At 52.3% G+C, this 57,352-nt stretch carries 55 protein-coding genes, 2 tRNA genes, 2 other RNA genes, 2 pseudogenes and 1 other annotated feature (1 of these 62 running past the window's edge); of the genes and pseudogenes, 38 read left to right on the top strand and 23 right to left on the bottom strand.

The genetic code is table 11. The features are described from left to right. Positions 1–1,037, bottom strand: partial view of a flagellin N-terminal helical domain-containing protein gene (locus ENTHG_RS07115; protein ID WP_044177304.1) — the 5' portion only. The gene continues 409 nt to the left of window position 1, outside the view; 1,037 of the gene's 1,446 nt are visible here — the first part of the coding sequence; it begins with the start codon at positions 1,035–1,037; its stop codon lies off the left edge, out of view. Positions 1,038–1,138: 101 nt separating this feature from the next. Between ENTHG_RS07115 and fumD the strand changes: the two genes are divergently transcribed. The 15 genes and pseudogenes from fumD to selO all read left to right on the top strand — a co-directional run bounded on the left by fumD (position 1,139) and on the right by selO (position 14,257). Continuing rightward, a complete protein-coding gene (fumD, locus tag ENTHG_RS07110; protein WP_044177301.1) occupies positions 1,139–1,354 on the top strand; it encodes a fumarate hydratase FumD in 216 nt (71 codons plus the stop codon). Positions 1,355–1,585: 231 nt separating this feature from the next. Then, positions 1,586–3,514: a threonine--tRNA ligase gene (gene thrS / locus ENTHG_RS07105; protein WP_044177298.1), complete on the top strand. Its 1,929-nt coding sequence runs from the start codon at positions 1,586–1,588 to the stop codon at positions 3,512–3,514. A gap of 3 nt (positions 3,515–3,517) precedes the next feature. Further along, positions 3,518–4,060 carry a translation initiation factor IF-3 gene (gene infC, locus ENTHG_RS07100; protein WP_012905609.1) on the top strand — a complete coding sequence of 181 codons (543 nt, stop codon included), beginning with the start codon at positions 3,518–3,520 and terminating at the stop codon, positions 4,058–4,060. Positions 4,061–4,156: 96 nt separating this feature from the next. Continuing rightward, positions 4,157–4,353, top strand: a pseudogene (gene rpmI / locus ENTHG_RS07095) (50S ribosomal protein L35). Between the two features lie 98 nt (positions 4,354–4,451). Next, positions 4,452–4,808 (top strand): 50S ribosomal protein L20, encoded by a 357-nt coding sequence (rplT, locus tag ENTHG_RS07090; protein ID WP_007374646.1) that lies wholly within the window; start codon positions 4,452–4,454, stop codon positions 4,806–4,808. 119 nt (positions 4,809–4,927) lie between these two features. Beyond that, positions 4,928–5,051: a sequence feature (Phe leader region), on the top strand. Next, the gene (pheM, locus tag ENTHG_RS25015; RefSeq protein ID WP_001386830.1) at positions 4,933–4,977 is read left to right on the top strand and encodes a pheST operon leader peptide PheM; all 45 of its coding nucleotides are present in this window, start codon (positions 4,933–4,935) and stop codon (positions 4,975–4,977) included. Its footprint overlaps the feature before it by 45 nt. A gap of 51 nt (positions 5,052–5,102) precedes the next feature. After that, positions 5,103–6,086: a phenylalanine--tRNA ligase subunit alpha gene (gene pheS, locus ENTHG_RS07085; RefSeq protein WP_044177294.1), complete on the top strand. Its 984-nt coding sequence runs from the start codon at positions 5,103–5,105 to the stop codon at positions 6,084–6,086. 14 nt (positions 6,087–6,100) lie between these two features. Continuing rightward, positions 6,101–8,488: a phenylalanine--tRNA ligase subunit beta gene (gene pheT, locus ENTHG_RS07080; protein ID WP_044177291.1), complete on the top strand. Its 2,388-nt coding sequence runs from the start codon at positions 6,101–6,103 to the stop codon at positions 8,486–8,488. A 4-nt stretch (positions 8,489–8,492) separates the two neighbouring features. Continuing rightward, entirely contained in the window at positions 8,493–8,792 is a 300-nt protein-coding gene (gene ihfA / locus ENTHG_RS07075; protein WP_006820203.1) for an integration host factor subunit alpha, read from the top strand. Positions 8,793–8,893: 101 nt separating this feature from the next. Continuing rightward, a complete protein-coding gene (btuC, locus tag ENTHG_RS07070) occupies positions 8,894–9,880 on the top strand; it encodes a vitamin B12 ABC transporter permease BtuC (protein ID WP_044177285.1) in 987 nt (328 codons plus the stop codon). A 33-nt stretch (positions 9,881–9,913) separates the two neighbouring features. Next, entirely contained in the window at positions 9,914–10,465 is a 552-nt protein-coding gene (locus tag ENTHG_RS07065; RefSeq protein ID WP_044177281.1) for a glutathione peroxidase, read from the top strand. After that, positions 10,465–11,211 (top strand): vitamin B12 ABC transporter ATP-binding protein BtuD, encoded by a 747-nt coding sequence (gene btuD / locus ENTHG_RS07060; RefSeq protein WP_044177277.1) that lies wholly within the window; start codon positions 10,465–10,467, stop codon positions 11,209–11,211. The genes ENTHG_RS07065 and btuD overlap by 1 nt, the downstream gene beginning before the upstream one ends. 72 nt (positions 11,212–11,283) lie before the next feature. Then, entirely contained in the window at positions 11,284–11,748 is a 465-nt protein-coding gene (locus tag ENTHG_RS07055; RefSeq protein WP_044177275.1) for a C40 family peptidase, read from the top strand. A gap of 303 nt (positions 11,749–12,051) precedes the next feature. Beyond that, positions 12,052–12,762, top strand: coding sequence for an EAL domain-containing protein (locus ENTHG_RS07050; RefSeq protein WP_044177272.1), 711 nt, complete (start codon positions 12,052–12,054; stop codon positions 12,760–12,762). 52 nt (positions 12,763–12,814) lie between these two features. Next, a complete protein-coding gene (gene selO, locus ENTHG_RS07045) occupies positions 12,815–14,257 on the top strand; it encodes a protein adenylyltransferase SelO (protein ID WP_044177270.1) in 1,443 nt (480 codons plus the stop codon). A gap of 1 nt (position 14,258) precedes the next feature. On the opposite strand, the gene hemP is transcribed toward selO, so the two are convergent. The 3 genes and pseudogenes from hemP to ppsR form a co-directional block, all read right to left on the bottom strand. Next, positions 14,259–14,489 (bottom strand): hemin uptake protein HemP, encoded by a 231-nt coding sequence (gene hemP / locus ENTHG_RS07040; protein WP_081653615.1) that lies wholly within the window; start codon positions 14,487–14,489, stop codon positions 14,259–14,261. 92 nt (positions 14,490–14,581) lie between these two features. Then, positions 14,582–15,628, bottom strand: a complete 1,047-nt coding sequence (aroH, locus tag ENTHG_RS07035) for a 3-deoxy-7-phosphoheptulonate synthase AroH (RefSeq protein ID WP_044179095.1) — start codon at positions 15,626–15,628, stop codon at positions 14,582–14,584. Between the two features lie 152 nt (positions 15,629–15,780). Then, positions 15,781–16,615, bottom strand: a pseudogene (ppsR, locus tag ENTHG_RS07030) (posphoenolpyruvate synthetase regulatory kinase/phosphorylase PpsR). Between the two features lie 333 nt (positions 16,616–16,948). Between ppsR and ppsA the strand changes: the two are divergent. Beyond that, on the top strand, positions 16,949–19,327 hold the full coding sequence (ppsA, locus tag ENTHG_RS07025; RefSeq protein ID WP_044177265.1) for a phosphoenolpyruvate synthase: 2,379 nt from the start codon (positions 16,949–16,951) through the stop codon (positions 19,325–19,327). A gap of 236 nt (positions 19,328–19,563) precedes the next feature. Then, positions 19,564–20,040 (top strand): hypothetical protein, encoded by a 477-nt coding sequence (locus ENTHG_RS07020; RefSeq protein ID WP_044177264.1) that lies wholly within the window; start codon positions 19,564–19,566, stop codon positions 20,038–20,040. 1,849 nt (positions 20,041–21,889) lie between these two features. Here the strand turns inward: ENTHG_RS07020 and rprA (ENTHG_RS24095) are convergent. Beyond that, an RNA gene (gene rprA / locus ENTHG_RS24095) (antisense sRNA RprA) lies at positions 21,890–22,009 on the bottom strand. 593 nt (positions 22,010–22,602) lie between these two features. Here rprA (ENTHG_RS24095) and ENTHG_RS24090 point away from each other — a divergent pair. Together ENTHG_RS24090 and ENTHG_RS25420 are read left to right on the top strand one after the other, a co-directional pair. Next, positions 22,603–22,854 (top strand): helix-turn-helix domain-containing protein, encoded by a 252-nt coding sequence (locus ENTHG_RS24090; RefSeq protein ID WP_044179092.1) that lies wholly within the window; start codon positions 22,603–22,605, stop codon positions 22,852–22,854. 368 nt (positions 22,855–23,222) lie between these two features. Next, positions 23,223–23,624 carry a hypothetical protein gene (locus ENTHG_RS25420; protein ID WP_145973642.1) on the top strand — a complete coding sequence of 134 codons (402 nt, stop codon included), beginning with the start codon at positions 23,223–23,225 and terminating at the stop codon, positions 23,622–23,624. A gap of 100 nt (positions 23,625–23,724) precedes the next feature. On the opposite strand, the gene ENTHG_RS07005 is transcribed toward ENTHG_RS25420, so the two are convergent. From ENTHG_RS07005 to ENTHG_RS06990, 3 genes are all read right to left on the bottom strand, one after another. Continuing rightward, complete coding sequence (locus ENTHG_RS07005; RefSeq protein WP_044177260.1) at positions 23,725–23,937, bottom strand: hypothetical protein; 213 nt, start codon at positions 23,935–23,937, stop codon at positions 23,725–23,727. Positions 23,938–24,395: 458 nt separating this feature from the next. Further along, positions 24,396–24,878 (bottom strand): hypothetical protein, encoded by a 483-nt coding sequence (locus tag ENTHG_RS06995; RefSeq protein ID WP_044177255.1) that lies wholly within the window; start codon positions 24,876–24,878, stop codon positions 24,396–24,398. Positions 24,879–24,970: 92 nt separating this feature from the next. Beyond that, on the bottom strand, positions 24,971–25,324 hold the full coding sequence (locus ENTHG_RS06990; protein WP_044177252.1) for a hypothetical protein: 354 nt from the start codon (positions 25,322–25,324) through the stop codon (positions 24,971–24,973). A 107-nt stretch (positions 25,325–25,431) separates the two neighbouring features. On the opposite strand from ENTHG_RS06990, the gene ENTHG_RS25790 reads away from it, so the two are divergent. The 4 genes from ENTHG_RS25790 (at position 25,432) to ENTHG_RS06975 (ending at position 28,966) form a co-directional block, all read left to right on the top strand. Next, positions 25,432–25,596, top strand: a complete 165-nt coding sequence (locus ENTHG_RS25790) for a hypothetical protein (RefSeq protein ID WP_187371636.1) — start codon at positions 25,432–25,434, stop codon at positions 25,594–25,596. Positions 25,597–25,650: 54 nt separating this feature from the next. Then, positions 25,651–25,965: a hypothetical protein gene (locus tag ENTHG_RS06985; protein WP_044177247.1), complete on the top strand. Its 315-nt coding sequence runs from the start codon at positions 25,651–25,653 to the stop codon at positions 25,963–25,965. 88 nt (positions 25,966–26,053) lie between these two features. After that, positions 26,054–26,422: a hypothetical protein gene (locus ENTHG_RS06980; RefSeq protein ID WP_044177244.1), complete on the top strand. Its 369-nt coding sequence runs from the start codon at positions 26,054–26,056 to the stop codon at positions 26,420–26,422. A gap of 423 nt (positions 26,423–26,845) precedes the next feature. Next, positions 26,846–28,966 (top strand): phage tail tape measure C-terminal domain-containing protein, encoded by a 2,121-nt coding sequence (locus ENTHG_RS06975; protein ID WP_044177241.1) that lies wholly within the window; start codon positions 26,846–26,848, stop codon positions 28,964–28,966. A 58-nt stretch (positions 28,967–29,024) separates the two neighbouring features. Here the strand turns inward: ENTHG_RS06975 and ENTHG_RS06970 are convergent, their stop codons facing one another. The 3 genes from ENTHG_RS06970 to ydiK form a co-directional block, all read right to left on the bottom strand. Further along, positions 29,025–29,642 carry a hypothetical protein gene (locus ENTHG_RS06970; RefSeq protein ID WP_044177239.1) on the bottom strand — a complete coding sequence of 206 codons (618 nt, stop codon included), beginning with the start codon at positions 29,640–29,642 and terminating at the stop codon, positions 29,025–29,027. A gap of 314 nt (positions 29,643–29,956) precedes the next feature. Further along, an RNA gene (rprA, locus tag ENTHG_RS24080) (antisense sRNA RprA) lies at positions 29,957–30,064 on the bottom strand. Between the two features lie 188 nt (positions 30,065–30,252). After that, positions 30,253–31,365 carry an AI-2E family transporter YdiK gene (ydiK, locus tag ENTHG_RS06965; protein ID WP_044177235.1) on the bottom strand — a complete coding sequence of 371 codons (1,113 nt, stop codon included), beginning with the start codon at positions 31,363–31,365 and terminating at the stop codon, positions 30,253–30,255. Positions 31,366–31,558: 193 nt separating this feature from the next. Here ydiK and ydiJ point away from each other — a divergent pair, with 193 nt between their 5' ends. From ydiJ to ldtE, 11 genes are all read left to right on the top strand, one after another. Further along, positions 31,559–34,615 carry a D-2-hydroxyglutarate dehydrogenase YdiJ gene (gene ydiJ, locus ENTHG_RS06960; RefSeq protein WP_044177233.1) on the top strand — a complete coding sequence of 1,019 codons (3,057 nt, stop codon included), beginning with the start codon at positions 31,559–31,561 and terminating at the stop codon, positions 34,613–34,615. Further along, on the top strand, positions 34,612–35,022 hold the full coding sequence (gene menI, locus ENTHG_RS06955; protein ID WP_044177230.1) for a 1,4-dihydroxy-2-naphthoyl-CoA hydrolase: 411 nt from the start codon (positions 34,612–34,614) through the stop codon (positions 35,020–35,022). The genes ydiJ and menI overlap by 4 nt, the downstream gene beginning before the upstream one ends. 205 nt (positions 35,023–35,227) lie before the next feature. After that, a complete protein-coding gene (lpxP, locus tag ENTHG_RS06950; RefSeq protein WP_044177226.1) occupies positions 35,228–36,145 on the top strand; it encodes a kdo(2)-lipid IV(A) palmitoleoyltransferase in 918 nt (305 codons plus the stop codon). Between the two features lie 112 nt (positions 36,146–36,257). After that, positions 36,258–36,908 (top strand): metal-binding protein ZinT, encoded by a 651-nt coding sequence (gene zinT, locus ENTHG_RS06945; RefSeq protein WP_044177223.1) that lies wholly within the window; start codon positions 36,258–36,260, stop codon positions 36,906–36,908. 361 nt (positions 36,909–37,269) lie between these two features. Continuing rightward, on the top strand, positions 37,270–37,638 hold the full coding sequence (sufA, locus tag ENTHG_RS06940) for a Fe-S cluster assembly scaffold SufA (RefSeq protein WP_044177220.1): 369 nt from the start codon (positions 37,270–37,272) through the stop codon (positions 37,636–37,638). A gap of 8 nt (positions 37,639–37,646) precedes the next feature. After that, the gene (gene sufB / locus ENTHG_RS06935) at positions 37,647–39,131 is read left to right on the top strand and encodes a Fe-S cluster assembly protein SufB (RefSeq protein ID WP_044177216.1); all 1,485 of its coding nucleotides are present in this window, start codon (positions 37,647–37,649) and stop codon (positions 39,129–39,131) included. Between the two features lie 28 nt (positions 39,132–39,159). Further along, positions 39,160–39,906: a Fe-S cluster assembly ATPase SufC gene (gene sufC, locus ENTHG_RS06930; RefSeq protein ID WP_044177213.1), complete on the top strand. Its 747-nt coding sequence runs from the start codon at positions 39,160–39,162 to the stop codon at positions 39,904–39,906. Next, positions 39,881–41,149, top strand: coding sequence for a Fe-S cluster assembly protein SufD (gene sufD, locus ENTHG_RS06925; protein ID WP_044177209.1), 1,269 nt, complete (start codon positions 39,881–39,883; stop codon positions 41,147–41,149). The genes sufC and sufD overlap by 26 nt, the downstream gene beginning before the upstream one ends. Next, positions 41,146–42,366 carry a cysteine desulfurase SufS gene (gene sufS / locus ENTHG_RS06920; RefSeq protein WP_044177205.1) on the top strand — a complete coding sequence of 407 codons (1,221 nt, stop codon included), beginning with the start codon at positions 41,146–41,148 and terminating at the stop codon, positions 42,364–42,366. Before sufD ends, sufS begins: the two co-directional genes overlap by 4 nt. A gap of 13 nt (positions 42,367–42,379) precedes the next feature. Then, on the top strand, positions 42,380–42,796 hold the full coding sequence (gene sufE / locus ENTHG_RS06915) for a cysteine desulfuration protein SufE (protein ID WP_044177202.1): 417 nt from the start codon (positions 42,380–42,382) through the stop codon (positions 42,794–42,796). Positions 42,797–42,892: 96 nt separating this feature from the next. Next, positions 42,893–43,906 (top strand): L,D-transpeptidase LdtE, encoded by a 1,014-nt coding sequence (ldtE, locus tag ENTHG_RS06910; RefSeq protein WP_044177200.1) that lies wholly within the window; start codon positions 42,893–42,895, stop codon positions 43,904–43,906. Between the two features lie 51 nt (positions 43,907–43,957). On the opposite strand, the gene ENTHG_RS06905 is transcribed toward ldtE, so the two are convergent. The 9 genes from ENTHG_RS06905 to mdtK form a co-directional block, all read right to left on the bottom strand. Further along, positions 43,958–44,194: a major outer membrane lipoprotein gene (locus ENTHG_RS06905; RefSeq protein ID WP_007374746.1), complete on the bottom strand. Its 237-nt coding sequence runs from the start codon at positions 44,192–44,194 to the stop codon at positions 43,958–43,960. Positions 44,195–44,501: 307 nt separating this feature from the next. Continuing rightward, positions 44,502–45,914 (bottom strand): pyruvate kinase PykF, encoded by a 1,413-nt coding sequence (pykF, locus tag ENTHG_RS06900; RefSeq protein WP_044177197.1) that lies wholly within the window; start codon positions 45,912–45,914, stop codon positions 44,502–44,504. Between the two features lie 7 nt (positions 45,915–45,921). Beyond that, the gene (ynhH, locus tag ENTHG_RS26405; protein ID WP_421957869.1) at positions 45,922–46,116 is read right to left on the bottom strand and encodes a protein YnhH; all 195 of its coding nucleotides are present in this window, start codon (positions 46,114–46,116) and stop codon (positions 45,922–45,924) included. 238 nt (positions 46,117–46,354) lie between these two features. After that, a complete protein-coding gene (locus ENTHG_RS06895; RefSeq protein WP_044177193.1) occupies positions 46,355–47,146 on the bottom strand; it encodes an inositol monophosphatase family protein in 792 nt (263 codons plus the stop codon). Positions 47,147–47,328: 182 nt separating this feature from the next. Further along, positions 47,329–47,646 carry a hypothetical protein gene (locus ENTHG_RS25995; RefSeq protein ID WP_237567455.1) on the bottom strand — a complete coding sequence of 106 codons (318 nt, stop codon included), beginning with the start codon at positions 47,644–47,646 and terminating at the stop codon, positions 47,329–47,331. Further along, positions 47,646–48,545, bottom strand: a complete 900-nt coding sequence (locus ENTHG_RS06890) for an MFS transporter (protein ID WP_237567454.1) — start codon at positions 48,543–48,545, stop codon at positions 47,646–47,648. Before ENTHG_RS06890 ends, ENTHG_RS25995 begins: the two co-directional genes overlap by 1 nt. 78 nt (positions 48,546–48,623) lie before the next feature. Further along, positions 48,624–48,700: transfer RNA gene (locus ENTHG_RS06885), tRNA-Val, on the bottom strand. A 10-nt stretch (positions 48,701–48,710) separates the two neighbouring features. After that, a tRNA-Val gene (locus ENTHG_RS06880) sits at positions 48,711–48,787 on the bottom strand. A gap of 189 nt (positions 48,788–48,976) precedes the next feature. Continuing rightward, positions 48,977–50,350, bottom strand: coding sequence for an MdtK family multidrug efflux MATE transporter (gene mdtK, locus ENTHG_RS06875; RefSeq protein ID WP_044177189.1), 1,374 nt, complete (start codon positions 50,348–50,350; stop codon positions 48,977–48,979). Between the two features lie 225 nt (positions 50,351–50,575). Between mdtK and ENTHG_RS06870 the strand changes: the two genes are divergently transcribed. Beyond that, entirely contained in the window at positions 50,576–51,214 is a 639-nt protein-coding gene (locus ENTHG_RS06870; protein ID WP_044177188.1) for a riboflavin synthase, read from the top strand. A 35-nt stretch (positions 51,215–51,249) separates the two neighbouring features. Here the strand turns inward: ENTHG_RS06870 and cfa are convergent, their stop codons facing one another. Both cfa and punC read right to left on the bottom strand, forming a co-directional pair. Continuing rightward, positions 51,250–52,398 (bottom strand): cyclopropane fatty acyl phospholipid synthase, encoded by a 1,149-nt coding sequence (gene cfa / locus ENTHG_RS06865; RefSeq protein WP_044177187.1) that lies wholly within the window; start codon positions 52,396–52,398, stop codon positions 51,250–51,252. A gap of 302 nt (positions 52,399–52,700) precedes the next feature. Next, positions 52,701–53,888, bottom strand: coding sequence for a purine nucleoside transporter PunC (punC, locus tag ENTHG_RS06860; RefSeq protein WP_044177185.1), 1,188 nt, complete (start codon positions 53,886–53,888; stop codon positions 52,701–52,703). Positions 53,889–53,999: 111 nt separating this feature from the next. Between punC and punR the strand changes: the two genes are divergently transcribed. Next, positions 54,000–54,911 (top strand): DNA-binding transcriptional activator PunR, encoded by a 912-nt coding sequence (gene punR, locus ENTHG_RS06855; RefSeq protein WP_044177183.1) that lies wholly within the window; start codon positions 54,000–54,002, stop codon positions 54,909–54,911. A 14-nt stretch (positions 54,912–54,925) separates the two neighbouring features. On the opposite strand, the gene purR is transcribed toward punR, so the two are convergent. Continuing rightward, on the bottom strand, positions 54,926–55,951 hold the full coding sequence (purR, locus tag ENTHG_RS06850; RefSeq protein WP_044177180.1) for an HTH-type transcriptional repressor PurR: 1,026 nt from the start codon (positions 55,949–55,951) through the stop codon (positions 54,926–54,928). Positions 55,952–56,250: 299 nt separating this feature from the next. On the opposite strand from purR, the gene cydH reads away from it, so the two are divergent. After that, entirely contained in the window at positions 56,251–56,340 is a 90-nt protein-coding gene (gene cydH, locus ENTHG_RS25010) for a cytochrome bd-I oxidase subunit CydH (RefSeq protein ID WP_106403197.1), read from the top strand. Positions 56,341–56,505: 165 nt separating this feature from the next. Beyond that, positions 56,506–57,352 (top strand): MFS transporter (locus ENTHG_RS06845; protein ID WP_044177176.1); only part of this gene is annotated, 847 nt, incomplete at its 3' end.

Genomic DNA, 57,352 nt, shown 5'->3' with positions numbered 1-57,352 from the left:
TGTTTGGGCTGAACGGCAGGCTGCGTGGTCGGCTGCGGTAAATTGCCGTAAGTCAGGTTGCCGGTGAAGGAGCCGCTGCCCACGACCATCACGATTAAATCTTCGGTGACGGTATCGATTTTGACGCGTTCAAGGGTATTTGAACCATTGCTGCCGTCGTTATACGCGTTAGCCAGTTCATAGCGATCGCCATCGCCGCTGTAGCTGATGGTCATGCCGTTGTAGGTCAGCGTTTCGCTCCCGTCCAGCGCCCACGCCGCACCGCCTTCAATCAGCGCTGAGCCATCATAAGTGGCACCGCTGGCAAAGCCGTTAGCCGCGGTAAAGACCTTACTTTCGACTTTTGCGCCGGAGGTGATGCCGCGACTGCTCCAGGTATAGTCGGGATCGGTTCCCTCAACAGGCGTGCCGGCGAGATGCTTGCCGTCGCGGGTAAAAAGCTGAATATCATCATCCAGACCAAGAGAGTCAATGGTGATGGTGATATCAGTCGCTCCTGAGGGAATATAGGCCAGCGAAACGATACCCGAGCTAAACGAGTAATTCGCGCCCTGAACCGGAAACTTTGTCCCGACCGGCGCCACATCGCCAATCAGCACCGGCGGCAGTCGCGGTTTATCCGTCGCCAGCGGATAGCGGCCAAAGATTTCCGTCCCTTCAGAAATATCGGTAATGGCGTCGAGAATATTTTGATATTCGCTCTGGATGCTCTGCCTGTCGCTCTCGGAGAGCGTGCCGGTGGCTGCCTGCACGGCCAGGCTTTTAGCGCGAATCAGCAGATCGCCAATGCTTATCAACCCGCCTTCCGCCGTCTGCGCAAGGCTGATGCCGTCATCCAGGCCGCGCGCCACAACGCCGTCTGCGCTGATATTCGCGCGCATGCGGTTAGCAATCGCCTGGCCTGCGGCGTCATCTTTCGCGCTATTAATGCGCAGGCCCGAGGAGAGGCGCTCAATAGCCTGTTTTAGGGAGGAGGCAGCGCTACTACGGTTATTCAGCGTGCGTGCTGCAACGTCATTATAATTAATCGCCTGCATTTCCTGATATTCTTGCGTTCAGCTTGTATCTTATTTAATCGGCAGAGCAGCGAAGAACTTTAAGCCAAATTTCCTTGCTGACCGCACATAACAGGAGAATTATGGGCAAGCGCAACGATAGCGAACTGTATGACGAGATGTGCCGGATTGTGGGCAAGGTGGTGCTGGAGATGCGCGACCTGGGCCAGGAGCCTAAGCACATTGTGATTGCCGGTATGGTGCGCACCATGCTCGCCAACCAGAAGGTGGCGCGCCCGGCGCTCACCAAAGAGGCGATGGCGGAGGTGATTCGGGCGTTGGGTTTTGAAACCTCCTGACTGTTTCTGCACTGAGGGAAGGGCAACAAGGGGTGCACTCCCGCTTTTATTAGTGTTAACATCGACACACGTCACAAAAAGGATGCGCGTAACGCGCTTGATGACGTAGCAGATTACGCGCCAATTTAGCAATGGTTGGTTAGATGGCGGCGTGATTTAATCTCTATAATCAAATATTTACTTCGTATGTGATCTTTCGTGTGGGTCACCACTGCGAATTAAGGATATGAAATGCCAGTAATTACTCTTCCTGATGGCAGTCAACGCCATTACGATCGTGCCGTAAGTCCGATGGATGTGGCGCTGGATATTGGTCCGGGTCTTGCGAAAGCGACCATTGCCGGCCGCGTTAACGGCGAGCTGGTGGATGCGTCCGATATCATCGAGAACGATGCCACGCTCTCTCTCATCACCGCAAAAGATGAAGAAGGGCTGGAGATTATCCGTCACTCCTGCGCGCACCTGTTAGGTCACGCCATCAAACAGCTGTGGCCCCACACCAAAATGGCCATCGGCCCGGTGATTGATAACGGCTTCTACTACGACGTTGACCTTGACCACACCCTGACCCAGGAAGATATCGACGCGCTCGAAAAACGGATGCATGAGCTCGCCGAAACTAACTATGACGTCATTAAGAAAAAAGTGAGCTGGCACGAAGCGCGTGAAACCTTCGTGAAGCGTGGCGAGTCTTACAAAGTCTCGATTCTTGATGAAAATATTGCGCATGATGACAAGCCGGGTCTTTATCATCATGAAGAATACATTGATATGTGCCGTGGGCCGCACGTGCCGAATATGCGCTTCTGCCATCACTTCAAACTGATGAAGATCGCGGGCGCTTACTGGCGCGGCGACAGCAACAACAAAATGTTGCAGCGTATCTACGGCACCGCATGGGCGGATAAAAAAACCCTGAATGCCTATCTGCAGCGCCTGGAAGAGGCGGCCAAACGCGATCACCGTAAAATCGGTAAGCAGCTTGACCTCTACCATATGCAGGAAGAGGCGCCGGGCATGGTGTTCTGGCACAACGACGGCTGGACTATCTTCCGCGAACTGGAAACGTTTGTCCGTTCCAAGCTGAAAGAGTATCAGTACCAGGAAGTTAAAGGGCCGTTCATGATGGACCGTGTGCTGTGGGAAAAAACCGGCCACTGGGACAACTACAAAGATGCGATGTTCACCACCTCGTCTGAGAACCGTGAGTACTGCATCAAACCGATGAACTGCCCCGGCCACGTGCAGATTTTCAACCAGGGGTTGAAATCGTACCGCGACCTGCCGCTGCGTATGGCGGAGTTTGGTAGCTGCCACCGCAACGAGCCGTCAGGCGCGCTGCACGGCCTGATGCGCGTGCGCGGCTTTACCCAGGACGATGCGCATATCTTCTGTACCGAAGAGCAGGTGCGCGATGAAGTTAACGCATGTATTCGCCTGGTCTATGATATGTATAGCACCTTTGGCTTCGAGAAAATCGTCGTCAAACTTTCCACTCGCCCCGAAAAGCGTATCGGCAGCGATGAAATGTGGGATCGTGCTGAGGCGGACCTGGCCGTCGCGCTGGAAGAGAACAACATCCCGTTTGAGTATCAGCTGGGTGAAGGCGCGTTCTACGGTCCGAAAATTGAATTTACATTATATGACTGCCTCGATCGTGCATGGCAGTGCGGCACTGTCCAGCTGGACTTCTCCCTGCCGTCTCGTCTGAGCGCCTCTTACGTTGGCGAAAACAACGAGCGTCAGGTACCGGTAATGATTCACCGCGCGATTCTCGGCTCGCTGGAGCGCTTTATTGGCATCCTGACCGAAGAGTTCGCAGGCTTCTTCCCCACCTGGCTTGCGCCGGTGCAGGTCGTGGTCATGAATATCACCGATTCCCAGTCTGAATACGTTAACGAATTGACTCGTAAACTACAAAATGCGGGCATTCGAGTAAAAGCAGACTTGAGAAATGAGAAGATTGGCTTTAAAATCCGCGAGCACACTTTGCGTCGTGTCCCGTATATGCTGGTCTGTGGTGATAAAGAGGTGGAAGCAGGCAAAGTTGCCGTTCGCACCCGCCGCGGGAAAGACCTGGGAAGCATGGACGTAAGTGAAGTGATTGAGAAGCTGCAACAAGAGATTCGCAGCCGCAGTCTTCAACAACTGGAGGAATAAGGTATTAAAGGCGGAAAACGAGTTCAAACGGCACGTCCGAATCGTATCAATGGCGAGATTCGCGCCCAGGAAGTTCGCTTAACAGGTCTGGAAGGCGAACAGCTGGGGATTGTGAGTCTGAGAGAAGCGATCGAAAAGGCTGAAGAAGCTGGAGTAGATTTAGTTGAAATCAGCCCTAACGCCGAACCGCCAGTTTGTCGTATCATGGACTACGGCAAGTTCCTTTATGAAAAGAGTAAGTCTTCTAAGGAACAGAAGAAGAAGCAGAAAGTTATCCAGGTTAAGGAAATTAAATTCCGCCCTGGTACTGATGAAGGTGACTATCAGGTAAAACTCCGCAGCCTGATTCGCTTTCTCGAAGAAGGAGATAAGGCCAAAATTACGCTGCGTTTCCGCGGTCGTGAGATGGCCCACCAGCAAATCGGTATGGAAGTGCTTAATCGCGTGAAAGACGATTTGCAAGAACTGGCAGTAGTCGAATCCTTCCCAACGAAGATCGAAGGCCGCCAGATGATCATGGTGCTTGCTCCTAAGAAGAAACAGTAAGGCCATCAAGTAACAACGCCTGTGAGTCCTCCGGGGCTTACGGGTTTTGTTCGCCTTCGTTTCATTTATCAACAATGCGAAGTGGAAGTTATTAAAATGCCAAAAATTAAGACCGTACGCGGTGCTGCAAAGCGCTTCAAAAAACCGGTAAAGGTGGTTTTAAGCACAAGCACGCTAACCTGCGTCATATTCTGACCAAAAAAGCTACCAAGCGTAAACGTCACCTGCGTCCGAAAGCCATGGTTTCCAAAGGCGATCTGGGTCTGGTTATCGCGTGCCTGCCGTACGCATAAGCCGTTAACGTTTTTTTCAACTTTTTTATGCCCCTGTCCGTTTGCATCATGAATGCGGCGGGAGAAGGGCAATCAGAATATAGATACAGGAGAGCAACATGGCTCGCGTAAAACGTGGTGTAATTGCACGTGCACGTCACAAGAAAATTTTGAAACAAGCTAAAGGCTACTACGGTGCGCGTTCTCGCGTATACCGCGTTGCCTTCCAGGCTGTTATCAAAGCTGGTCAGTACGCTTATCGTGACCGTCGTCAGAAAAAGCGTCAGTTCCGTCAACTGTGGATTGCGCGTATCAACGCAGCAGCACGTCAGAACGGTATTTCTTACAGCAAATTCATCAACGGCCTGAAAAAAGCCTCTGTTGAAATCGACCGTAAGATCCTGGCTGACATCGCAGTATTCGACAAAGTAGCGTTCAGCGCACTGGTCGAAAAAGCGAAAGCAGCTCTGGCATAAGCCAGTAAAAAGAGGGAGCCTGGCTCCCTCTTTTTTATTGTGAGTTCAATCAGCAGGTTGACAATTTTTCCGTAACCCTTTTCAATAACGGTTATCCGGTTTTACCACACAAGGTAACGCAAGCATGAATGCTGCTATTTTCCGCTTCTTTTTTTACTTTAGCACCTGATACCGGGAGGCTAGCGCGTGAAAGAAGAAACGGAAAATTAACGCCAGAAGCCTCCAACAGGAGGCTTTTTTTGTGTCTGAATTTTAAGTAAAAAGTCCAATAACAAGGACATAACGAGGATAATTATGTCACATCTCGCAGAGCTGGTTGCCAGTGCGAAGGCAGCCATTAATGATGCCTCAGATGTTACCGCGTTAGATAACGTACGCGTTGAATATCTGGGTAAGAAAGGGCATCTGACCCTTCAGATGACCACCCTGCGTGAGCTGCCGCCCGAAGAGCGCCCGGCCGCTGGCGCGGTAATTAACGAAGCGAAGGAGCAGGTGCAGCAGGCGTTAAACGCCCGCAAAACGGATCTGGAGAACGCTGCGCTGAACGCTCGTCTGGCGGCTGAAACCATCGACGTTTCTCTGCCGGGCCGCCGTATCGAAAACGGCGGTCTGCACCCGGTGACCCGCACTATCGACCGCATTGAAAGTTTCTTCGGTGAGCTCGGCTTTACCGTGGCGACCGGCCCGGAAATCGAAGATGATTATCACAACTTCGACGCGCTGAACATTCCAGGCCATCATCCGGCTCGCGCTGACCACGACACTTTCTGGTTTGATGCTACCCGCCTGCTGCGCACCCAGACCTCGGGCGTTCAGATCCGTACCATGAAAGAGCAGCAGCCGCCGATTCGTATTATCGCTCCGGGCCGCGTCTACCGTAACGATTACGATCAGACCCACACCCCGATGTTCCATCAGATGGAAGGCCTGATTGTTGACACCAACATCAGCTTTACCAACCTGAAAGGCACCCTGCACGACTTCCTGCGTAACTTCTTTGAAGAAGATCTGCAGATCCGCTTCCGTCCTTCCTACTTCCCGTTCACCGAGCCTTCTGCGGAAGTAGACGTGATGGGTAAAAACGGCAAATGGCTGGAAGTACTGGGCTGCGGCATGGTGCATCCGAACGTGCTGCGTAACGTGGGCATCGACCCGGAAATCTACTCCGGCTTCGCGTTTGGGATGGGAATGGAGCGTCTCACCATGCTGCGTTACGGCGTGACCGATCTGCGCGCGTTCTTCGAAAACGATCTGCGTTTCCTCAAACAGTTTAAATAAGGGCAGGATAAATAATGAAATTCAGTGAACTGTGGTTACGCGAATGGGTTAACCCGGCGGTCGACAGCGTTGCGCTTTGTGAGCAGATTACCATGGCAGGCCTGGAAGTTGACGGGATCGAGCCGGTGTCCGGCGCTTTCAACGGGGTGGTTGTGGGTGAAGTGGTAGAGTGTGGTCAGCACCCTAACGCCGATAAACTGCGCGTGACGAAAGTCAACGTTGGCGGCGAGCGTCTGCTTGATATCGTCTGCGGCGCGCCGAACTGCCGTCAGGGGCTGAAAGTGGCGGTGGCCACCATCGGCGCTGTGCTGCCGGGCGATTTCAAAATCAAAGCGGCAAAACTGCGCGGCGAGCCGTCGGAAGGGATGCTCTGCTCTTTCTCCGAGCTGGGTATTTCCGACGATCACAGCGGCATTATCGAACTGCCTGCGGATGCGCCGATCGGCACCGATATCCGCGAATACCTCAAGCTTGACGATAACACCATCGAAATCAGCGTCACGCCGAACCGCGCCGACTGCTTAGGGATCATTGGTGTGGCCCGTGATGTGGCAGCGCTCAATAAATCCGCGCTGAACGAGCCGGAAATCGCGCCGGTTGCGGCCACCCTTTCTGACACGATGTCCATTCAGGTCGAAGCGGCAGAAGCCTGCCCGCGCTATCTTGGCCGCGTGGTGAAAGGTATTGACGTAACTGCCCCCACGCCGCTGTGGATGAAAGAGAAGCTGCGTCGCTGCGGCATTCGCTCCATCGACGCGGTGGTTGACGTAACCAACTATGTGCTGCTGGAACTGGGTCAGCCGATGCACGCTTTCGACAGCGATCGCATTGAAGGCGGCATTGTCGTGCGGATGGCGAAAGAGGGCGAAACGCTGGTACTGCTGGACGGCAGTGAAGCGAAGCTGGACACCGACACGCTGGTCATTGCCGACCATAACAAAGCGCTGGCAATGGGCGGTATCTTTGGCGGCGAGCACTCCGGGGTGAACGGCGAGACCCGCAACGTGCTGCTCGAATCCGCTTTCTTTAGCCCGCTCTCCATTACCGGGCGCGCGCGCCGTCATGGTCTGCATACCGATGCGTCGCACCGCTACGAGCGCGGCGTTGATCCGGCGCTACAGTACAAAGCGATGGAGCGTGCGACCCGCCTGCTGCTTGACATTTGCGGTGGCGAAGCCGGTCCGATCGTTGATATCAGCAACGAGGCCACGCTGCCAAAACGCGCCACTATTCGTCTGCGTCGCAGCAAGCTCGATCGCCTGATTGGCCATCATATTGCCGACGACCAGGTGACCGATATCCTCCAGCGCCTGGGTTGCGAAGTGACCGCAGGGCAGGATGAGTGGTCAGCGGTGGCGCCGAGCTGGCGTTTCGATATGGAAATTGAAGAAGACCTGGTCGAAGAGGTCGCGCGTCTGTACGGTTACAACAATATTCCTGACGCGCCGGTGCAGGCGGGGCTGGTGATGGGCAACCACCGTGAAGCCAATCTCTCCCTCAAACGCGTGAAGACGCTGCTGAACGATAAAGGCTACCAGGAAGTGATTACCTACAGCTTTGTCGACCCGAAAGTGCAGCAGCTTATCCATCCTGGTGAAGAGGCGCTGATTCTGCCGAGCCCCATCTCCAGCGAAATGTCGGCCATGCGCCTGTCGCTGCTGACCGGTCTGCTCAGCACTATCGTCTATAACCAGAACCGCCAGCAGAGCCGGGTGCGTATTTTTGAATCCGGGCTGCGTTTTGTCCCTGACACGCAGGCGCCGCTGGGCATCCGTCAGGATCTGATGCTGGCGGGGGCGATTTGCGGTAACCGCTATGAAGAGCACTGGGATCTGGCGAAGGGCAGCGTCGATTTCTTCGACCTCAAAGGCGACCTGGAATCCCTGCTGGATCTGACCGGTAAGCTGTCGGCCATCGAGTTTCGCGCACAGGCTGTTCCGGGCCTGCATCCGGGCCAGTCCGCCGGGATTTATCTGAAAAATGAATACGTTGGTTGTATCGGCGTTGTTCATCCTGAACTGGAGCGCAAACTGGATCTGAATGGCCGCACGCTGGTGTTTGAACTGCTGTGGGATAAGGTCGCAGACCGCGTGGTTCCTCAGGCGCAGGAGATTTCACGCTTCCCGGCGAACCGTCGTGATATCGCTGTCGTTGTCGCAGAAAACGTCGCCGCAGCGGATGTTTTAGCCGAATGTAAGAAAGTTGGCGTAAATCAGGTAGTTGGCGTAAACTTATTTGACGTGTACCGCGGCAAGGGCGTAGCGGAGGGCTATAAGAGCCTCGCTATCAGCCTTATCCTCCAGGATACAAGCCGTACACTCGAAGAAGAGGAGATTGCCGCTACCGTCGCCAAATGTGTAGAGGCATTAAAAGAGCGATTCCAGGCATCATTGAGGGATTGAACCTATGGCGCTTACAAAAGCTGAAATGTCTGAATATCTGTTTGATAAGCTCGGGCTTAGCAAACGAGATGCAAAAGAGCTGGTAGAGCTGTTTTTCGAAGAGATCCGTCGTGCTTTGGAAAACGGTGAGCAGGTGAAACTCTCCGGCTTTGGCAATTTCGATCTGCGTGACAAAAATCAACGCCCGGGACGTAACCCGAAAACGGGCGAGGATATTCCCATTACAGCCCGGCGCGTGGTGACATTCCGACCTGGCCAGAAGTTAAAAAGCCGCGTCGAGAACGCTTCGCCCAAAGCAGAGTAATCTGGACTAACTAAAAAAGGCCGCATCGCGGCCTTTTTTCTTTTCAGCCGTATGGCTGGCCATTAGAATCAGACACATCAACGACTAATTGATTGAATACCATGCTGATTTACGCAAAACGCCAGCGACGACGGAACGGACAGTGGCTCTGCGGGCTGGGCGCGCTTCTGCTCATCGCGCTGCTGGTCAGCCTTTGCGCGGGCGATCGCTGGATCAACCCGACGCACTGGTTCGACACCCAGGGGCGGCTTTTTGTCTGGCAAATACGCTTACCGCGCACGCTGGCAGTCCTGTTGGTTGGCGCGGCGCTGGCGCTGTGCGGCGCCATAATGCAGGCGCTATTCGAAAATCCCCTTGCCGAGCCCGGATTGCTGGGTGTTTCCAACGGCGCAGGGGTAGGACTGATAGCGGCAGTGCTGCTGGGGCAGGGCGCGCTGCCGGAGTGGGCGCTGGGGCTGTGCGCTATCAGCGGAGCGCTCATCATTACCCTTGTTCTGCTGCGCTTCGCCCGCCGCCACCTCTCTACCAGTCGCCTGCTGCTGGCCGGGGTTGCGCTGGGGATCATTTGCAGCGCGCTGATGACCTGGGCCATCTATTTTTCCACCTCATTCGATCTGCGCCAGCTTATGTACTGGATGATGGGCGGTTTTGGCGGGGTGGACTGGCGGCAGAGCTGGCTGATGGCGGCGCTGGTGCCGGTCATCGCCTGGACCTGCTGCCAGGCGCAGCCGTTGAATATGCTGGCGCTGGGGGACGTGTCGGCGCGCCAGTTAGGCCTGCCGCTGGCTTTCTGGCGTAACGTGCTGGTGGTCGCCACTGGCTGGATGGTGGGCGTCAGCGTCGCGCTGGCGGGGTCTATCGGTTTTATCGGCCTGGTGATTCCCCATATGCTGCGTTTATGCGGCCTTAGCGACCACCGCGCTCTGCTTCCTGCCTGTGCGCTGGCCGGGGGGGTGGCGCTACTGTTTGCTGATGTTATCGCTCGTCTGGCGCTAAGCGCTGCCGAGCTGCCCGTGGGGGTTGTGACGGCAACGCTGGGCGCGCCTGTTTTTATCTGGCTATTATTAATGGCCAGGGCCGGGCGTTAAGATCCGGCCTCTCAAACCAACTAAGGGGATGCTATGCACGACGATATTCTGAGTACCGAGATTATCACTATCGATGGCGAGCGCACGACGCTTGAGCAATACCGCGGTAAGGTTTTATTGATTGTTAACGTCGCGTCAAAGTGCGGCCTGACGCCGCAGTATGAGCAGCTGGAGAATATTCATAAAGCCTGGGAGAAAGACGGGTTCAGCGTGCTGGGTTTCCCCTGCAACCAGTTCCTGGGGCAGGAGCCGGGCAGCGAGGAGGAGATAAAAACCTTCTGCAGCACCACCTACGGTGTCACGTTCCCGATGGCGGCGAAAATCGACGTTAACGGTGAAAACCGTCATCCTCTCTACCAGAAATTGATTGCCGCCGCGCCGAAAGCCGTGGCCCCGGAAGCCAGCGGTTTCTACGAGCGGATGGCCAGCAAAGGGCGTGCTCCGCTCTATCCTGACGATATTCTGTGGAACTTTGAGAAGTTCCTTGTTGGGCGCGATGGTCAGGTCGTTCAACGTTTCTCCCCCGATATGACCCCGGAAGATCCCATTGTGATGGAAGCCATTAAGCTGGCGCTGGCGAAGTAATGACCCTGTTGCAGCTTGATAATGTCGAAGAGACCGGCAGGCTGGGGCCAATAACGGCCCCGGTCGCCCGGGGGCAGATGCTGCATCTGGTCGGGCCGAACGGCGCAGGGAAAAGTACCTTGCTGGCCCGCATGGCGGGTTTAAGCCGGGGTAAGGGGACCATTATGTTTAATGAGACCCCGCTGGAGAGCTGGCAGGCTCCGCGCCTGGCGCGCCATCGTGCTTATCTTGCGCAGCAGCAGACGCCTGCCTTTGCTATGCCGGTCTGGCATTATCTTGCGCTGCATCAGCACGGTGAGCCTCATCAGGCGCTAACAGAGGAGATCGCCTGCCAGCTCGCCCTGGAGGACAAACTTGGCCGCGCGGTGAATCAGCTATCCGGCGGAGAGTGGCAGCGGGTGAGACTGGCGGCGGTCATTGCCCAGATCCATCCGCTTGCCAATCCGCACGGGCAGCTTCTTCTGCTGGATGAGCCGATGAACAGCCTTGATGTGGCGCAACAGGCTGCCCTGGATCGCATTCTGAGCGGCCTGCAGGTTGCTGGCATCACCATTGTCATGAGCAGCCATGACCTTAACCATACGCTGCGCCACGCCCATCAGGTGTGGCTTATGCGTCAGGGCAGGCTTATCGCCAGCGGGGCCAGAGATGCCGTGCTGACGCCGCAAAACCTCGCCAGCGCGTACGGGATGCCGTTTCGCCGCCTTGACCTCGCCGGGCACAGGATGCTCATCCCGGAGATTTAACTGACGAAGCTTGCCAGAAATGTCATTCACACGCTAAATTATTTCAGCACAATAAAAAGGAGATTATGCTGGATGCGTACCTGGTTTCTTCTCGCGGCGACGTTAATTCTTGCAGGGTGCGGCAGCCACCGTGCGCCACCGCCTAATGCCCGCCTGTCCGACTCTATTACCGTTATTGCCGGGCTTAACGAGCAGCTGCGCGACTGGCGCGGAACGCCGTATCGCTATGGCGGAATGAGCCGTCGCGGGGTGGATTGTTCCGGGTTCGTTATGCTAACGCTGCGCGACAGGTTCTCGCTTCTTCTGCCGCGCGATACCCGTCAGCAGGCGGAAATCGGCACCCAAATTGATAAGGACGATCTGCTGCCCGGCGACCTGGTGTTTTTCAAAACCGGATCGGGGGAGAGCGGCCTGCACGTAGGTATTTATGATACCGACAACGCTTTTATTCACGCCTCAACCAGTAAGGGTGTAATCCGCTCTTCGCTCGACAATGTCTACTGGCGCAAGCATTTCTGGCAGGCGCGTCGAATTTGAGTGGGCCTGCTGGCGGCGGCATTGCCGCCAGCAGACTTACCTTTACGCGTAAATAACTCACCGTTATTCCATCTTTTCTTCAACATTTCCTGGTTTACTACACCTTTTCTTAAAGGATTATTCCTGGAGCCGCTGGACGCTGGTCAGGGCATTTTATTCAAGATAAGCTTACGCAGGCATGAAGGAATATTCTGGAAATATAATGGAAAATGATGAAGGCAGCCGAATTTAAATCAACTACGTTAAAATACGTTCATGTTAATTTTGACAGCAAGGATAATACCCTTATTGCGGGCGGGCATCATGATCGTATCACTGGATGACACTTATCGTTGTGAGCTGGTTTTACAGCCTGCTCGCAACGCCCAGGGCGCGCTGGTTGGCGCGGAGATCGTCGCCAATTTTGTTGGCGTCGCCAGCAACGTGCGGGCGCCTGCGGAGTTGATTTTGCCACGGCTTAACGCGGCAGAACGGATAACGCTTTTTAGCGAACAGCTGGCGTTGCTGGAGTCCTGCCAGCTTTTTTTTCTCCAGCATCAGCTCATCGCGTGGATTAATATCAGCGGGCCCGTTATTGAGGCATTGTTAACAGATTCACAGCTGGCGGAGTCGGTCGCCAAATTCCCGTTCCTCGAATTTACTATTAACGAAAATTATCCCGATCTTAATAAAGGCGCAGAGAATCGTCTGCTGGCATTATTTAGCGAACGCTATCCGCTGGTGCTCGCTAATTTTGGCTCGGGAGCGGCTTCCACCAAAGCTATTTTTGATGGATTGTTTTGCCGGGTCGCGCTGGATAAAAATTTTGTTCATCATCGCCTGACTTCCGCGTCTTTTGAACCGTTTATGCGCGTCATTCTCTCCCAGTTCGCGCCTTACTGCCGTTCCGTTATGATTGCCGGTATCGACGACGAAACCGCGTTCAAGCGCGTGGCCGCCTACCCATTCAGCGCAATGCAGGGGAATCTGTGGCCTGCTGTAACCGCAGCGGCCATTACCAGCCTCGTACATTAATACCTTTTATTAACGCATTGTTAACAGTGCTACAATAAGTCCAGGAGGATTTATGGCACTGTCTTTTATTACCCGCTGGCGCGATGAGCTGCCAGATTTTTATAGCGCGCAGACCCCTACGCCGCTGCAAAATGCCCGCCTGATCTGGCATAACGCACCGCTTGCGCAAACGCTGGGTATTGACCCGGCGCTGTTTTCTCCTGCCTCGGGGGCGGGGGTGTGGGGTGGCGAGAGGCTGCTGCCCGGTATGTCGCCGCTGGCGCAGGTTTATAGCGGGCATCAGTTTGGTGTCTGGGCAGGTCAGCTTGGGGATGGCCGGGGTATTCTACTTGGTGAACAGCAGCTCCCGGACGGACGAACCGTTGACTGGCACCTGAAAGGCGCTGGGCTGACCCCCTATTCGCGCATGGGAGACGGCAGGGCGGTTCTGCGCTCGACTATCCGTGAGAGCCTGGCCTCGGAAGCGATGCATTATCTTTCCATCCCCACCACGCGGGCGTTATCGATAGTGACCAGCGACACGCCGGTCTACCGCGAGCGCGCCGAGCAGGGCGCAATGCTGATGCGTATCGCCGAAAGCCACCTGCGGTTTGGCCATTTCGAACATTTTTACTACCGCCGCGAGGCGCAGAAGGTGCGCGAGCTGGCGGATTTTGCCATTCGTCATTACTGGCCGCATCTGCATGATGAAGCGGATAAATACGCCCTGTGGTTTGGCGATGTTATCGCCCGCACGGCAACGCTTATCGCCCACTGGCAGGCGGTAGGGTTCGCCCATGGGGTCATGAATACTGACAATATGTCGATTCTCGGCCTGACTATTGATTACGGTCCGTTTGGTTTTCTGGATGATTATCAGCCCGGCTTTATCTGTAACCACTCTGATTATCAGGGGCGCTATAGCTTCGACAATCAGCCTACGATCGGCCTGTGGAATTTGCAGCGGCTTGGGCAGACCCTGTCGCCATTTGTGCCGGTTGAGGCGCTCAACGCCGCGCTGGAGAGCTATCAACCCGTTCTGATGGAAGCCTATGGCAAACTGATGCGTGAAAAGCTGGGCTTTTTCACCCGCCAGAAAGGGGACAACACGCTACTAAGCGAACTGTTTGCGCTGATGGCGCGGGAAGGCAGCGACTACACCCGTACCTTCCGCATGCTCAGCCATACGGAGCAGCAGAGCGCCAGCAGCCCGCTGCGGGATGAGTTTATCGACCGCGAGGCGTTTGACGGCTGGTTCGCCCGCTACAGGGCGCGTCTGCAGGAGGAAGGGATAAGCGATGACGAACGCCAGCAGCAGATGCAGAGCAGTAATCCGGCGGTGGTGTTGCGCAACTGGCTGGCGCAGCGCGCTATTGAGCAGGCGGAGCAGGGGGATATGGATGAGCTGCATCGCCTGCATGAAGTATTACGCCACCCTTATGCCGAACGCGATGACGAATACAGTAAACGTCCACCGGACTGGGGAAAACGGCTGGAGGTAAGCTGCTCCAGCTAACTTATTTCGTCAGGATGAGCTTACCGGCGTGGGTCTGACGCAGCAGGTAGGCTTGCCCCTGATGTTCAATAACGATCCTCGCTCTGTCGCCGAGCAGCGCTTCGCTGCTGATACGGCGATCGTCGGGGTGAATCGCCGAGGGCGAAGCAGGTGCAGGAGCAGGGGGGGGAAACGGACGTTCCTTGTGAGACATAAGCGCTATAACGGATTGATTATCAACAATGATAATCATTATCAGGAACGTGGCGTCCCGAAGCAACTACTAATAATCAGGGAGCGAACCGCGTAAGATTTACCCCGCAGCGTACGCCGCGGGGCTGTCGGTCAGAAACGGGCAGAGACGGCGCTGGCCAGCTTAGCGAGCAGAATTTCGCTCTCTTCCCAGCCCAGGCACGGGTCGGTAATGGACTGCCCGTATACCAGCGGCTGGCCGCTGACAATCTTCTGGCTTCCTTCATGCAGGAAGCTTTCCACCATCACCCCCGCGATAGCGCGCGAGCCGGTGCGGATTTGCTGACAGATCTCATCGCATACTTCCAGCTGTCGGCGGTGCTGCTTCTGGCAGTTACCGTGACTGAAATCCACCACCAGCTGTTCCGGCAGGGCGAATTCGCGCAGCGACTCGCAGGCGCGGGCAATGTCATCGGCATAGTAATTCGGCTGTTTGCCGCCGCGCATGATGATATGCCCGTAAGGGTTGCCGCTGGTCTGGTAAATGGTCATCTGGCCGCTTTTGTCCGGCGAGAGGAACATATGGCTGGTGCGTGAGGCGCGGATAGCGTCAACGGCGATACGCGTATTGCCATCGGTGCCGTTTTTAAAGCCTACCGGGCAGGAGAGCGCAGAGGCCATTTCGCGGTGAATCTGGCTTTCCGTCGTGCGCGCGCCAATTGCGCCCCAGCTTATCAGGTCGGCAATGAATTGCCCCGTCACCATGTCGAGAAATTCCGTTGCGGTAGGCACGCCCAGTTCGTTGACGTCAAGCAGCAGCTTACGCGCCAGTTCAATACCGTGATTAACCCGATAGCTGCCGTTAAGGTCAGGGTCGGAAATCAGGCCTTTCCAGCCCACCACCGTACGGGGTTTTTCAAAATAGGTGCGCATGACAATCTCAAGCCGGTCGGCGTACTGCTGCCTTAAAGCCTGCAGACGTCGCGCATACTCCATGGCGGCGTCGGTGTCATGAATCGAACAGGGGCCAATAATCACCAGCAGGCGTTTGTCCTCGCCGTTAAGTATTTTTTCAATGCGGCGGCGGGCCTGAGTTACATGCCCGGCGACGTCGGTGGAAACAGGATGCCGCTGCGCCAGTTCTGCCGGAGTAATCAGGCTTTCGATGCGCGCAGTGCGAAGTTCATCGGTTTTATTCATCACGGTTCTCAAAATTTTGTGCTTAAGCGGCTCAATGCCGGAAGCGATGCGCACACCTTAAACCAATCATTGATGATTTCAATAGCAGGTTGTGATGAGCGTCACGCTAATGTGCCGCATAATAACAAAACTGTAACTAATGTACTAGCCTGTTAGTACATGCGTCGACTTAGCCCCATGATGTCGAGAATTTTAGTGGCAATCTCTTCTACTGAGTAGTTGGTACTGTTGAGGCAGGGGATCTGGTTTTTTACGATAGAGCGCCTCAACCTCAGCGACCTCCATACGGCACTGGCGCAACGAGGCGTAGCGGCTGTTTTCCCGCCGCTCTTCACGTATGGCGGCAAGACGCTCTGGATTAATGGTCAGACCAAAAAGTTTATGCTGCAACGGTTTTAACTGCGTCGGCAGAATCAGGTTATCCATGTCATCGGCGATAAACGGATAATTTGCGGCGCGAATACCAAACTGCATGGCCAGATAAAGACTGGTCGGCGTTTTACCGCAGCGGGAAACCCCCAGCAAAATCACCTGCGCCTGATCGAGGTTGCGCAACGAAATACCATCATCGTGGGCCAGCGTATAATCGATGGCGGCGATACGCGCGTCGTATTTAGTTAAGTTTCCAGGATTTAACCCATGCGTGCGGTGGGCGACAGGGGTAGGATCGAGTTTTAATTCCTGCTGTAAAGGGGCGACCAGCGCCTGAACGATGTCCTGACAAAATCCTTCGCACTGCAAAATAATGGAGCGCACCTCAGGCAGGACAATAGAATAAAAAACCAGCGGCCTGACGCCGGTTTGCTGGTAGAGTGCATCGATGCGGTCCTTGACTGCTCTGGCGCGGCTCTCATTTTCTACGAAGGGCAGGGTGATACTGTTAATCGAAACCGGAAATTGCGACATCACCGCATGGCCTAATACTTCGGCGGTGATAGCGGTACCATCAGAAATATAAAACACGTGGCGATCGACACTACTCTCCATTTTATCCATCCTGATTGTGCTGGCTAATTAACTGAAAGCATAAATTAAACCGCGTCATCTGCGCAGTAACTTTTTCTTTTTCGCAAAATGAAACGCTATTTTTGTTTTTACTGAAATGGTCGGTTCATTTTTATTGCGCCACCCTCAGCAAGGATTGATTTAAGGAAAGAATGATAATCAGGGACTTAGCTGGCGAAGGGAAACTGTCCGAAAAACAAAAAAATAAAAACTGCTTGAACGATTCACCGTTTTTTCAGGCGGAATAATTATGCCAGGATGATTCGGCAGTCAGAGAGTATTCACCCTTTCAAATATCACAAAAGGATTGTTTCGATGTCCAATAATGGCTCGTCTCCGCTGGTGCTTTGGTATGACCAACTCGGTATGAATGATGTGGACAGAGTAGGGGGCAAAAACGCCTCTCTTGGTGAAATGATTACGAACCTGTCCGGTATGGGCGTTAGCGTCCCTAATGGTTTTGCGACCACTGCCGGGGCGTTTAACCTGTTTCTCGACCAGAGTGGTCTCAATCAACGCATCTATGACCTGCTGGACAAAACGGACATTGACGATGTGTCCGAACTGGCGAAAGCCGGGGCGCAGATCCGCCAGTGGATCGTCGATACCCCTTTCCAGCCCGCCTTTGAAGAAGAGATTCATCAGGCGTATGCGAAACTCTCCGCAGACGACGACCAGGCCTCTTTCGCCGTGCGCTCATCGGCCACGGCGGAAGATATGCCGGATGCCTCCTTTGCGGGCCAGCAGGAAACCTTCCTTAACGTTCAGGGCTACGATGCCGTGCTGGTGGCAATCAAGCATGTATTCGCCTCCCTGTTCAACGACCGCGCCATCTCTTATCGTGTCCATCAGGGCTATGACCACCGCGGCGTGGCGCTCTCTGCGGGCGTGCAGCGCATGGTGCGTTCTGACATCGGCTCTTCCGGGGTGATGTTCTCTATCGATACTGAATCCGGTTTTGACCAGGTGGTGTTTATTACCGCCGCCTGGGGGCTGGGCGAAATGGTGGTGCAGGGTGCGGTCAACCCGGATGAGTTTTATGTCCATAAACCCACCCTGGCGGCAGGCCGTCCGGCGATTGTGCGCCGCACCATGGGATCGAAAAAAATCCGTATGATCTACGCGCCGACCCAGGAACACGGCAAGCAGGTCAGAATTGAAGATGTGCCGCAAGCGGATCGCGATCGCTTCTCGTTGACCGATGAAGAGGTACAGGCGCTGGCGCAACAGGCCGTCCAGATTGAAAAACACTATGGCCGTCCGATGGATATTGAATGGGCGAAAGATGGTCATACCGGCAAGCTGTTCATCGTTCAGGCGCGGCCGGAAACGGTACGCTCCCGCGGCAAAGTGATGGAGCGTTATACGCTGCATGCGCAGGGGAAAATTATTGCCGAAGGCCGTGCGATCGGCCATCGCATTGGCGCAGGTCCGGTAAAAGTCATCCATGACATCAGCGAAATGAACCGCATTGAACCCGGAGACGTGCTGGTCACCGATATGACCGACCCGGACTGGGAACCGATCATGAAAAAGGCGGCGGCAATCGTCACAAATCGCGGCGGTCGCACCTGCCACGCGGCGATTATTGCCCGTGAGCTGGGCATTCCCGCCGTCGTGGGCTGCGGCGATGCCACCGAGCGCATGAGAGATGATGAAAAGGTTACCGTCTCCTGCGCGGAAGGGGATACCGGCTATGTGTACGCCGAGATGCTGGATTTCAGCGTGAAGAGTTCCAGCATCGACGAAATGCCCGATCTGCCGCTGAAAATTATGATGAACGTCGGCAACCCGGATCGGGCGTTTGACTTCGCCTGTCTGCCTAACGAAGGGGTTGGCCTGGCGCGTCTGGAGTTTATTATCAACCGGATGATCGGCGTGCATCCTCGCGCCCTGCTGGAGTTCGACGATCAGGACGCCGGGCTGCAAAACGAAATCCGCGAAATCATGAAAGGTTACGACTCGCCCAAAGAGTTCTATGTTGGCCGCTTGACCGAGGGTATCGCTACCCTGGGGGCCGCGTTTTATCCGAAGCGCGTTATCGTTCGCCTCTCTGATTTTAAATCCAATGAGTACGCCAACCTGGTGGGCGGCGAGCGTTATGAGCCGGAAGAAGAGAACCCGATGCTCGGTTTCCGCGGCGCCGGACGCTATGTCTCCGACAGCTTCCGCGACTGTTTTGCCCTTGAGTGCGAGGCGGTGAAGCGGGTGCGTAACGAGATGGGCCTCACCAATGTGGAGATCATGGTGCCGTTCGTGCGTACCGTCGACCAGGCGAAAGCGGTGGTGGACGAACTGGCGCGTCAGGGGCTGAAACGGGGCGAGAACGGGCTGAAAGTGATCATGATGTGCGAGATCCCGTCCAACGCCCTGCTGGCCGAGCAGTTCCTTGAGCACTTTGACGGCTTCTCTATCGGCTCGAACGACATGACCCAGCTGGCGTTGGGTCTCGACAGGGACTCCGGCGTGGTGTCCGAGCTGTTTGACGAGCGCAACGAGGCGGTGAAAGCGCTGCTGTCGATGGCGATTCGGGCAGCGAAGAAACAGGGTAAATATGTGGGTATCTGCGGACAGGGGCCTTCCGACCACGAAGACTTCGCCGCCTGGCTGATGGAAGAGGGAATTGACAGCCTCTCTCTCAACCCGGACACCGTGGTGCAAACCTGGCTGAGCCTTGCCGAACTGAATAAATAAACAGACGCTGTATCCCTGAAACCTCACTTCCGTTGGAAGTGAGGTTTTTTTCTGCATAATTGAGGTAAGAATTATCTCAATGAAACAGAATGTTTTTCCGCACGCATCCCTTAGCGAGTGAAATTACCCCGCCTGTACACTACTGCCGCTTCGATTCCCGGGATGAATAATGCTTGTTCTCAGGAATTTTACAGAAAATAAAAAGGGCTTTGCTCAATAATTAAGGTGGCTGGTTGATGAAATTTAAAACAGCAGGGGTACTGTTAATCAGTTCCGCACTTCTTTCGGGTTGCTGTACGATGCATGACGGTACGACACAAAATGTCGATATCGAGACTAATGCGCCAGCAAAGTACAAAATCGTCAACGACGATGGCGATGTCGTGGCAGAGGGCGTGGCGCCGACGGTCGTCAGCCTGAAACGGGGGGATGCGCCCTATATCGTGACCCTCAAGCGCTCCGATACTTCACCAGAAGCTAAGGGTACCATTAACGATAATGCCAACGGCTGGGTGTGGGGGAATTTGCTCTTTGGATATTTAGTCGGAACAATTATCGATTATTCAGACGGCGCGGCGTGGGATTTGGACAAGACGGTAAATATACCAACCATCGCCAGTAATAAAGATACCGTCGATCCGCTGACGGCAAAACCTGCGCCATTGCAATCTTCCATCGTCATCAATAACACGCAAAATAACAGCAAGGCTTGAGTAGCCTGCTAATAATTTTGAGTGTGTATTGCTACTACGGCTACATATCTTTGCGCGCATATTCCTGTTCAATAAATTGCAGATAAAAAAAGCCCATCGTGGGAGATGGGCAAATTATTTTTGTATACACAAGAGGGTCAAGCACTTCCAGCTTAGAGCCAATGTATAAGTGATCAATCTATATGATTTGATTGATAATGGAAATAACGCAGCTAATGAAGTTACTGATCCAGAGCTTATTAAAAAACTGAATAAGAAGAAGGCTAGCCAATGGTAATTAAAAAAGTATTAGTGTTTGTTTTGATGTTCTTCTGTGTTGCTGCTATAGCTTTCTCTGGAGGGCAACAGATACACGGAGGTTACGGAACTCACCATACAGGGGGCTATTGCTACTACTGACATGGGGATATTAACACTATTTAAGCTGTGGAAAGCTGAATCAATCACCCTCTATCCTTGTACTATCGGTGATGAAGATAGCTTTAAAACCAGTTATAAGGGTGATAGTTATTATGTCACTGATTACCATAACAACTTTGATAATGTTGTTTTTAAGTGGTTCCTTATCAGCAACTCCGGTAAGAGGCTTTTCATAGATCGGGTTAACAATCTTCACTATTTGAAATCTAGCCCTAATGAAAAGGGCGCATTGATTAGATTGAAAATTATTGAACATTAATTCTCGTATGCTATGTAACGCTTGAAGACGCTGAGAGAATAGAAGAGCTAGGTGAACATTTTAGTTCGCTTAATTTATTACCTGATACGAAGGGCTATCTATAATGGATAGCTCTTTTTTATGTCTATTTTTCTTTCAGCGTTGCTCCCGAAGTGAATGTAAGCGATCATAGGAAGATTATTTTTATTAACTCTCTTTATATAATAAGTATGGATAAAGATGGTTAACTTATCTTTTGATAAAAACCCTACAGCCTTTCGCTATTGACGCTATCCATGTGAAGTACACGAGTTAAGAGAACAACTAGCACAGCGCCATAATAAATACGCCTCTGAGAGAAGGCAGGGGCTAACAGGTGAAACATGGGAGATTAATGAAAGTGTTTCACCATATAGAATAAAGATAAGACCTAATCTATTTCTGATGCAAGTAATAAGAATAACAATGAGGCAGGAAAAGACAATATATAAAAATTCCTTGAAATAAGTAAAAAAATTTTAAAAGTTACATCAAATTGAAAGATGAAAAATATAATTGATAAAGAGACTACATGCTCCTGCAGACGATTGACTGCGCAACATTTCACAACTTTAAAATATTAAGTTACGTTGATGAGAGTGTTAGGAATAATGTTCAAGGAGTAATAGCAAAATGACTTGCTTGTAACACTTCTAAAATTGCTTATATGAATAATGTGAGAGCAGGGAAAATTAAATGTAATAACTATGGGCAAAAAGGAATTTAAAATGCAAACAACTGAATTTAAAATATTAAGGGGAATAACATAAATCTTTGTAGAACTACCTTTCATCCTTAATGCGACAAAGAAATACATCGTTTCGGATATGAGATTCACCAGCAGTTTCACGAGCAGGTTCGATGATTGTGTTTAAGAAATCTAAGTTTAACATTGTTTGAGTCATATACATCCTTATACTGACTTTTGAACTGAATTGTTGGGTCTTTTCGATACCCGCAATGTAGGCAGCAAGTAATATTGACATTTACCAAAAAACCGTTCTGTTTCTTTTTATGCATGGTACATGCAATACACATCAAAATTCCTTTCTAATCAACCGGTTCATACCTATCAGCACTTAAAATTAATACATGTTTGATACACGCCTACTGCCCTAAGTCCCTACAGAAACCCATGAACGTTGATTTATAAAGAAAAAAAGCCCATCGTGGGAGATGGGCAAAGACTACACACAGCAATTCGTTGTTTCACTCAGGGGATTTAAGTCATTGATTGATTTGTGGGTATGCGGTTTTTCGGCATAACCAAAATTAAGCTAATGGTTTTCGAACGGCTAAAGATGGTCTTTTTTTGTACGCTGAGTGCTGGTGATAATTCAACCAATTCATTCAACCTATTCGAATGAGTGGTGAATATTTGACCGAATTAAATTCACCTGAATATTCACCGAATGATTCACATGAATCATTCAGCCCTTCATTCACCACGAAACCCAGGCGCGGAGGGGCTTACAGGCCGATTCATTCACCTGAATATTCACCTGAATTATTCAACCAAAAATTCACCTTCATATTCACTCATTCACCTATCTATAAATAAGCATTGGAATGCTTTTTATAGAGGTTGATGAATGAAGGGCGTTCAAGTGAATGAACTGTGAGTTGGGTACACCCCTAGGGGTTGGGGGTGTTGTCGATTTGTGGTAAATTCCTTCTGCCAGCGTGAAAAAGGCGCTGGTGGGGATTTGCAGCCCCAAACAAACAAAACCATTGGCAAGGAATTGCCGATGCGCGTGCGCACGTCAGTTATGGCGGTCACGGCGAGGGAGTCGAAAGGCTCGCCAGTTTTGTTTGTTTGCTGGTACTGCAAACCTCGTCGTGATCGTCACCACGGGGATGCATGTATGCAGGAAACAGACTGGCACAAAGCGGATATTCTTGCCGCTTTAAAGAAAAAGAAAATCAGTATGGCGGGATTATCCCGTGAAAATGGTTTATCAAGTAGCACGTTGCTAAATGCACTTAGTAGAGAATGGCCTAGAGGCGAATTAATTATTGCTAATGCAATAGGAGTTTCACCGCAAGAAATTTGGCCTACTAGGTATTTTGAAAAAGATGGCTCTCCAAAAAATCGTGTGATTCGAAAACCTGTTTAAATAAATCAATGCGTCTCTAATTTAAGGGGCGCATTTTTGTTTTTACTTACATGTTACATAGTGGGGTATGTTGCGCGCGTGCGTGTGATGGTTATTAATTGTATTTCTGTACTAGTTAACAAATACAAATTTCGGCGGGTATCTGTTTTTGATTTTAGCTGCGGCTTCGCCTTGCTGCGCTCCGCGCTGGTGGGTGGAAAGAATGAGGTTTTAAAACTTCCTTTTCTTCACCCACCAGCCCCGTAGGGGCGTGAGCGTAGCGAACAACTAATGCAATTATTGAAAACATTTTTTACATAATCTAATTCATTTGTTTAGTATGATTGATTAACTATATTGTATTAATTCCCCCTTAGTTTTGGTAAAAAATGAAAAGAATTATTATTGGTGCATTAATTGCAACAACCTCTAGCACCGCCCTTTGCTCACCTGAGAATTACACCCTTAACTGTGAAACTGTCAAAAACAAGATTATGTATTTCACGGGGCATAAATTCTCTGATATGTTGGTCATGTCTGATAATTCAAAAGGAATTTATGCCGCTACTTTTGATGTTAATGATGGTGGCAGTACGGATTATGAGACATTTTCGCCTGTGGTTTATGATGATAAGGGTAAACCAGATTCATCAAAGGTATATTCACAAGGGGCAGTTGAATTAATTTATACAGGTGAGGGATTGCAGAAAGAGATTCATATCGTTGACAGTAAAGGAAATCACCCTTGTAAAATCACTAAGTATGACCAGGACTTGGTGGGAGGTAATTAATTTCTTGCATAGACATAAAGCCCCTAGTGGGGCTTTATACAAAATATACATGTTCAAAATGTAAACGAGCAATCAATAATCGTATGCTTAGTTTTAAATATTAGTTGTTAATTCCTATTTGTTCATTCCATTCTCTAACCCACATCGCCGTTTGCTGATAGTCACGGGCTGCACCAAATCTAAATGTTGAAAAATTTGGGAGGTGACAAATATGCGCATGAAAAGATAATTCCTTTTGGCTGGTGTTCATGTTTTCACGAATCCATTCAAGGTAAATTCCTCGTAAATGGCGTTCGGTTTCTGCTTTAGTCATTTCTGTGCTCCTGATTTGAATGGGGGGGGGTAGTATAGGCATGTAAATTGTGTGGTTATATTACAAATTCAATGGATATATTTCTTGGGCTATTGATATTTGCTTGAAATCAATAAATATGCACAAAAAATTATTTTGCATGTGCAGTTTTCCTTGATTGCTTCGAAGTAGCGTGTGGCTCACCAGTCCATAGCAGCAACGCCAACAACCTTCAGGTAAGGCGATTGCATGTCTTTGTGCTTCGTCGCCTCCTGATGCGTTCTGTGAAGATGTCGATCATTTAGTGAGCACGGCGGATGTTGCTGATGGATAGTGTGGATGTAGCTGAACCATACCGCGAAAAGTGGCATGATTGCGCCGGAATCGTACCGCCAGACAACGGAAAGCAGAGCAAAGTATGATTGGTAGGGTTGGAGCAGGAGCGGCTTAGAGAGGCACTTAGTGCTCCTATGCTGCATCTATCCCTTAGTAACGTGATGACACAAAAAGAAGTTGTCTAAATGAGGTGTTATAGGGGACTTTGTTTTAAAGGCATAATACTCATTTTTGTTTTTATAAAAATAAATCAATCCGATTTGTGGCGGTATAGCTGAAACCATTTCAGTGTACAATACTATATTCTCACCCTCTATTTTTATTTCACCTTGCTCTATTAGCCCTGTAATATGATGGTCAGGATCACTTAATGTTGTTCCTGTGCGGTAAAGATAAGTAATGTCATTGAGCATTTCGGGATAAACACCAGTAATTTCTAAGTTGAAAGATTCATCACGCTCGTTTTTACAGATTAATAATCCATCGTCATTTTGTGAGAGTACCAAAGATTTATTCTGATTGGGTTTTAATTCATTGACATGTTCTATAATTGCATTACGTTGTGCGCATCCTGTTAAACTAGCAGCCAATAAACATAATGCTATGGTGAATGATTGTTTTTGCATTTTATTTATCCGGAAGATGGAAGGGCGATTAGGTTAAATCACCCATGCAGGTTTGTAATTAGCGGTTCCATTAATAAGACTGCGGTTATTTGTTAATTTGTTTTTTTAGTGTGTGAGATAAAATTTCGAAGTAAGTCTTTTTCAATCACAATTTCACATTTTAGATTTGGATTCCCGACCGCATCAATTCGTTCTAGCCAAAACATCAATTCTTGTTGTGCATCGCATTTTTGTTTGAATTTAATTGCCCCGCCGAATTTTTCATTTAAAGAATCATCGTCACATAAAAAATAAATTTTATTATTAATTGTGATTTGGATTAAATATGTTTTTCTGGTCAGATAGTCTAACCTTTCCTCTGCTTTCAACAGGTTAGATTCGGCTTGCTTGACTAATGAGAGTGCTTCTTCTTTGCTTATAGGCGATGTGTTGACAGACTTGATCATAATTTGATCCTTTAGATAGAGTGTAGGTGAAATATAGGTGTAATACCCTTGTTGATACTATGCCTATATAATAGAATGAACTCATCGCCACAACAAGAGGATGATTCATGCCTAACTGCAAAAATAAGCTTGCTGTATATCTGTCAGATGATGAAATAGAGATAATTGAAAGTTATAAAAATAAATACCAGAAAGAAAATGGGATTCCTTTAAGCAGAAATGCAATTATTAAGATGCTTATCAGTCGCTTATCAAAAGAAATTTCAATTTAAAATAATAATACGATAAATACCATTTAAACTTCACAAAATCAAAGAGGAAAATCTATGCACACTCTTTTATCTAAATTTAAAAATAGGAAAATTAAAATGTATCCGCAAAAATATAAAAACCGAATGATTGATGATAATGAATATAGTCAGGTGCTACAATCGAGAATGCAAAATCTTCTAAGTCAATATAATAATGAGGTTTCAAACTTAAACCGTATTGGAGTTACGAATTTGGGGTTTGGACAATGGGATAATGGTGAAAACAAGATTAATAGTCACGTTAATAAAGTAAGTGAGACTCTGGAAAAGATGCAATCAACGCAAGCCCTGATTGATGCTCTTACAATCGAACGTACACAATCCAATTAATTAAATAAATGAAGGAAGTGTAGCATGACAATTGCAATCATGGTTGTAATGTTTTGGGCTTTCCTGATTCTTAGAGAGGAAATCAAAAATGACTGATAAAAAGTATGGTGTCTTTTTTTGGCGTAAAGGTGAAAGGGTTGAAGATGTTCCATCAGACCAAAATGTAGCAAATCGTGGCGTCAAACCTAAACGAATTTTTACTGATTATATTGAAGGTATGCGCTATGCACAGAAAATGAATGCAACGATTCCGGCAGCGCAGAAAGATAAATATGAATATGTGCTGAATGAAATTGTTGTGCCCGATTTGAATAACACAAAAGAATTGTTTAAATCAGGAAACCTAACAGAAGCTCTTAAACAGCGTCGCGCAATGAATCAACGAAATGAAATTGCTGATTTGGTAAAGCGTGGTGTGCATGATTATCTTAACGTTACATTGGGTAATAAACAATGATTATAGATGAACGATTTATTAAATGGTCTATGGTGCTGGTGGAGGCCGGAAAACCTTCACCCAGCCTTGCGTAGCTTTATAAAGGAAGCACAAAAGGATTAATCTTTTATAAAACGCGCGAACTGGCAGCAAATGCAGCGGCTAAACGTAATGAGCAATTAGCCGGAAATAAATCAACCAGCCGTTTTAAAATCATTAAATTGCATGATGCTGAAGCGCAGCAGAAGCACGATTTTCAGCAAAAACAGGAACGCCAGCGACGCGATGCACGTCATATGCGCCGATGCGGTTTCTAGATTTAACGCAGTAATTAAATGAATGGTGATGGTGCAAGAAAAACTTCCTTTTCTTCACCCACCAGCCCCGTAGGGGCGTGAGCGTAGCGAACAAAGTAACATTAATATTAAATCAGAGGTGAATAAAATGGCAGGTGACAATGCTGATCTAGGTTTTTCGGTTGATACATCACAAGTAGAAACAGCAACAACACGGCTTGATGAATTAGCCAAATCAGCGCAAGGCGTTACAAGTAGCATTGATAAAATGGCGCAATCATTTTCCGCTCAAACAATGCCTGATGGAATGCGGCGCGGCTTCATGGGTAATATTACCCGTGATTTTAATTCCCTACAGAATACGGTTACACAAGATATTATTAATTCTGGTGAAACCGCTGGCAAGGGATGGTGGTCTAAATTTGTTGGTGGCATTAAAGAAAATCACAATGCACAACGTGAATTAGGCGTAATGTCACACGAAATTATGTCTGGACGATGGGCTAATTTGCGCGGATCTGCGTCAATTTTTTTAGGCGCGGCTGGTATGGGTGGTTTGGCTGGTACTGGCGTTATCATGGGGCTTACAGCAGCCGTTGAGGGCGTCGAGGCACTAACGGAAAGCATTCAGGAGGCCGCACAAGCGCAGAAGGATTTACAGCAAACCGCTATATTATCCGGTAATGCTGGCGCTTTATTTTCCGGGAAAATTGATGAAATTGTTAATGGCCTTGAAACCGTTAAAGAAGCATCAAAAGAAGTTAAAGAGGAATTTGTTTCTAACGCTCTCAACTCTGGGTTAAGCGCTGATTTTATTAAACAACATGGCTCTATCCTTTTGCAATATCAGCAGGAATTTGGTGATAAGCAAACAGAAGCATTAGAAAAAATCCTTACAGAAACACAAACCGATGCAACAAAAGGTTATGCCGCTCTTTATAAAATGGGTGATGGCTTGCTAGATAAAGTAAACAAAGATATTCAAAGCGGTAATTATAAAGCTGCTGGCGCTGATATGATTAGTCAGTTGTTGCAGGGGGTGGAAAATGAAGTGCGTGAATCTCAGGGTAATCAAAATGAATTAAAACAGCCTTCGTTCTGGGGTGATGTAATGGATTATATGGGGATGGGCGCTTATGGGTACTCCGCAAAAGGTGTGCAAGTTCAGCAAAAAATCATGGAAGGTATGAAGCAGCGAAAAGAAACCATTAAAAAAGATGCTAATGAATATCATAAGGCTGTTGAGGAATCGGTAAATTCCGTAAAACTTCCAGATATAAGCCATACGAAAGCCTATCACGATTTTAACGCTTTTCTGCATCCATCATTTAGGCAACACACCGGAAAAACAGAAGCGGAAAAATCAGCGGAACGTGCGGCGCGTGCTTTAAGCCAGTTGAAAAACTCAATTTATGGTATTGATGAACAATCGCAATCAATAATTAATTCCATCAATAGGCGTTGGGATACAAAAAATCAGCCATTTAGTAACCTAACTAAAGATGCGTATGATTTCCAGCAAGCGCAAGACCAGATTAATCAGCAGTTTGATAAAATGATTGATAGGGTTAACGAATTACGCCGCCGTCAGGGTAAGGATGCAAATAATTCTGCGTTTGATTCAGAAATTGCAAAAATCACACAACAGCGCAATGCAGCATTGAAAGCCAGTGAAAGCGGATTTGAAGATTATGAAAAAAACCTTCATTCAGCTATAGCGGGGATGAAAGCTGGCTGGAAAGAATATGATGAAAGGTTTGATAATGTCGCGGCGCAGCAAGAAAAAATCTGGTCTAAATCACTTGATTTAATGACGGGTGATTTAACTGATTTCTTGACATCCGGAACATTGAATTTTGAAAAATTCTTTAAAGATGTCGCCGTTATGGAAGAAAAATATATGGTTGGTAATTGGTTGGTAAAACCATTTAATGACTACGTTGGCGGTTTAATGGGGTTTGGTTCAAGTAGTGGTAATTCAGCGGCTAATGCTGCATTAACGGCTAATTCTTTTGCGGTTTCTGATGTCCCTAAATTGGGCGCAACACGTGGTGGGCTGGGTTCAACCGCACCAGTAATCAACATCACCATCAACGATAACGGCAATAAGGGCGGGGTAGATAGCAAAAACAGTGCAACAACTGGTGACGCGCAAAAACTGGCTAACGCGCTTGATAAATTCCTATCGGAGTATGTCAAAAATCAAAACGTAAAATCCAACCGTCAGGGCGGGTTAAACAAAACAATGGGGAACTGGTCAACAAGATAATATTAAGTTTCGTGGTGAAACTAAACTTTACGCCCTAGTCAGGGCGTTTTATATAAAATTAATTTGCTTTTTTATCTCTCATCTTTCTAAGTTCTGGCAATACTTTCTTATAGAATTTCTTAGTGGAATCAGCGCAGTAGTTTTGCAGATACTTATAGTTTTCTTCAAATTTAGGGAGGTCTTTAGCTACCGTCAATTGCTTTGGTAAAGTTCCGGTAGCATCATCGGTTATATCAAATGTTATTGAATTATGCTTTCGATCTTCATTAACTATTTTTAAAGTTGCAACAATAGGGCTTTTATCCATAGAACCATCTATTAGTTGGCGAACTTGAAACTTCCTTGGGACTATAAAATTAATTACTGATGGAGGTTCACTATTTAATGTTATATTCCAAGTTATTGGCATAGCATCACATAAACCTTCAGATATTATTTCACCATCAATTGAACCATCGGGATTGGCGATAAATTGTATAATAACAAGTGGTTGATCTTTATTTAAGCCAAGATCTCCACTATTTATTATATATTCAGCGTCTGTCGACCACTTACCTGTTAGAAATTCTTTTTGATAAAGCGCTTCATTTATTTCACCTCTATATGGTAAATATAGACCTATAGCACCAATTGCAACACCTAATACAGTGCATATTGTTGTTATTCGTCCACTCATATCACACTCGTTATCTTATCCTTGTTGTAGTTAAGCATTTTATTTTATTTTTTATTATGAAAATGGCTAATTTTAATTGGCTCTTGCGCTGAATCTAACGAGTGCTTACCCCGTGAAGTGATTTATGATTAAAGTTCGTTTTGTTTTTGGTTAAAAAATGAACATGTGAGCGCTTTGGAAAATTACTGTAACACTCACCTGATTTACGCTGGTAGCACACAAATGGTACACAAACGGCACACAGGTAATCGCATACCCTCAACGTGCTGCATCCCTGAAACGCCGCCATTGCTGAACTGATGCCTGAAATCAGGATAAAAAAAAGCCCATCGTGGGAGATGGGCAAAGACTACACACAGCAATTCGTTGTTTCACTCAGGGGATTTCCATGTTTATAAATCAAGGAGTTGATTTATAACCGTGACCTAATAGTAGGCACCGGCAATTTTTGAGTCGATCAGATTCGTCTCATTAGTTTAACGGTAGTGAAGATTTTGCGAAGCGGCAGCGGCAAAACGGCCCGTAGCAAGCCGAATTGCCCGTCAGTCAGTAAAAAACAGATTAGCAATACTTAATATTCATTCAGAGAGGCGGGTTTCCCCGCCACGGTTTAGCGGGTGGAGTTGGGGAGATCGTCGACCTCTTCCAGCACATCTTCCGGGATGGGGCCAGGGGCGGGAACTTCATTGACCCATGCGGAGAAGAGCCGCCAGGTCACCGCCAGCAGTACCGGGCCGATAAACAGTCCAATCATGCCAAAGGCCACCAGCCCGCCGATGACCCCGGAGAGGATCAGAATGAGCGGCAGGTCAGCGCCCATACGAATCAGCATCGGGCGGATAAAGTTATCAAGCGTACCGACCACTACGCTCCATACCAGCAGCACGGTGCCCCATGTGGTATCGCCGCTCCAGTAAAGCCAGATAATTGCCGGAACCAGCACAATAAGCGGCCCCAGCTGTATCAGGCAGGTCATGAGCATCACAACCGTAAACAGGGTGGCATAAGGCACGCCAGCAACCGCCAGACCTACGCCGCCAAGCACCGCCTGCACCAGCGCGGTCACTACGACCCCCAGCGCGACGGCGCGAATGGCCTGACCGGCCAGCAGCACCGCTGCGTCGCCGCGTTTAGCCGCCAGACGAAAGGCGAAATGGCGAATGCCCTGAGCAACCTGCTCGCCGCGCCAGTACAGCAAGGCGCTGAACAGCAGCATCAGCGCGCAGTGCAGCATAAAGCGGCCAATATGCGCCGCCTGGCCGACAAACCAGGTAGTGGTAGCGCCGACATAAGGTTTGAGTTTGGCAAGAATAGCGCTGCCGCCCATATCCAGCAGATTATGCCAGCCGCTGTAGAGCTTCTCACCGATCAGCGGCACGCTTCTGAGCCAGTCAAACTCTGGCGGCGTCAGCCCGCCCGCGGTCACTGTCTTAATCACCGGCCCGCCGGTATCCACCAGGCTATTGACCAGCAGGGCGACCGGAATAATAAATAACAAGAAAAGCATCAGCGTCATTGCCAGCACCGCCAGCGAGCGACGGCCAAAGAGCACGCGCTGAACCCGAAGCAGCACGGGCCAGGTGGCAATGACGACCGTCCCTGCCCAGGCGAAACCAAGAATAAACGGCTGCACTATCCATAGACAGGCGATAATCATAAGGGCAAGAAACAGTACCGACAGCATCACCTGCGGCACATCCCTGGACTGCGGTTGAAAGGCCATAAAACGTGTTCACCTTGAAAGGAGTTGGAGGAAAGCATTCACCATAATGGGTAATGATTTCAGCGATTTTAGACTGCCTGATTCTGCCCGTAAATCTGCCGGGCGCATAAGAAAAAAATGTGATACAACGTGTGATGCTGCAAGCAAACGATTAACTATTCACAACTCTAACAGTCAGGCAGGGTCAAGAGTAATGATCCCACAGATTTCTCAGGCACCGGGCGTCGTTCAACTGGTGCTGAATTTTTTACAGGCACTGGAGCAACAGGGTTTTACCGGCGATACCGCCACCAGCTACGCCGACAGGCTAACCATGGCGACGGACAACAGTATCTACCAGCTGCTGCCGGACGCTGTGCTGTTCCCCCGTTCTACCGCTGATGTCGCGCTGATTGCGCGTCTCGCTGCCGAAACACGTTTTCAGTCGCTGGTATTCACCCCGCGCGGCGGCGGCACCGGCACGAACGGTCAGGCATTAAACCAGGGCATCATTGTCGATATGTCCCGCTATATGAACCGCATCATTGAGATCAATCCGCAGGAAGGATGGGTGCGTGTGGAAGCGGGAGTCATTAAAGATCAGCTTAATCAATTCCTGAAACCTTACGGGTATTTTTTCGCGCCGGAGCTCTCAACCAGCAACCGCGCAACCCTGGGCGGAATGATCAATACCGATGCCTCCGGGCAGGGCTCGCTGGTTTATGGCAAAACCTCCGATCATGTGCTGGGGGTGCGGGCCGTGCTGCTGGGGGGCGATATCCTTGATACGCAACCTGTGCCGACGGCGCTGGCACAGACGCTGGGCAATGCGAACACCGCAACGGGCCGCATCTATCGAACGGTCTTCGAGCGCTGCCGGGATAACCGTGAGCTCATTGTCGAAAAATTTCCGAAGCTAAACCGCTTTCTCACCGGCTATGACCTGCGTCATGTCTTTAATGACGATATGACGGAGTTTGACCTGACCCGGGTACTGACCGGCTCGGAAGGCACGCTGGCGTTTATTAGCGAAGCGCGGCTCAATATCACGCCTTTGCCGAAAGTGCGCCAGTTGGTCAACGTTAAATACGACTCGTTTGATTCCGCCCTGCGTAACGCCCCGTTTATGGTGGCGGCGCGAGCGCTTTCCGTCGAAACGGTGGACTCCAAAGTCCTCAACCTGGCGCGGGAAGACATTGTCTGGCATTCGGTCAGCGAGCTGATCGCTGACGTCCCCGACAAAGAGATGCTCGGCCTGAATATCGTGGAGTTTGCCGGTGATGACGAAACGCTGATCAATCAACAGGTCAGCGAGCTGTGCGCCAGGCTTGATGCGCTGATGGCATCAGGGGAAGGCGGCATCATTGGCTGGCAGGTATGTACTGAACTGGCCGGGGTTGAGCGTATCTACGCGATGCGCAAAAAAGCCGTGGGCTTGCTGGGCAATGCGAAGGGGGCGGCAAAACCCATTCCTTTTGCCGAAGATACCTGCGTGCCGCCGGAGCATCTGGCGGACTATATTGCTGAGTTCCGTGCGCTACTGGACGGTCACGGCCTGAGCTACGGTATGTTTGGCCATGTGGACGCCGGGGTGCTGCACGTGCGCCCGGCGCTGGATATGTGCGACCCGCAACAGGAGATCCTGATGAAAAAGATCTCTGATAAGGTGGTGGCGCTGACGGCGAAATATGGCGGGCTACTGTGGGGCGAGCACGGCAAAGGGTTTCGCGCGGAATACAGCCCGGCCTTTTTCGGCCCGGAACTGTATGCTGAATTACGCAAGGTGAAGGCGGCATTCGATCCCGACAACCGGCTTAATCCGGGCAAAATCTGCCCGCCGGAGGGCATTGACGCGCCAATGAAACAGGTTGACGACATCAAGCGCGGCACGTTCGATCGGCAGATCCCCATTGCCGTGCGAGGCGCCTGGCGCGGCGCGATGGAGTGTAACGGCAACGGATTGTGCTTTAACTTCGATGCGAAAAGCCCGATGTGCCCGTCGATGAAGATCTCCGGCAACCGTATTCACTCGCCGAAAGGGCGTGCGACGCTGGTACGTGAATGGCTACGTTTGCTGGCGGATCGCGGTATCGACCCGGTAACGCTGGAAAAAGAGCTGCCCGGCAAAGGGGCCAGCCTGCGCTCGCTGATTGAACGCACGCGCAACAGCTGGCACGCCCGTAAGGGGGAGTATGATTTCTCCCACGAGGTAAAAGAGGCCATGTCTGGCTGCCTGGCCTGTAAAGCCTGTTCGACCCAGTGTCCGATTAAAATTGATGTGCCGGAGTTCCGCTCCCGCTTCCTGCAGCTTTACCACACCCGTTATCTGCGACCGGTACGCGACCATCTGGTCGCGACGGTGGAAAGTTACGCCCCGTTAATGGCGCGCGCGCCGAAAACGTTCAACTTCTTTATGAGCCAGCCGTGGGTTCGCAGCCTGTCGCAAAAGCATATCGGGATGGTCGATCTGCCGCTGCTGTCGGTTCCCTCCTTGCAGCGCCGGATGGTGGGGCATCGCTCGGCAAATATGACGCTTGAGCAGTTAGAAAGGCTTAGCGACGCCGAAAAAGCCAACATCGTGCTGGTGGTGCAGGACCCGTTTACCAGCTACTACGATGCGCAGGTAGTGGCGGACTTTGTTCGACTGGTCGAGAAGCTGGGGTATCAGCCGGTGGTGCTGCCTTTCTCTCCTAACGGCAAAGCGCAGCATATTAAAGGCTTCCTTACCCGCTTTGCGAAAACGGCGCAGAAAACGGCGGACTTCCTAAACCGGGTGGCTGAACTTGGTATGCCGATGGTGGGGGTGGACCCGGCGCTGGTACTCTGTTATCGAGACGAGTACAAGCTGGCCCTTGGCGACAAGCGCGGCGATTTTCACGTGATGCTGGTGCATGAGTGGCTGCCCTCCGTTCTGCAAGGGCTGGATAAGCGGGACGTCAGCGGCGAACCCTGGTATCTGTTCGGCCACTGTACCGAAGTCACGGCGCTGCCCGCGTCAGTGACGCAATGGGCCGCCATCTTCGCCCGCTTTGGCGCGAAGCTTGAAAACGTCAGCGTCGGCTGCTGCGGCATGGCGGGAACCTACGGTCATGAAGTAAAAAACCATGCCAGCTCGCTGGGCATCTACGAGCTCTCCTGGCATCAGGCGCTGCAGCGCTTACCGCGCAGCCGTTGTCTGGCGACCGGGTACTCCTGCCGCAGCCAGGTCAAACGGGTGGAGGGTAACGGCGTGCGCCATCCCCTGCAGGCTTTACTGGAGATAATCGGATGATCTGGAAACGTGCGGTAACGCTTGAAGCCCTTAATGCCATGGGCGAGGGCAATATGGTCGGGCTGCTGGATATCCGCTTTGACGCTATCGGCGACGATTCGCTGGAGGCGACCATGCCGGTGGACGCGCGTACCTGCCAGCCCTTCGGCCTGCTGCACGGCGGGGCTTCGGTGGTGCTGGCGGAGACGCTCGGCTCGGTCGCGGGCTATTTATGCACCGAAGGCGCACAGAAGGTGGTTGGCGTGGAGGTGAACGCCAATCACCTGCGCGCCGTCACCAGCGGGCGGGTGCGGGGCGTTTGCCGCGCGCTGCACGCGGGCGGCCGCCATCAGGTGTGGCAGATCGATATCTATAACGAGCAGGGCAAGATGTGCTGCTCATCGCGGCTCACCACCGCCGTGGTCTGATAATTTTGCGGCAGGGAAACCTGTCGCAAATATTCATACTTCCCCCATTTTATGACACAATCTGACTTAACCCTTCGTGCTATATTGCACACAATTAAACCGGGTTCGGCATCAGCCGTAGCCCGCCGGCGTAACGCATAAAGACCTGATGAAGTGATTCGTTGTTTCCTTAAGCGCTACTTTTTGAAGCTTACAGGTAACCTTTATGCATACTCCTTTTCAGAAGGCGTTTTTACACCCTCGTCACTGGGGCACATGGGCCGGTCTCGGCCTGCTCTGGCTGCTCGTGCAACTTCCATACCCTGTACTCTGTCGGCTTGGTGAAACGCTGGGCACGCTTGCCCGTCCTTTCCTCAAACGCCGTGAGCGCATTGCCCGCCGCAATCTGGAGCTCTGTTTTCCCACGATGAGCGCAGAGCTGCGTGAAGCGACTATAGCCAGGAATTTCAGCTCCCTTGGCATGGCGCTGTTCGAAACCGGCATGGCCTGGTTCTGGCCGGATAAGCGGGTTCGCCGCTGGTTTGATGTCGAAGGCTATCAGCACCTGGTGGCGGCGCAGGCCAACCATCGCGGCGTCATGGTCGTCGGCGTGCACTTTATGTCCCTGGAGCTGGGTGGCCGCGTCATGGGGCTATGCCAGCCGATGATGGCGACCTACCGGCCGCACAACAGCCCGTTAATGGAGTGGGTGCAGACCCGCGGGCGGATGCGTTCAAACAAATCGATGATTGACCGGCGTAACCTGAAAGGGCTGGTGAGCGAACTCAAGCGTGGCGAAGCGGTCTGGTTCGCGCCCGATCAGGACTACGGCAGCAAAGGCAGCACGTTCGCGCCATTCTTTTCGGTCGAAAACGCCGCCACCACCAACGGCACTTATGTCCTGTCGCGTCTCTCCGGCGCCGCCATGCTGACCGTCACGATGATTCGCAAAGGCGATCGTTCCGGTTATGTGCTGAATATTGGCCGGGCGATGACGGATTATCCGTCCCGGAATGAACATGAAGCGGCCAGCTACATGAACCGGGTGATAGAGCAGGAGATCATGCGGGCACCGGAGCAGTACCTCTGGATCCACCGCCGCTTTAAAACGCGCCCGCCAGGCGAGGCGTCACTCTACCTGTAAGTGCTGACCCAACCGGCTACACCCGGTTGGGTTTTTTATGGCGTCAGCGGCTTGATGAGTGATATGTTATATCGTAACATTATATTTCATTTCTACCATTGAGGGACACACTTTGGCTGGTCAAACTGGAAAAATTACCCTGGCGCTTGGCGCGCTGCTCTTGAGTACGCAGGTCTTTGCTCATGCTCATCATGCCCACGGCAAACCGTTAACGGAAAAAGAACAGCAGGCGGCGGAGGGGGTATTTGACGATAAGGACGTTCAGGATCGTGCCCTGACGGACTGGGACGGCGTCTGGCAGTCAGTTTATCCGTTATTACAGAGCGGCGCGCTTGACCCGGTTTTCAAAAAGAAAGCGGCTAAAGAGGGCGGCAAAAACGCCGAAGAGATTAAAGCGTACTATCGTCGGGGCTACGCCACTGACGTTGCCACCATCGGCATTGAAAACGGCGTGATGGAGTTCCACACCGGCGACAGCGTCAACGCCTGTAAATATGATTACGCTGGCTACAAAATCCTGACTTACGCCTCGGGTAAAAAAGGGGTGCGTTACCTGTTTGAATGTAAAGACGCTGCCAGCAAAGCGCCGAAATATGTTCAGTTCAGCGACCATACTATCGCACCGCGCAAGTCTGCCCATTATCATATCTTTATGGGCAATACTTCCCAGCAGGCGCTGCTGGAAGAGATGGATAACTGGCCGACTTATTACCCGTATCAGCTGTCCGATGAGCAGGTGGTTGACGAAATGCTGCATCATTGATGGCGCAGTCGAGAGCCGTGGGGCCTTCCCCGGCTTTCCTTTATGTTGTTTTTCACGTCCTTTGCTTCTCCCCGCCTTATAAATTTGTGCTTTTCAGCGGCCTATCTTAAAAATAGGTATTGCCTATACATCTTTAATTCTTGTCTCTGCGTCTCCTTTTCTGTTTTAAAGACCCATTATTTTTCAATTGATTAAACTATTTTTTACTTATCTGTAAAGCCTTGCCACAGGGTCTATGCTTATACCAGAGGTGTAAAAATTGGGCCTCGCAGGAATAACCCTTTGGAATAGAGGTTGAAGTGAGAATCATTATCACTAACATAGGGTTATGCCCTTATGGCTTCTTACGTGAGGTAGACCTATGGAATCGCATTCCGGAACATTTAATCCGCAGGACTTTTCCTGGCGCGGGCTGACGTTAACGCCTGCCGCCGCAGAACATATCCGTACGTTATGCAGCAAACAACCGGGCCTGCTGGGCGTGCGTCTGGGTATTAAACAGACGGGCTGCGCCGGGTTTGGCTACGTGCTTGATACCGTAAGCGAGCCTGATGAAGATGACCTGCTGTACGAGCTGGACGGCGCGCGTCTGTATGTTCCCCTTCAGGCGATGCCGTTTATTGACGGCACGGAAGTGGATTACGTGCGGGAAGGATTAAACCAGATCTTCAAATTTCATAACCCAAAAGCGCAGCACGAATGTGGCTGCGGCGAAAGCTTTGGGGTATAGGCGGTACTATGTCTCGTAATACAGAAGCAACTGACGATGTCCAGATGTGGAGCGGCAACCTCAACTATAAAGAGGGGTTCTTTACCCGGCTGACAACTGATGAGCTGGCGAAAGGGATCAACGAGGAGGTGGTGCGCGCAATTTCAGCCAAGCGTAATGAGCCGGAGTGGATGCTGGAATTTCGGCTTAACGCTTATCACGCCTGGGTTGAGATGGAAGAGCCGCACTGGCTGAAAGCCCATTATGACAAGCTCAACTACCAGGATTACAGCTACTACTCAGCTCCCTCCTGCGGCAACTGCGACGACAGCTGCGCATCGCAGCCGGGTGCGGTGCAACAGACCGGGGCAAACGCCTATTTAAGTAAAGAGGTGGAAGAGGCCTTTGAGCAGCTCGGCGTGCCGGTGCGCGAAGGTAAAGAGGTGGCGGTAGACGCCATTTTTGACTCCGTTTCTGTCGCCACTACCTACCGTGAAAAGCTGGCGGAGCAGGGGATCATTTTCTGCTCGTTTGGCGAGGCGATTCACGATCACCCGGAGCTGGTGAAAAAGTATCTGGGCACCGTGGTGCCGTCGAACGATAACTTTTTCGCCGCGCTGAACGCGGCGGTGGCCTCTGATGGCACCTTTATCTACGTGCCGAAGGGCGTGCGCTGTCCGATGGAACTGTCCACCTATTTCCGTATTAACGCGGAAAAAACCGGTCAGTTTGAGCGCACCATTCTCGTGGCCGATGAAGGCAGCTACGTCAGCTATATTGAAGGCTGCTCCGCGCCAGTGCGTGACAGCTACCAGCTCCATGCTGCCGTCGTGGAAGTCATTATCCATAAAGATGCCGAAGTGAAGTATTCCACGGTACAAAACTGGTTCCCGGGGGATAACAACACCGGGGGGATCCTGAACTTCGTCACCAAGCGCGCCCTGTGCGAGGGCGAAAACAGCAAGATGTCGTGGACGCAGTCGGAAACCGGCTCCGCCATTACCTGGAAATACCCGAGCTGTATTCTGCGCGGCGATAACTCGATTGGCGAGTTCTACTCGGTGGCGCTGACCAGCGGCCATCAGCAGGCGGACACCGGCACTAAGATGATCCATATCGGCAAGAACACCCGTTCGACCATTATTTCGAAAGGGATTTCTGCCGGGCACAGCCAGAACAGCTACCGTGGCCTGGTGAAAATCATGCCCACCGCCACCAACGCGCGAAACTTTACCCAGTGCGACTCAATGTTGATAGGGGCGGACTGCGGGGCACACACATTCCCCTATGTGGAGTGCCGCAACAACAGCGCCCAGCTGGAGCATGAGGCCACTACTTCGCGTATCGGTGAGGATCAGCTCTTCTACTGCCTGCAGCGCGGCATCAGCGAAGAGGATGCGATTTCAATGATCGTAAACGGCTTCTGTAAGGATGTGTTCTCAGAACTGCCGCTGGAATTCGCCGTTGAAGCGCAAAAATTACTGGCGATTAGCCTTGAACACAGCGTCGGTTAACCGCCTGAGTTAGCGTTAAGGATCAAACATGTTAAGTATTCAAGATTTGCAGGTTAGCGTTGAAGATAAAGAGATTTTGCGTGGCCTGAGCCTGGAGGTAAAACCGGGCGAAGTGCACGCCATTATGGGGCCAAACGGCTCAGGCAAAAGTACGCTCTCTGCAACGCTTGCCGGGCGTGAAGATTATGAAGTCACCGGCGGCATCATTAACTGGAAGGGTAAAGACCTGCTGGAGCTCTCTCCCGAAGAGCGCGCAGGCGAGGGCGTCTTTATGGCGTTCCAGTACCCGGTTGAGATCCCCGGCGTCAGCAACCAGTTTTTCCTGCAGACGGCGCTGAATGCGGTGCGTAAATACCGCGGCCAGGAGGAGCTTGACCGCTTCGACTTCCAGGATTTGATGGAAGAGAAAATCAGGCTGCTGAAAATGCCGGAAGACCTGCTTACCCGCTCGGTCAACGTTGGTTTTTCCGGCGGCGAGAAGAAGCGTAACGATATTCTGCAGATGGCGGTGCTGGAGCCTGCGCTGTGCATTCTGGACGAAACCGACTCCGGGCTGGATATCGACGCCCTGAAAATTGTTGCCGAAGGGGTCAACTCCCTGCGCGATGCGCAGCGCTCTTTTATCATCGTCACCCACTACCAGCGCATTCTTGATTACATCAAGCCCGATTTTGTCCACGTGCTTTATCAGGGGCGAATCGTGAAATCCGGCGACTTTACGCTGGTTAAGCAACTGGAGGAGCAGGGTTATGGCTGGCTTACCGAACAGCAGTAACGTGCTGCAACAGTGGCATCACCTGTTTGAAGAGCAGGGCGGCGGGCGCACAGAACAGGCGCGCGACCACTTCCAGCAGCTGTTGCGCACCGGTCTTCCTACGCGCAAACAGGAAAACTGGAAATATACGCCGCTGGAAGGGCTGCTGAACAATCGCTTTGTCACTTCCACGGCCGGGGTGAGCGCTGAAACCTGTGCGAACCTGGCGCTGCCGGTAGAGGCGACACGGCTGGTGTTTGTCGACGGGCAATTTCGCGCCGATCTCAGCGACATGACGGACGGCAGTGGTTTCACGGTCATGATGAATGATGGCCAGCCGCTGGCCGCACCGGTGCAGCCGGAGGTCTTTCTCCATCTGACCGAAAGCCTGGCGCAAAGCGTTACGTATATCAGCGTCGCGCGCAATCAGCGACCTGCGAAGCCGCTGCTGCTGATGCACATTACCCAGGGGCTACCGGACGCGGAGCTGAATACCGCGCACTACCGGCATCATCTGGCGCTGGCCGAGGGGGCCGAGGCGACCATTTACGAACATTACGTCAGCCTCAACGAACACCGGCATTTCACCGGGTCGCGCCTGACGATGGATGTGGCGGCCAATGCGCAACTGCATCACGTCAAGCTGGCCTTCGAAAATGCGCAAAGCTATCACTTTGCCCATAACGATATTCGCCTGGCGGCCGACGCGGCGGCATACAGCCACAGCTTCCTGCTGGGCGGCGCGGTACTGCGCCATAACACCAGCACGCAGCTGAATGGCGAAAACACCACGCTACGGATGAACAGTCTGGCGATGCCGGTCAACAGCGAAGTGTGCGATTCGCGTACCTGGCTTGAGCACAACAAGGGCTACTGCAATAGTCGCCAGCTGCATAAGACCATCGTCAGCGATAAAGGTCGCGCGGTGTTCAATGGCTTAATCAAGGTTGCGCAACACGCCCTTAAAACTGACGGTCAAATGACTAACAACAACCTGTTGTTGGGCAGGCTGGCGGAGGTGGATACCAAACCGCAGCTTGAAATTTACGCTGACGATGTGAAATGCAGCCACGGCGCTACCGTCGGGCGCATTGATGAAGAACAGATGTTCTATTTGCGCTCGCGGGGCATTGATAAAGAGGCGGCGCAGAAGATGATTATCTACGCTTTTGCCGCTGAGCTTACCGAAGCCGTCAGCGACGAAGCGCTCAGGCAGCAGGTGCTGGCGCGTATCGGCCAGCGCCTTGCAGGAGGTTTAGCATGACGTTTCCTGTGCAGAAAGTACGCGCTGACTTTCCGGTTCTGGCCCGTGAGGTGAATGGCGTCCCGCTGGCCTACCTTGACAGCGCCGCCAGCGCGCAAAAACCCACGCAGGTGATTGAGGCGGAAGCGGAGTTTTATCGCCACGGCTACGCCGCAGTGCACCGCGGCATTCATACCCTGAGTGCCGAAGCCACCCAGCGGATGGAGAACGTCCGCACCCTGGCGGCGGCCTTTATCAACGCCCGGCTGCCAGAGGAGCTGGTCTTTGTTCGCGGCACGACAGAAGGGATTAACCTTGTCGCCAATAGCTGGGGGACAAGCCAGGTCGGGGCCGGCGACAATATTGTGATTACCGCTATGGAGCACCATGCCAATATCGTTCCGTGGCAAATGCTGTGCGAGCGGGTGGGCGCAGAGCTGCGGGTGCTTCCTCTTAACCCGGATGGCACCCTGCAAATGGAAGCGCTGCCGGGTCTGCTTGACCAGCGCACCCGGCTTTTAGCGGTAACGCATGTTTCCAATGTCCTGGGGACGGAAAACCCGGTGGCGGAGATGACAGCCCTCGCGCATCAGCATGGCGCGAAGGTGCTTATCGATGGCGCGCAGGCGGTGATGCACCACCCGGTGGATGTGCAGGCGCTGGACTGTGACTTTTATGTCTTCTCAGCCCATAAGCTGTATGGACCAACCGGTATCGGTATTCTTTACGCCAAAGAGGATATCCTGCAGGCCATGCCGCCATGGGAAGGGGGCGGGTCGATGATCGCGACCGTCAGCCTGACGGAAGGCACAACCTGGGCGAAGGCGCCCTGGCGTTTTGAGGCAGGTACCCCCAATACCGGCGGCATTATTGGCTTTGGCGCGGCGCTGGAGTATGTCAGCGCCCTTGACCTCAATGCCATTGCGCAATACGAAACCATGCTGATGGAATATGCCCTGGATGCGCTGGCGGCGGTGCCGGAGTTCACTGTTTACGGCCCGCGTAACCGTCTGGGTGTTATCGCCTTTAACCTGGGTCAGCACCATGCCTATGATGTCGGCAGCTTTCTTGATAATTACGGTATCGCGGTGCGCACGGGGCACCACTGCGCCATGCCGTTAATGGCATTTTACCAGGTACCGGCAATGTGCCGGGCATCGCTGGTAATGTATAACACTACCGAAGAGGTGGATCGTCTGGTGGCTGGCCTGAAACGCATTCATCAGCTGCTGGGCTAACAGAGAGGCAGAGATGGCTGTTTTACCTGACAAAGATAAACTCCTGCGAAATTTTGGCCGCTGCGCCAACTGGGAAGAGAAGTATCTGTACATTATTGAACTGGGGCAGCGTTTGCCGCCGCTGAGCGATGAGGCTCACAGCGCCGAGAACCGTATCCAGGGCTGCCAGAGCCAGGTGTGGATTGTGATGGAGCGCAACCCGGAAGGGGTGATTGAACTGGCGGGAGACAGCGATGCCGCTATCGTGAAGGGGCTTATCGCCGTGGTTTTTAGCCTGTACCAGCAGATGACCGCGCAGGACATCGTTGCCTTCGATGTTCGTCCCTGGTTTGAAAAAATGTCGCTTACGCAACATCTTACTCCCTCCCGTTCGCAAGGGCTTGAGGCAATGATTCGCGCAATTCGCGCTAAAGCTGCCGAAATTAGCTAAGCTTACGAGACAGCTTTCATCCTGTGTTGCGAGGCGCTTGTACGCCTCGCTTGTTTTCAGCTTTCGGCATATTGCCGTGAATACAGGACATTTTGCATGAAACGCGCGTCTCTAATAACACTTTGCCTTATCGGCGCTTTCAGCGCCATTCAGACCGCCTGGGCGGTCGATTATCCCTTACCGCCGGAAGGCAGCCGCCTTATCGGTCAGAATCAAACCTATACCGTTCAGCCGGGGGATAAAAACCTGCAGGCAATCGCCCGCCATTTTGATACGGCGGCCATGCTCATCCTTGAAGCCAATGACACCATTGCTCCGGTGCCGCAACCGGGCACCGTGGTGACTATTCCGTCGCAAATGCTGCTGCCGGATGCGCCGCGGGACGGCATCGTGGTGAACCTTGCCGAGCTGCGTCTCTATTACTATCCGCCAGGAAAAAATATTGTGCAGGTCTTCCCGCTGGGTATTGGGCAGCAGGGGCTTGAAACGCCGGTCTCGACGACGCGAATCAGCCAGAAAATCCCTAACCCTACCTGGACGCCGCCCGCGGGCATTCGCGCGCGCTCACTGGCTAAAGGGATTAATCTGCCTGCGGTGGTCCCCGCCGGGCCGAATAACCCGCTGGGGCGCTATGCGCTGCGTCTGGGCATTGGAAACGGCGAATACCTCATTCACGGCACCAGCGCGCCTGACAGCGTCGGTCTGCGGGTTAGCTCGGGCTGTATGCGCATGAACGCGGCGGACATCCAGTCGCTGTTCTCGCAGGTCAGCACCGGCACGCCTGTGGCGATTATCAATGAGCCGGTGAAATACTCTATCGAACCGGACGGACGGCACTATATCGAGGTACATCGACCGCTGTCACAAACCGTTGAGCAAAATACGCAAACGCTGCCAATCACCTTTAACGCTACGTTGGCTGGCGTCATAGAGCAGGGCGGAGGAGACAAAAAGGTCATTGATAAGGCGCTCTACCGGCGCGCTGGCTATCCAGTCGCTGTTCCGGCGGGGTCAGGCAACAAACCGGCAGCACCGGGCGTGGTATCGGCTCAGAGTAGAAATACGATGGTGATGAATGCAGGTGAACAGAAAGGGGAAGTAACGCAGTAAGAGAGACAAAAAAAATGGCGCACAATGTGCGCCATTTTATTACAGCGACTCTTACTTACGGTAAGAGTGAGCCTGGTTGTCCAGACGCTGGTTAGCACGAGCTGCGTCGTCTTTAGCAGCCTGAACGTCGGAACGGATTGCGTTCACGTCGTTGCTCAGCTGGTCAACTTTAGCGTTCAGAGTCTGAACGTCAGAAGACAGCTGATCGATTTTAGCGTTGCTGGAGCAACCAGCCAGCAGAGTAGAACCCAGGATTACCGCGCCCAGTACCAGTTTAGTACGATTCATTATAAATACCCTCTAGATTGAGTTAATCTCCATGTAGCGTTACAAGTATTACACAAAGTTTTTTAGGTTGAGAATATTTTTTTGATGGGAATCCACTTAAATTTGATCGTTCGCTCAAAGAAACGCCGAATCTGAGTGAAACGCCTAAAAAAGGCTGTGAAAACAGCAAGCTTCCATCGGATTCATCTTAGATAATATGCCATTTAAATAGTAAAAGCCGATTTGCTTTTTTATTCAGAGTGGCTACCTGATAAATAAAAAAAGCGCCCGGCGGGCGCTTTATTAAGCAGAAAATTAATCTGTTTTATTACAGAACGTGTACAGATGCTGTATTGGTGGTGCCGCTGGAAACCAGCGCGCCGGATACCATTACAACCACGTCGCCTTTCTTCGCCAGGCCGCTCTGTACCGCCAGCTCTTTACCCAGACGGTAGAAATCATCGGTAGAGGAGATTTCAGTTACCAGCTGCGCGATGACGCCTTTGCTCAGCACCAGCTGACGCGCGGTGATTTCATTGGTGGTCAGGGCGAGGATGGTGGCATCCGGGAAGTATTTACGCACGGCGCGCGCGGATTTACCGCCCTGGGTTGCGACAACAATCAGCGGCGCTTCCAGTTTCTCAGCCGTTTCTACCGCACCGCGGCACACCGCTTCGGTAATGCGCAGCTTGCGGCTGTCGTTGTTGTAGTCCAGACGGCTGGTCATCACGCGGTCGGTACGCTCACAGATGGTCGCCATGATGGAGACAGCTTCCAGCGGGTATTTACCTTTGGCGGATTCACCAGACAGCATCACTGCATCGGTGCCGTCGAGGATGGCGTTGGCCACGTCGCCTGCTTCCGCACGGGTCGGACGCGGGTTTTTGATCATAGAGTCCAGCATCTGGGTCGCGGTGATAACCACTTTGCGCGCGCGGATACATTTCTCGATCATCATCTTCTGCGCGAAGATAACTTCTTCTACCGGGATCTCAACGCCCAGGTCGCCACGAGCAACCATGATGCCGTCAGAGGCTTCAAGGATCTCGTCGAAATTGTTCAGGCCTTCCTGGTTTTCGATTTTGGAGATGATCTGGATGTGCTCGCCGCCGTGCGCTTTCAGGTGCTGACGAATCTCTTCAACGTCAGAACGCTTGCGGATGAAGGATGCCGCAACAAAGTCGACGCCCTGTTCGCAGCCGAAAATCAGATCCTGTTTGTCTTTTTCAGCCAGCGCAGGCAGCGCGATGGATACGCCCGGCAGGTTAACGCCTTTGTTTTCGCCGAGGTCGCCGTTATTCAGCACTTTACAAATAACTTTGTTGCCTTCGATGGCGGTCACTTCCATACCGATCAGGCCGTCATCCACCAGCACGGTGTTGCCGACAGAAAGATCGGAGGTGAAGCCTTCGTACGTTACCGCAACGGTTTCGCTGTTGCCGACAACGGATTTATCCGTAGTGAAGGTGAAGGTCTGGCCCGCTTTCAGCGAAACATCGTTGCCGCCTTCCAGTTTGATTGTGCGGATTTCCGGACCTTTAGTGTCCAGCAGAATCGCCGCTTTTTTACCGGTTTTGCTCATCACGTTGCGCAGGTTCTGGATGCGCTGACCGTGTTCAGCATAATCACCGTGAGAGAAGTTCAGACGCATGACGTTCATGCCAGCGTCCAGCATTTTGGTTAACATCTCTTCGGATTCGGTTTTCGGACCGATGGTGCAAACAATTTTGGTCTTTTTCATGACAGTCTTAGTCTTTAAGTTGAGAAGGATTGGAAATCACGCTCCGGTGGGCGCACGGCTCCGGAGTTAAACCTGTGTTGCGTAAATGGCGATGCCACAGCCTAAGGATAGGTGACATCAAAAAAGCGTGCAGAGTAAAGTGTGCTCGTGTTTCAGCCAGAAAGGGGTAATAGCAATGTAAGCGTTGATTTTGATAGTTCAATCAGCTGAAACCATTCAAGTATGAACAGGCCGCCATTATACGCTGAAAAATCGCTAAAAGGAAAATGAAAACGCCGTTTCAAAATGCATCTGGGCAGTTTCACAACGAAGTGTTATCAACGTGTTAAGATGTCACAAAAGTGAATTTACCTGCTTGACGCCAAAGTTAAAATGTTCTGCCCGTTAAACGCAAAAAAGCGGGAAGCCTCATCCCTGAGGCTGCGGATAAAGAAGAACGGTTAATTGTTTAATAATGCCAGCGCCTGCGCGTGTAGCTCTGCGCTGGCGGCACACAGAACATGGCCGCCTGCCTCTGGTCTGCCGCCGGAGAGGGTGGTAATCACCCCTCCCGCCTGTTCAATGATCGGCACCAGCGCCACGATGTCATAGGGCTGCAGGGCATATTCAAGGCAAAGATCGATCTGGCCTGCCGCGAGCATTGCCATCGCATAGCACTCGCCGCCGTAGCGGGTCATCAATACGCTGTCATTGAGAGCGGCAAAATTGATCTCCGGGAAGCGAGCAATCGGCTCCGGAGAAGTGATGTGCAAAATCGCCTGTTCAAGGCTCACGCCCTGGCGAGTCTGCATCTGCGCCGTACCCTGCGGGCCGCTGCGCCACGCGCGTTCGCCGTCGGCCCAAAAGCGCTCGCCGGTAAAGGGCTGGCTCATCATCCCGAGCTGGCTGCGACCTTCCACCGTCAGCCCGATTAAGGTTCCCCACACTGGAATACCGCACAGGAAAGGGCGGGTGCCGTCAACGGGGTCCAGCACCCATTGCAGAGGCCCGCTGCCGCTGATGCCGAACTCCTCGCCCATAATTGAGTGGTCGGGAAACCGTTCGCTAATCAACGCACGGATAGCGCGTTCGGCTTCGCGGTCGGCATCGGTCACCGGGTCGAAGCGGTAGCCCTCCTTTGGTTTACTGCCGGTATGCAAATTAAGACCGGAGCGAAAGCGTGGTAGCGTTTCGTTGTCAGCCGCATCGGCCAGGGCATGTAAAAAGTCGGTATCGGGCAAGGGAAGAGTCATAGCGCGTCCTTTTCAGTGTGAATAAACCATCGTCACTATGATTACCTGGCCGCTGCGGGAAATGAACAAAAGGGCTCTGAATTTATGACGCCGATTAATGAATTTAACGAGAACCCCGTTTTCCCAGCATCAGAAAAACGAGGCTTATACAGCGGAACTGTAAGTCTTTGCGCTTAAGCGCATCAGGTTAGCCGTTGTCGGTTGTACAGCCACAGAGCAGTCAGCGTCAGTAGCGGTATGCCATGAAAAATCACGATAACCAGCGCGGGCGAATACCAGACATAGAACGGGGCGACGATTAACATACCGACCCCAAACCCGGTCATTTGCAGGAGCGTCATCAGGCTAAAAACGGGCAATCGCAACCGCTCTGGTTCACTCTGAATACGTGAAATCAGGCTGACATCCGCCAGGCCATCTCCAACCCCTGCCAGCACGATAAACATCAACGCCAGCGGTACGCCGCTTTGCTGAAAGGTGAAGATAAAACCCAGCGACATTAACGCCACACCGCAAAAAACAGCCGCTCCGTACGTATTCCACGCTGGAGTAACAGATAATTCGCCATTCTTGCTCCGGCGAACTTCCCCCCGGCCCAGACGGCCAGCAGCAGCCCCATTGTCTTCCCTGCAGAGGCGGGCGTTAACAGTTCAGACAGGACAGGAAAGCCCACGTTGTGGGCGGCGCTGCCCAGCGTGTCCGCCATGGTTACCAGCAGCATCCCGGCCAGCAGCGGCGCCGTACGCAACCCCGTGACCAGATTGCGCCACTCTTTGCGGGGCTGTTTATCTTTTTCCACAGCCGGATGACCCAGAAAACGCAGCGGCATAATACAGAGCCCAGCCAGCAGATAGGTGACGATATTGGTGGCAAACACCAGCTGGTAACCGCTCGCAGCCAGCAACAGACCCGATACCAGGCTTCCTGTTACCGCCCCCGTGGCGGAGGCGGAGGTCAACCAGGCGTTGGTGGCAACGCGTCGGGATTCATCCACCCACCAGGGGAGCTGGCTGTTAAGCCCGATGGCAAACATCGAGTTTCCGAGGCCGATTCCCAGCGCAATGAATGGCAATATATAGAGCTGTGCCGATGGCGGAAGCACTAACAGCAATGCCAGCAGGGCAGCGCGGATGAGATCAAAGATAACCAGAGAGAGACGGCCGTGAAAACGGCGGAAGAAAGGCACCCCGACTGCGCTGGCGATGATGCCGCCGGTGACGCGGCAGGCCAGAAAAATACTGACATGCAACACGCTCTGGCTCAGTAAAAAGACATAGGTGGATAACGCCACCATATTGAGAAACGCGCCAAAGTCAGAGATAAACCGGGCGGTAATAATAAGCCAGCTGTTTCTTGCAGAGCGGGCAATAAGCTCGCCGTCCTGCTGTGCATCAGTCATACAGTACCCCTTGGGAAAACAGCGGCAGGTGACAGGCAATATTAATCAGGGAATTAAACAGATTTCAGAACGAAAATCTGGTGCGTCCGAGTGGACTCGAACCACCGACCCCCACCATGTCAAGGTGGTGCTCTAACCAACTGAGCTACGGACGCACTAAAGAAATGGTGCGTTCAATTGGACTCGAACCAACGACCCCCACCATGTCAAGGTGGTGCTCTAACCAACTGAGCTATGAACGCATTGTTGTGGTTGACAACGGGGACGAATATTAGCGGCACCCCGCAGCTGTGGCAAGCGGAAAATGCCGTTTTTCTTTCTGAATTCACGCGATTGCGGAACTTTTAAACATGCTGGGGGAATTTTATCAGCCCGCAGCACAATTAATGGACGAATGAGTTAAAAACAGCCGCCCGCAGGCGGCTGAGAGGTTAGCGGGCGGCGCGCTGCAGAATGACCGCCGAAGGCTGGCGCTGTAAAAAGCGCATGCGCAACATCATCATTACGGCGGCAGAGGTCAGGCCGATGATGAACCCGATCCAGAAGCCCGCCGGTCCCATGCGGTCTACCACCAGGTCGGTCAGCGCCAGCACGTACCCTGACGGCAACCCCAGTAACCAGTAAGCCGCGAAGGTAATAAAGAAAATGGAGCGCGTATCTTTATAGCCACGCAGGATCCCGCTGCCAATCACCTGAATTGAGTCCGAGATCTGATATAGCGCCGCCAGCAGCATTAGCTGCGAGGCCAGGGCGATAACTTGCGGGTTATCGTTATAGAGCAGGGCGATTCGCTCACGCAGCAGCACGGTAAAGACCGCAGTCACTACCGCCATACAGACGCCTACCCCAAGCCCGGTACGGGCGGCTATCTGCGCATCAAGGGTCGACCCCTGGCCCAGACGATAGCCAACGCGAATGGTCACCGCGGCGGCGAGCGACATCGGCAGGACAAACATCAGCGAGCTAAAATTAAGCGCGATCTGGTGGCCCGCCACGTCGATAATGCCAAGCGGAGAAACCAGCAGGGCAACTACTGCAAACAGCGTCACTTCGAAAAAGAGCGCCAGCGCGATGGGCAACCCAAGCTGGGTGAGCCGCAAAAGTACCGTAAGGTCCGGCTTGCTCTGCCGCTGCGAGGTGCGGATATCGCGCATCGAACCCGCCCGTTTCACATAGGAGAGCATGCAGAAAAACATGACCCAGTAAACCGCAGCCGTCGCCACGCCGCAGCCGATACCGCCAAGCTCAGGCATACCAAAGTGGCCGTATATGAAAATATAGTTGACCGGAATGTTCACCATCAGGCCGAGAAAACCGATCACCATACCGGGTTTGGTCTTCGCCAGCCCCTCGCACTGGTTACGCGCCACCTGGAAAAAGAGATAGCCGGGAACCCCCCACAGCAGGGCGCGCAGGTAACCGATGGCTTTATCCGCCAGCTGCGGGTCAATGTTCTTCATCGCGCCAATGATGTACCCGGCGTTCCACAAAACAACCATTACCAGCACCGACATCACCCCGGCCAGCCAGAACCCCTGATGAATCTGGTGGGCAATCCGATCGCGGCGGCCTGAGCCGTTGAGCTGAGCGACGGTTGGCGTCAACGCCAGCAGCAGCCCGTGACCAAAAAGAATGGCGGGCAGCCAGATAGAGGTGCCGATGGCGACGGCGGCCATGTCGGTGGCGCCGTAGCCCCCGGCCATGACCGTATCGACGAATCCCATCGCGGTCTGGGCGATTTGCGCCAAAATCACCGGAATAGCCAGCGCTAGCAACTGGCGCGCTTCTGTAAAGTACTTCTGCACTTGAAACACCTTGATATTGTAGTTATTTGAGAGAGAAAAAAGCCGCCTAAAATGGCAGCAAAAAGAAGAAACAGGGGAATAAGCCAGTCTATTGTAGCGGGGAAAAGCGATTAATCTAGCGAAAAAACCAGGGGGGAGCCGGCAGGGCTGGCAACATCATTTTTCACCTGTTATTGTGCCTGGTAGAAATACGGCTCTGCCGTAAATGAGATACAGGAGTTTGTTATGTTTACTGGTATTGTACAGGGCACGGCGAAGCTGGTGTCCGTGGATGAAAAACCTAACTTTCGCACCCATATTGTGGAGCTGCCGTCCCATATGTTAAGCGGTCTCGAAACGGGGGCATCTGTCGCTCACAATGGTTGCTGCCTGACGGTGACAGAAATAGACGGCTGCCGCGTTAGCTTTGATTTAATGAAAGAGACGCTGCGAATTACCAATCTTGGTGAACTCGCCGTTGGCGATACCGTAAACGTCGAGCGCGCGGCGAAATTTAGCGATGAAATTGGCGGTCATCTGATGTCGGGCCATATTATGACGACGGCGGAAATAGTGAAAATTCTGACCTCGGAAAATAACCGCCAGATCTGGTTCAAAATGCAGGACCCGACGCTGATGAAGTACATCCTCTATAAAGGCTTCATCGGCATTGACGGCATCAGCCTGACGGTAGGCGAAGTCACCGCCAGCCGCTTCTGCGTGCATCTCATCCCGGAAACGCTGCAGCGCACCACCCTTGGCGAGAAAAAACTCGGCCAGCGGGTTAATATCGAAATTGACCCGCAGACGCAGGCGGTTGTTGACACCGTAGAGCGTGTTCTGGCCGCCAAAGAGGCCGCACTGGCGCTCAACAATATCGAGTGACATAAAAAACCCCGCGTTATGCGGGGTCTGTTACCTTAGCGCGCCACGCGCAATCCGTTTTCAATACCCCGGCTAAAGACAACCTGCCAGAGTTGAATATCGCGGGCGCGAAACGCGCCTGCGCAGGCGTTCAAATAATAACTAAACATCCGTTTGAACCGTTCGGAGTAGTTATCAGCAATTTCCGGCCAGCTATTGATAAAACGTTCATGCCATGCCATCAGCGTTTTATCGTAATCGGCGCCGAAGTTATGCCAGTCTTCCATAATGAAATGCGGTTCGCTGGCGGTAGCGATTTGCCGTGCCGACGGCAGGCAACCGTTCGGGAAGATGTATTTATCAATCCACGGATCCACATTATGGTCGGTATGTTTTGAGCCAATGGTATGCAGCAGGAAAATACCGTCGGCTTTCAGATTACGATCGACAACCTCGAAATAGGTGGCGTAATTTTTTGGTCCGACGTGTTCAAACATACCTACAGAGACAATACGGTCGAATTTGTCATTCAGATCGCGGTAGTCCTGCAGGCGGATATCGACATCAAGCCCTTCACAGCGCTGCTGCGCCATTTTTTGCTGCTCGGCGGAAATGGTCACCCCCATCACGCTTACGCCATAATGGCGGGCCATAAATTCCGCCAGCCCGCCCCAGCCGCAGCCGATGTCCAGCACCCGCATTCCGGGAGCAAGCTGTAATTTTTCGCAGATTAGCGTGAGTTTGGCGCGCTGCGCCTCGTCCAGCGTTTGCGCTTCCTTCCAGTAGGCGCAAGAGTATTGCATCTGCGGGTCCAGCATACGGGTGAACAGATCGTTGCCCAGATCGTAATGTTCTTTGCCGACTATCCATGCCCGTTTTTTGGACTGCAAATTAAATAATCTTGCCCCGGCGATACGCAGAATATCTTTGAAGTGATGCGGGAGCTGGTTCTCAAGACCTGCGCGCAGGACGCGGGTAAAAAATATGTCCAGCCGATCGCACTCCCACCAGCCGTCCATATAGCTTTCCCCCAGCCCAAGGGAGCCCTCTTGCAAAACACGTTTAAAAAAATCGGGGTTTTTTACCTGAATGTCAGACGCCGCAGGTCCATTAATCTGGATACCGGCGCGACTCAGCAGTTCGTTTGCAATACGGAACCAGTTATCGTCCCGTATGCTGACCTCTTCTATACACGATGAACTCATAACCTCTCCATCACCAGTAAGTGATCAGAACCTTTCAAAAGCGTAGACGCTTTTTCAGGCATGTGAGAAATCTCACGATTTGACCGTGAGGCTGATTTCCGACGTAGAACAGAGGAAGGGAGATTACCCTTGCCAGAAAGGCCTTCCATGGTACAAAACGGGAGCGCTCCGGCTCCCGTTACTGCATAATTTTTATCGTATTTATAACTTGCCGGAAAAGAGTATAGGACGCAATTCGAAGTGATTCAACAGAAAACTGTTAGCCTGCTAATCACTGGCAAGTGACATAGTCGACCCGGCAACTACCGGTGAGCGGAGAGCTCAGCTGAGAGGTTTTCTTGCTTCTGTCGCTGCATGCGGTAGCCCAATGCCGCCAGCAATACCGTTGACAACATCACGCTGGTGGTTGCCAGCAGCGGCGCGGTAATCAGGGCGGACACAACCAGACTCGCCAGGAAACAGAGCCCAAGCTGCAGCGTGTTTTGCAGCGCGGCCGCGCGGCCCGTCGCCTGAGGGAAGGGGCGCAACGCCTGGGCAACGACGATCGGGTAGATAGCGCCGTTAGCCATCGCCATCAGGCAGAACGGAATTAATAGCGCGGTCAGTGAGGCCCCTGGCAGTAAACCGACTCCCCATGTCGCAGCGACGCTCACGGCGAACGCCACCAGCAGCCACGGCAGCATCTGCGCGCCGGACCATTTCTGTAACGCGGCGCGGCAGCCGTAACCCCCTACTAAAAAGGCGATAGTTTGCGGCACGTAGCTCAGGCCAATCACTGCCGGGCCGTAGCCCATCTCGTGCAGAATAAACGGCGAGCCGGTAAGCCACGCAAAGAAGCTCGCCGAGCAGGCGGCGTAAATCAGCACGTTGCCGCCATAGGTGCGGTCGCGCAGGAGGTCGATAAAGCGCAGCGATCCGCTGCTGCCTGCCGGTTTTTGCGATCCCGGCTTAAGGCGCAGCGCTGGCAGCATCAACAGCACGGTAATAACGAAGAGGGTGGCGAAAATAGCCTGCCAGGAGAAGTGAGACAGGATCCAACTGCCCAGCAGCGGAGCCAGGGCAGGGGATAAGCCGACCAGCGGCATGATAGTGGCAAAGATACGATTGGTGCGCTGAGCCGGATAGTGGTCCGTGACCAGCGCCTGCCAGGTGACGGCGGCGGCGCACACGCCCACTGCCTGGACGAAGCGCAGGGCCAGCAGCCAGACGGCGTCCTCTACCCACAGCATACCCAGACAGCCGATGGCGAAAATGGACAAGCCGCAAAGCAGGACGGGTTTACGCCCGTAGCGGTCGGACAGCGGCCCCCAGACCAGTTGCGCAACGGCGAAGCCCGCAAGGAAAAGACTCAGCGTGGCGCTTACCGCGGCGGCGGAGGTATGTAAATCTTGCTGAATATCGGCAAACGCGGGCAGATACATATCGGTGGCCAGAAAGCCCAGTACGCTCAATCCCGCGAGCCAGACTAAAAACCCTTTTCCAGGTTGCATGGTAAATCTCTTTTTAATGCTGATAACAGGGCTCCAGAGTCTAAGGAGTGCATCCTTGATTGTGAAACGCTAATATTTGGCGGTTGATTTCAAAATTTTTGCAGGCAGATTATGTGGTCAGAATACTCCCTGGAAGTGGTGGACGCCGTAGCGCGTAACGGCAGCTTTAGCGGCGCTGCGCAAGAGCTGCATCGCGTGCCCTCAGCGGTGAGTTACACCGTCCGGCAGTTAGAAGAGTGGCTGGCGGTTCCGCTATTTGAGCGGCGTCACCGTGATGTGGAATTGACCCCAGCTGGGGTATGGTTTTTGAAAGAAGGGCGGTCTGTTATCAAAAAAATGCAGGTCACCCGACAGCAGTGCCAGCAGATTGCCAACGGCTGGCGGGGGCAACTCTCCATTGCGGTAGACAATATTGTTAAGCCGGAGCGAACCCGGCAGCTGATTGTTGATTTCTACCGTCATTTCAGCGACGTGGAACTGCTGGTAGCGCAGGAGGTTTTCAACGGCGTGTGGGATGCGCTTGCCGATGGACGTGTCGAACTGGCGATAGGCGCTACCCAGGCTATCCCGGTGGGCGGGCGCTATGCGTTCCGCGATATGGGGATGCTGAGCTGGCAGTGTGTGGTCAGCCGTTCGCATCCCCTGGCGTCAATGCCCGCGCCGCTTAGCGACGATACGCTGCGTAAGTGGCCTTCGCTGGTAAGAGAGGATACCTCCCGCTCTCTGCCCAAACGTATCACCTGGCTGCTGGATAACCAAAAACGCGTTGTGGCGCCGGACTGGGAGTCATCGGCAGCCTGCCTCTCGGCGGGGTTGTGCGTGGGGATGGTGCCGTCACACTTCGCAAGGCCCTGGCTCGACCGTGGTGAATGGGTGGCCTTAACCCTGGAAAACCCCTTCCCGGATGCCGCCTGCTGCCTGACCTGGCAGCAGAACGACGCGTCGCCCGCGCTGAACTGGCTGCTGGATTATCTGGGCGACAGCGAAACGCTGAACCGGGAGTGGCTGCGGGAGCAGATATAGCTGCTCCGCGCGGTTTAGCGACGGTAGTCGCGGAAGGGGCCATCCGCCACCGAGCGGCGCTCAATCAGCCGGGGGTGAACTTCAATCGACTGCGACACCTCACGCTTGTTGACGATACGGTCGAGCAGCATGTTAAAGGCGGTTTCCCCCAGCGAGTCTTTTGGCTGGTGGATGGTCGTCAGCGCCGGGGTAAAGAAGCGGGCGTTGCGCACATTGTCATAGCCGATCACCGAAATATCCTGCGGGACCCGCAGTCCCATCTCGTCGGCAGCGCACAGTGCGCCCATCGCCATGATATCGCCGCCGCAAAAGACGGCGGTGGGGCGGCTGGTCTGCGACAAAATTTGCTGCATAGCGCGGTAGCCGGATTCCGGCTCAAAATCGCCCTGTACGATCCAGTTGTCCGGCACGGTAATGTGCGCCTCGGTCATCGCTTGCATAAACCCGGAGAGCCTGCCTGCGCCCGTATTGCGCTCTAACGGCCCCGGAATAACGCCGATATCACGATGACCGCGTTCAATCAGATACCGCCCGGCCATATAGCCGCCCGCAAACGCATTATCGATCACGGTATCGGTAAAGTCGGCTTTAGCCTCGCCCCAGTCCATTACCACCATTGGAATATGGCGATATTCTTCGAGCATGCTCAGCAGCGGCTCCGGATATTCGGAACACATTACCAGCAGCCCGTCGACGCGCTTTTGCGCCATCATAGAGAGGTAGGCGCGCTGTTTTTCCAGGTTGTTCCAGGCGTTGCCAAGAATCAGGGTATAGCCTTTCTGGAAACAGTTTTTCTCTACCGCCTCAATGATTTCGGCGAAATAGGCCGCTTCGCTGCTGGTTGCCAGTAAACCGATCGATTTGGTGTGGTTCACTTTCAGGCTGCGGGCGACGGCGCTGGGCGAATAGTGCAGCTCTTTAATGGCCGCCCAGACGGCGTTGCGCGTCTCTTCAGCGACGAAACGGGTTTTGTTAATTACATGTGATACGGTTGTGGTGGAAACGTTTGCTCGCTTCGCTACGTCTTTTATTGTTGCCATAAGATCTTACTCCAGACCATATCATAAGCTCCTGATAATTCTGAGGGTAAACGTTTGCCTTCCATCACCCTGCATCCCAAATAAAGGGAGTAGACTACGCCGGGAAAAAGACACTGGACGTCAGGAGGGGAGTCAATGGCCGGTACGCTATAAATTTAGCGTCGAATTTTGTCTGATCTTGAACAAAAGGGGAAGAGCTAAAACGTATCCCGGCCTAATTCCTGCAAGATTTTTACGTTTATTTATGCAAAAATGCGCTATCTCACTTTTTGTGGGGAAATTAACAAGGAGAAAAATTGATGAGCACCGACCTGAAATTTTCTTTAGTAACCACGCTTATTGTTCTGGGTTTGATTGTTGCCGGTGGTTTAACGGCTGCGCTGCACTGATCCCCGCTGAGGGAGAGCGCTCTCCCTCATCCTTTCCTGCCATTGTTATCATTTCAGCAATAATCTTTTCTCTATTTTGTAACTTCTGTTTTTTTGTGATTGATGTCATGCTTTTGCCTTCTGTGACGGTGTCGCCCGACGACACGGCAATTCCGGAGTCAATAAATGAAAGTCAATTTCCCCCTGCTTGCCCTGGCGATCGGTGCCTTTGGCATCGGTACGACCGAGTTTTCGCCGATGGGCCTGCTGCCTGTTATCGCCCGTGGCGTGGATGTATCCATTCCGGCAGCGGGTATGCTGATTAGCGCTTACGCGATTGGCGTCATGGTCGGCGCGCCGCTGATGACGCTGCTGCTCTCTCACCGTGCGCGCCGTAACGCGCTGGTTTTTTTGATGGCGATTTTCACGCTGGGCAATGTGCTGTCTGCGCTCTCGCCTGATTATGCCACTCTGATGATCTCCCGCATTATCACCAGCCTTAACCACGGCGCGTTCTTTGGCCTTGGCTCGGTGGTCGCCGCCAGCGTGGTGGCAAAAGAGAAGCAGGCCAGCGCCGTCGCCACCATGTTTATGGGGCTGACCATCGCCAATATCGGCGGCGTTCCGGCGGCGACCTGGCTTGGCGAGGCAATCGGCTGGCGCATGTCATTTCTCGCCACCGCGGGATTAGGGGTGATAGCCATTATTAGCCTGTGGCTGTCGTTGCCCAAAGGCAGCGCGGGCGAGCGACCGGAGGTGCGTAAAGAGCTGGCGGTGCTGATGCGCCCGCAGGTGGTGACGGCGCTGCTGACCACGGTGCTCGGGGCGGGGGCCATGTTTACCCTCTATACCTATATTTCACCGGTTTTACAGCGTATCACCCATGCAGGCTCAGGCTTTATCACCGCCATGCTGGTGCTGATCGGCGTTGGGTTTTCAATAGGTAACTACTTTGGCGGTAAGCTGGCGGATCGTTCGGTAACGGGCACGCTTAAAGGTTTTCTGCTGCTGTTGATTGCCATTATGGCGGCTA

Origin of the sequence: Phytobacter massiliensis JC163 (assembly GCF_000321045.1) — a bacterium.
GTDB lineage: Bacteria > Pseudomonadota > Gammaproteobacteria > Enterobacterales > Enterobacteriaceae > Phytobacter_A > Phytobacter_A massiliensis.
The sequence above is the reverse complement of the archived record's forward strand: the minus strand, read 5'-3'. Positions and strand labels throughout refer to the sequence as shown.

Coding starts and splice junctions, on each gene's coding strand:
- ENTHG_RS06970 (WP_044177239.1), bottom strand. CDS start 29,642: ATGAGTGGACGAATAACAACAATATGCACTGTATTAGGTGTTGCAATT.
- btuD (WP_044177277.1), top strand. CDS start 10,465: ATGACCCTGTTGCAGCTTGATAATGTCGAAGAGACCGGCAGGCTGGGG.
- pykF (WP_044177197.1), bottom strand. CDS start 45,914: ATGAAAAAGACCAAAATTGTTTGCACCATCGGTCCGAAAACCGAATCC.
- sufB (WP_044177216.1), top strand. CDS start 37,647: ATGTCTCGTAATACAGAAGCAACTGACGATGTCCAGATGTGGAGCGGC.
- ENTHG_RS25790 (WP_187371636.1), top strand. CDS start 25,432: ATGCCTAACTGCAAAAATAAGCTTGCTGTATATCTGTCAGATGATGAA.
- ENTHG_RS06980 (WP_044177244.1), top strand. CDS start 26,054: ATGACTGATAAAAAGTATGGTGTCTTTTTTTGGCGTAAAGGTGAAAGG.
- hemP (WP_081653615.1), bottom strand. CDS start 14,489: ATGATTATCATTGTTGATAATCAATCCGTTATAGCGCTTATGTCTCAC.
- ENTHG_RS06995 (WP_044177255.1), bottom strand. CDS start 24,878: ATGCAAAAACAATCATTCACCATAGCATTATGTTTATTGGCTGCTAGT.
- fumD (WP_044177301.1), top strand. CDS start 1,139: ATGGGCAAGCGCAACGATAGCGAACTGTATGACGAGATGTGCCGGATT.
- pheS (WP_044177294.1), top strand. CDS start 5,103: ATGTCACATCTCGCAGAGCTGGTTGCCAGTGCGAAGGCAGCCATTAAT.
- cydH (WP_106403197.1), top strand. CDS start 56,251: ATGAGCACCGACCTGAAATTTTCTTTAGTAACCACGCTTATTGTTCTG.
- ENTHG_RS07005 (WP_044177260.1), bottom strand. CDS start 23,937: ATGACTAAAGCAGAAACCGAACGCCATTTACGAGGAATTTACCTTGAA.
- ENTHG_RS06870 (WP_044177188.1), top strand. CDS start 50,576: ATGTTTACTGGTATTGTACAGGGCACGGCGAAGCTGGTGTCCGTGGAT.
- punR (WP_044177183.1), top strand. CDS start 54,000: ATGTGGTCAGAATACTCCCTGGAAGTGGTGGACGCCGTAGCGCGTAAC.
- ENTHG_RS24090 (WP_044179092.1), top strand. CDS start 22,603: ATGCAGGAAACAGACTGGCACAAAGCGGATATTCTTGCCGCTTTAAAG.
- selO (WP_044177270.1), top strand. CDS start 12,815: ATGGCACTGTCTTTTATTACCCGCTGGCGCGATGAGCTGCCAGATTTT.
- ENTHG_RS06890 (WP_237567454.1), bottom strand. CDS start 48,545: ATGACTGATGCACAGCAGGACGGCGAGCTTATTGCCCGCTCTGCAAGA.
- ENTHG_RS06895 (WP_044177193.1), bottom strand. CDS start 47,146: ATGACTCTTCCCTTGCCCGATACCGACTTTTTACATGCCCTGGCCGAT.
- ENTHG_RS06985 (WP_044177247.1), top strand. CDS start 25,651: ATGCACACTCTTTTATCTAAATTTAAAAATAGGAAAATTAAAATGTAT.
- menI (WP_044177230.1), top strand. CDS start 34,612: ATGATCTGGAAACGTGCGGTAACGCTTGAAGCCCTTAATGCCATGGGC.
- ppsA (WP_044177265.1), top strand. CDS start 16,949: ATGTCCAATAATGGCTCGTCTCCGCTGGTGCTTTGGTATGACCAACTC.
- ENTHG_RS06905 (WP_007374746.1), bottom strand. CDS start 44,194: ATGAATCGTACTAAACTGGTACTGGGCGCGGTAATCCTGGGTTCTACT.
- ldtE (WP_044177200.1), top strand. CDS start 42,893: ATGAAACGCGCGTCTCTAATAACACTTTGCCTTATCGGCGCTTTCAGC.
- sufC (WP_044177213.1), top strand. CDS start 39,160: ATGTTAAGTATTCAAGATTTGCAGGTTAGCGTTGAAGATAAAGAGATT.
- ENTHG_RS07050 (WP_044177272.1), top strand. CDS start 12,052: ATGATCGTATCACTGGATGACACTTATCGTTGTGAGCTGGTTTTACAG.
- sufE (WP_044177202.1), top strand. CDS start 42,380: ATGGCTGTTTTACCTGACAAAGATAAACTCCTGCGAAATTTTGGCCGC.
- rplT (WP_007374646.1), top strand. CDS start 4,452: ATGGCTCGCGTAAAACGTGGTGTAATTGCACGTGCACGTCACAAGAAA.
- ENTHG_RS25420 (WP_145973642.1), top strand. CDS start 23,223: ATGAAAAGAATTATTATTGGTGCATTAATTGCAACAACCTCTAGCACC.
- thrS (WP_044177298.1), top strand. CDS start 1,586: ATGCCAGTAATTACTCTTCCTGATGGCAGTCAACGCCATTACGATCGT.
- purR (WP_044177180.1), bottom strand. CDS start 55,951: ATGGCAACAATAAAAGACGTAGCGAAGCGAGCAAACGTTTCCACCACA.
- ENTHG_RS25995 (WP_237567455.1), bottom strand. CDS start 47,646: ATGTCGCTGGGTTTTATCTTCACCTTTCAGCAAAGCGGCGTACCGCTG.
- aroH (WP_044179095.1), bottom strand. CDS start 15,628: ATGAATAAAACCGATGAACTTCGCACTGCGCGCATCGAAAGCCTGATT.
- ydiJ (WP_044177233.1), top strand. CDS start 31,559: ATGATCCCACAGATTTCTCAGGCACCGGGCGTCGTTCAACTGGTGCTG.
- lpxP (WP_044177226.1), top strand. CDS start 35,228: ATGCATACTCCTTTTCAGAAGGCGTTTTTACACCCTCGTCACTGGGGC.
- ydiK (WP_044177235.1), bottom strand. CDS start 31,365: ATGGCCTTTCAACCGCAGTCCAGGGATGTGCCGCAGGTGATGCTGTCG.
- sufS (WP_044177205.1), top strand. CDS start 41,146: ATGACGTTTCCTGTGCAGAAAGTACGCGCTGACTTTCCGGTTCTGGCC.
- ihfA (WP_006820203.1), top strand. CDS start 8,493: ATGGCGCTTACAAAAGCTGAAATGTCTGAATATCTGTTTGATAAGCTC.
- punC (WP_044177185.1), bottom strand. CDS start 53,888: ATGCAACCTGGAAAAGGGTTTTTAGTCTGGCTCGCGGGATTGAGCGTA.
- ENTHG_RS06990 (WP_044177252.1), bottom strand. CDS start 25,324: ATGATCAAGTCTGTCAACACATCGCCTATAAGCAAAGAAGAAGCACTC.
- ENTHG_RS06975 (WP_044177241.1), top strand. CDS start 26,846: ATGGCAGGTGACAATGCTGATCTAGGTTTTTCGGTTGATACATCACAA.
- ENTHG_RS07065 (WP_044177281.1), top strand. CDS start 9,914: ATGCACGACGATATTCTGAGTACCGAGATTATCACTATCGATGGCGAG.
- btuC (WP_044177285.1), top strand. CDS start 8,894: ATGCTGATTTACGCAAAACGCCAGCGACGACGGAACGGACAGTGGCTC.
- sufA (WP_044177220.1), top strand. CDS start 37,270: ATGGAATCGCATTCCGGAACATTTAATCCGCAGGACTTTTCCTGGCGC.
- cfa (WP_044177187.1), bottom strand. CDS start 52,398: ATGAGTTCATCGTGTATAGAAGAGGTCAGCATACGGGACGATAACTGG.
- sufD (WP_044177209.1), top strand. CDS start 39,881: ATGGCTGGCTTACCGAACAGCAGTAACGTGCTGCAACAGTGGCATCAC.
- ENTHG_RS07055 (WP_044177275.1), top strand. CDS start 11,284: ATGCGTACCTGGTTTCTTCTCGCGGCGACGTTAATTCTTGCAGGGTGC.
- pheT (WP_044177291.1), top strand. CDS start 6,101: ATGAAATTCAGTGAACTGTGGTTACGCGAATGGGTTAACCCGGCGGTC.
- ENTHG_RS07020 (WP_044177264.1), top strand. CDS start 19,564: ATGAAATTTAAAACAGCAGGGGTACTGTTAATCAGTTCCGCACTTCTT.